Consider the following 55,536-nt stretch of genomic DNA (forward strand, 5'->3'; position numbering starts at 1 on the left):
ACCCCCCGCTCCACCCCCACCCCGCGCAGCATCCCCGGGGGGGGGTCGCCCCCCGGGGGGGGGGGGGGGGCCGCGGCCCCCCCCCACCCCGTCGTCAGCGGTGCGTCGGCCCCTTGTATGCCGTAGGGGCGCTACGCGCGTAGACGACCCCCTTCCCCAGGAGAGTGCGCCATCAACGCGTCCAGCAGCCCTCCGGCCGATGCGGCGGGCGGTCAGGTGACCGCAGTCGAACTCGCCGGCATCACCAAGCGATTCCCGGGCGTCGTGGCCAACCACGACATCCACCTCAGCGTCCACAAGGGCACCGTGCACGCCCTCGTCGGCGAGAACGGCGCCGGCAAGTCGACCCTGATGAAGATCCTCTACGGCATGCAGAAGCCGGACGAGGGCACCATCGCGGTCGACGGCGAGCAGGTCACCTTCCACAGCCCCGCCGACGCCATCGCCCGCGGCATCGGCATGGTGCACCAGCACTTCATGCTCGCCGACAACCTCACGGTGCTGGAGAACGTGGTGCTGGGCAGCGAGAAGCTGTACGGCATCGGCGCCCGCGCCCGCCGCAAGATCAACGAGATCTCCGAGCGGTACGGCCTCGGCGTGCGCCCCGAAGCCCTGGTCGAGGAACTCGGCGTCGCCGCCCGCCAGCGCGTGGAGATCCTCAAGGTCCTCTACCGCGGCGCCCGCATCCTGATCCTGGACGAGCCGACCGCGGTCCTGGTGCCGCAGGAGGTCGACGCGCTCTTCGCCAACCTGCGCGAGCTGAGGTCCGAGGGCCTGTCGGTCATCTTCATCTCCCACAAGCTGGGCGAGGTCCTCTCGGTCGCCGACGAGATCACCGTCATCCGCCGCGGCACGACCGTCGGCACGGCCGTCCCCGCCGAGACCACCTCCCGCCAGCTCGCCGAGATGATGGTCGGCAGCGAACTGCCCACCCCCGAGACCGCCGAGTCCACGGTCACCGACCGCCCCGTCATCACGGTCGAGGACCTGCGCCTGGAGGCGGCCAGCGGCAAGGCCCTCCTCGACGACATCAGCTTCACCATCCACGCGGGCGAGGTCCTGGGCCTGGCCGGCGTCGAGGGCAACGGCCAGACCGAACTCGTCGACGCGCTCGTCGGCCTCAAGCACGCCGACTCCGGCACCATCGCGCTGGAGGGCGAGGAGATCACCGCCTGGGCCACCCGCAAGCGCCGCGAACAGGGCGTCGGCTACATCCCCGAGGACCGCCACCGCCACGGCCTGCTTCTGGAGGCCCCCCTCTGGGAGAACCGTATCCTCGGCCACGTCACCGAGAAGCCCAACGCCAAGGGCATCTGGATCGACCCCAAGGCCGCCCAGGAGGACACGCGCCGCATCGTCGAGGCGTACGACGTCCGCACCCCCGGCATCGACGTCACCGCCGCCTCCCTCTCCGGCGGCAACCAGCAGAAGCTGATCGTCGGCCGCGAGATGAGCCACAAGCCGAAGTTCCTGATCGCCGCCCACCCCACCCGCGGTGTGGACGTCGGCGCGCAGGCCGCCATCTGGGACCACATCCGCGAGGCCCGCCGCGAGGGCCTGGCCGTCCTGCTGATCTCCGCCGACCTCGACGAGCTGATCGGCCTGTCCGACACGCTCCGGGTGATCTACAACGGCAAGCTGGTCGCGGACGCCGACCCGGCCACCATCACCCCCGAGGAACTCGGCTCGGCCATGACCGGTGCCGCCTCCGGTCACCTGGAGCACGAAGAGACCCCCGAAGACGCCCCTGAGTCTCCTGAGTCCGGCGAAGACGAGGCCCGCTGATGAAGAAGTTCGACAAGGAGCGCGCGCTCCTCGCGGTGGCCGGGCCGGTCATCGCGCTGGCCGTGGCCTTCGCCCTGACCTCGGTCGTGCTGATCGCCTCGGGCAAGAGCCCGGTCGAGCCGTACGCGATCATGTTCGAGCAGGCCACGTTCTCCGACGTCCAGGTGCTGATCATCAACCAGGCGTCGATGTACTACATCGCGGCGCTCGCGGTGGCCATCGGCTTCAGGATGAACCTGTTCAACATCGGCGTCGACGGCCAGTACCAGCTCGCCGCCATGACGGCCGCCATCGTCGGCGCCCACGCCGACCTGCCCGCCGTCCTCCAGATCCCGCTGCTGCTCCTGACCGCCGTCTGCACGGGCGCGTTCTGGTCCGGCATCGCCGGTGTCCTCAAGGTCACCCGCGGGGTCAGCGAAGTCGTCGCGACGATCATGCTCAACGCGATCGCCACCTCCGTCATCGCCTACCTGTGGCTGCCCGACGTCTTCGGCGTCAAGGTCGGCAACAACAACACCACCGGCGAGATGGCCGAGTCCGGCTGGGTGCCCGGCTTCGACCTGGGCGACGCCGGTGAGATCTACGGCCTCGTCGTCCTCGCCGCGCTGCTCGGCATCGGCTACTGGGTCGTCCTCAACCGCACCCGCTTCGGCTTCGACCTGCGCGCCTCGGGCGCCTCGCAGACCGCCGCCGCGGCCAGCGGTGTCGACCCCAAGCGCATGGTCCTCATGGCCATGCTGGTCTCCGGCGGCATCGCCGGCCTCGCGGGCCTGCCGATCCTGCTCGGCGACACCCACACGTACAGCCTGAACTTCCCCACCGGCATCGGCTTCCTCGGCATCGGCATCGCCCTGCTCGGCCGCAACAACCCCACCGGCATCGCCTTCGCGGCCCTGCTGTGGGCCTGGCTCGACAAGGCGTCCCCCGAGCTGGACTTCCATGACTACGACAAGGAAATCGCGGTCATCATGCAGGGCCTGATCGTGCTCGCGGTCGTCGTCTCGTACGAGGCCGTACGCGAATGGGGTCTGCGCCGCCAGCAGCGCCTCGTCGGCGCCGAACTCGCCGCGGGCCACGTCCTCGGCCACTCCGCCGACAACAACACCCAGAAGGAGGTGGCTGGCCGATGACCACCGCGACCGACATCAACCAGCCCACGCTGCAGCCCGCCGCCCCGGTCGGCCGCAGGCTGACGCTCCCCGTCCTCCTGCTGATCATCGCCGGCGCCCTGGCGCTGACCTCGATCGTCCGCATCATCACCGGCGCCGACGGCATCACCAACGTCAGCCAGATGTCCACCGCGCTCCAGCTCGCCGTCCCGATCGGCCTCGCCGGCCTCGGCGGTCTGTGGGCCGAGCGCGCGGGCGTCGTCAACATCGGCCTCGAAGGCATGATGATCCTCGGCACCTGGTTCGGCGCCTGGGCCGGCTTCCAGTGGGGCCCGTGGACCGGCGTCCTGGTCGGCATCCTCGGCGGCGCGCTCGGCGGTCTGCTGCACGCCTTCGTCACCGTCACCTTCAACGTCAACCACATCGTCTCCGGTGTGGCCATCAACATCCTCGCCCTCGGCGCCACCCGCTACCTCGCCCCCCTCGCCTTCGAGGGCCACACCGGCGGCTCGGCCAAGCAGTCCCCGCCGGTGGAGTCCCTCGGCCACTTCACGGTGCCAGGGCTCTCCGACGGGCTCCGAGATCTCAACGACAAGGGCTGGTTCTTCGTCTCGGACATCGCCGGGCTCCTCGGCGGTCTGGTCACCAACGTCTCCTGGCTGACCCTGATCGCCATCGCGCTGATCCCCGCCAGCTGGTGGATCCTGTGGCGCACCCCCTTCGGCCTGCGCCTGCGCTCCTGCGGCGAGAACCCGGTCGCGGCCGAGTCGCTCGGCGTCAACGTCTACAAGTACAAGTACCTCGCCGTGATCATCTCGGGCGGCCTGGCCGGTCTGGGCGGCGTCTTCCTGTCCATCGTCGCGAACCCCTTCTACCTGGAGGGCCAGGTCAGCGGCCGCGGCTACATCGGTCTCGCCGCGATGATCTTCGGCAACTGGATGCCCGGCGGACTCGCCATCGGCGCGGGCCTGTTCGGCTACACCGACAGCCTCAACCTGCGCGGCGGCTCCGAGAACGTCCACGCGCTGCTGCTGCTCGGCTCCCTCCTGCTCGTCATCGGCGCCGTCTGGCTGGTGATCCAGAAGAAGTACGTCCCGGCCGTGATCACCGTCGTCATCGGTGCCCTGATGTTCGCCTGGTACGCCGGCACCGACGAGGTCCCGAACCAGGTCGTCTCCGCCACGCCGTACGTCATCACACTGATCGTCCTCGCCCTGTCGGCCCAGCGCCTGCGGATGCCGAGGGCGAACGGCATGCCGTACCGGAAGGGACAGGGCAAGTGACCTCGGCGGCCTTCATGACGGCCGACTGGGACAAGCTGCGTACGGTGGCCCGGGACGCCATGTCCCGGGCGTACGCCCCGTACTCCAGCTACCCGGTCGGCGTCGCGGCCCTGGTCGACGACGGGCGGATCGTCTCCGGCTGCAACGTCGAGAACGCCTCGTACGGCCTCAGCCTGTGTGCCGAGTGCGGTCTCGTCTCGGAGTTGCAGAACACCGGGGGCGGCCGGCTGACGCACTTCACCTGCGTCGACGGCAAGGGCGACATCCTCGTCCCGTGCGGCCGCTGCCGCCAGCTGCTGTACGAGTTCGGCGGCCCCGGCCTGCTGCTGGAGACACCGGAGGGCATCCTGCCGCTGTCGGAGATGCTGCCCCAGGCCTTCGGACCGGCGCATCTCACCCAGTAACTCTCCTGCGGTCCCTCTGAGTTGCTCAGGGGGGCCGTACTTTTCGCACTTCCCGGAAGGAACGCCATGACGCTCTTGTCGACGGATGCCATCTCCGTCATCCGCACCAAGCGGGACCGCGGTGAGCTCAGTGACGAGCAGATCGACTGGGTCATCGACGCGTACACCCGCGGCGAGGTCGCCGACGAGCAGATGTCCGCGCTCGCGATGGCCATCCTGCTCAACGGCATGAACCGCCAGGAGATCGCCCGCTGGACGGCGGCGATGATCGCGTCGGGCGAGCGGATGGACTTCTCCTCCCTGTCCCGTCCGACGGCCGACAAGCACTCCACGGGCGGCGTCGGCGACAAGATCACGCTGCCGCTGGCCCCGCTGGTGGCCGCCTGCGGCGCGGCGGTCCCGCAGCTGTCGGGCCGGGGCCTCGGCCACACCGGCGGCACCCTGGACAAGCTGGAGTCGATCCCGGGCTGGCGCGCGCTGCTCTCGAACGAGGAGATGCTGTCGGTCCTGGACGGCACCGGCGCGGTGATCTGCGCGGCGGGCGACGGCCTGGCCCCCGCGGACAAGAAGCTGTACGCACTCCGTGACGTCACGGGAACGGTCGAGGCGATCCCCCTGATCGCCTCCTCGATCATGTCCAAGAAGATCGCGGAGGGCACGGGCTCGCTGGTCCTGGACGTGAAGGTGGGCACGGGCGCCTTCATGAAGACCCTGGACGACGCGCGGGAGCTGGCGTCGACGATGGTGGGCTTGGGCACGGACCACGGCGTGAAGACGGTCGCGCTCCTGACGGACATGTCGACCCCCCTGGGCCTGACGGCGGGCAACGCGCTGGAGGTACGGGAGTCGGTGGAGGTCCTCGCGGGCGGCGGCCCCTCGGACGTCGTCGAACTGACCCTGGCCCTGGCCCGCGAAATGCTGGACGCGGCGGGCGTGAAGGACGCGGACCCGGCGAAGGCCCTGGCCGACGGCTCGGCGATGGACGTCTGGCGCCGCATGATCGCCGCGCAGGGCGGCGACCCGGACGCGGAACTCCCCGTGGCGCGGGAGCAGCACGTGGTGAAGGCCCCGTCGTCCGGTGTCCTCACCCGCCTCGACGCGTACGGCATCGGCGTCGCCGCCTGGCGCCTGGGCGCCGGCCGCGCCCGCAAGGAGGACCCGGTCCAGGCGGGCGCGGGTGTCGAACTGCACGCCAAGCCGGGCGACAGGGTGACCGAGGGCCAGCCCCTGCTGACCCTCCACACGGACACGCCGGAGCGGTTCGCGTATGCGCTTCAAGCGGTGGAGGGGGCGTACGACATCGGGGCGGCGGGTACGGCGTTCACAGCGTCGCCAGTGGTGCTGGAGCGTATTGCCTGAGCTGGGCCCGCGGCCGGAGCCGCTGATGCCGAGGCTTCTTTCGGGTGAACGGGATCGGTGGACCGTCGCCGGTCCCGTTCGGCATGCTGGGATCGGTGACGCACCGATTGGAGACCGCCATGAGCGCACTCACCGTCGACCACACGCCGGCCAGTGGCCACGAGTGGGACGACCTCGTCCGGATCTGGCAGGAGACGGACGCCCCCGAGGGCTGCAAGGTGGAGATCATCGAGGGGATCGTCACCGTGGCACCACCGCCGTCCATTGCCCACAACGACATTGCCGACCTCGTCCAGCGCCGCCTCTACCAGGTCATCCCCGAGGATTGGGGCATCTACCAGACGCTCGGCACGGCTGTTCCGTCTCGTGCCGGGCTCTACATCCCTGACCTTGCTGTAGCCCCGAGGGGAGTGTTGTACGCCGAGGGGGAGGGCAACTACATCCCCGCAGCCGCCGCCGAGCTCGTCGTGGAGATCACCTCGAAGTCCAACGCGAGCAACGACCGGATCAAGAAGGCCGCGGGTTATGCGCAGGCGGGAGTGCCGCTGTACCTGCTCATCGACGGCTGGGCCCCCGGTGGTCCCACCGTGACGCTCTACGGTGAGCCGAAGGGCGACGTGTACCGCGTGCTGCGCGCAGGCAAGTTCGGTGACGCGATCGAACTTCCCGAGCCCTTCGGCTTCACGCTGGACACCAGTGTGTTCCCGGCCAAGTAGGAGGAGGCAGCCGACACCCACGGCGATCGGAAAGCCAAGGCTGCCAGGGCCGTCCGATGAGTTACGCCTCTCCGCCCGGTCTACCGATCGTGGACGCAACGACACCCGCCGTACTCGTACTCGTATTGCCGGGACCCGTCACCAAGGACGAGGTACCCCGGCTCTGTGACGAGGTGCGCGCGCAGCTGGAAGGGGCCGGGGGCGGCGTCGTGGTGTGCGACGTCGCCGGGATCGGGCCGCCGGGGCTGGGGGCCGTCGACGTCCTGGCCCGGCTCCAGCTCGCCGCCCGCCGGGCCGGGGGCCGCATCCGGCTGCGGGACCCTGACCCGGCACTGCGCGCGCTACTCGGCCTCGTCGGGCTCAGCTTCGAGGTGGAGGGGCAGCCCGAAGAGGGGGAACCAGCGGGCGGTGTCGAGGAAGCAGTGGAATCCGGTGATACGGCCCTCTGAGATCTCCAGTGCCTGGATGGCCCACGGGGCGTAGCCGCCCTTCTCCGGGTCCGGCTTGTACTGCGCGAAGCCCGGGAGGCCGTTGACGGACACGGGCACCAGCCGGGAGCCCGCGCAGGGCGCGCCCAGGGTCGTCATGAAGCCCGTGATGTCCAGCGTGCCCGTCAGCCACAGGTCGAACGGCGGCATCGTCATGACCGCGTCCTCGTGCAGCAGGGCCGTCAGCGCCGTCATGTCGTACCCCTCGAAGGCGGAGACATAGCGGTCCAGGAGCTTCTGCTGCTCCTCGTCCAGCGGATCGGAGACGGCGGCCTCCGCGCCGTGCCCGTTGCTCTCCGCGAGGGTGGCCCGGGCTCGCTGAAGCGCGCTGTTGACCGAGGCGACGGAGGTGTCGAGCAGCTCGGCGACCTCGCTCGCCTTCCAGGCCAGCACCTCGCGCAGGATGAGCACCGCGCGCTGTTTGGCGGGCAGTTGCTGCAGGGCGGCGACGAAGGCCAGCCGCACGGATTCCTTCGCCACGGCCGCCTCCGCCGGGTCGCTGGTCGTCGGGAGCACGCGGTCGTCGGGGACCGGCTCCAGCCAGGTGTTGTCCGGGCGGGGCGCGAGGGCCGCCTGGGCGAGCGGTGTCGAGTCGGTGAGGTCCATGGGGCGGGCCCGCTTGTTGCCCGCCGTCAGCATGTCCAGACACACATTGGTGGCGATCCGGTAGAGCCAGGACCGAAGCGAGGACCGCCCCTCGAACTTCTCGTAATTCCGCCAGGCCCGCACCATCGTGTCCTGCACCGCGTCCTCGGCCTCGAAGGACGAGCCGAGCATCCGGTAGCAGTACCCCGTCAGCTCGACCCGGTGCTTCTCCAGCCTGACGTCCAGGTCCGCCGTCGTCGCCGTTCCGCTGCCCATCGTGCACCCACCCCTGTGGCCGTACCCATCACGCGCCTTCCGCGCCCAGCCCTTCGGACGCTACCGCAGCCCACTGACAACGGCGCCTGGAGTGGGGAAAGGCGCAGGTCAGGGTTGTGGTGGCGTTGCCGTGGGATCGGCCTTGCGGCCTCCTCCTCAAGCCGCGTCTTCGAGGCGCAGGAGCAGCAGGTCGAACTCGGGGCCGTCGGGGGTGTTGCGGTACGGGCCCGCGTACTCGTAGCCGAGGCGTGCGTACAGGTCGTGGCCGCGCTGGTTGGAGGGCAGCGCGAGCAGCGAGGACCACGTCGGGTTGACGGCCCTGAGTAGCGCGGTGTGGAGCCGGGTACCGATGCCCCGGGACTGCCAAGGTGGGCGCACGGCCAGTTCGCACAGCCCCATCAGGCGCTCCGTACGGGCGCCCTCGGGCACCTGGTCGATCAGGCCGGGACCGAACCAGTATTCAGGACTGCACGGAAATCCGTACCCGAAGCCGACGGCACTGCCGTCCACGTACGCCACGGTCAAAGCGAAACCGGGGTGCTTGAGGTGACTCCCGATCTGGCGGTGGAGCGCGGGCACGGACAAGCCCATCGCCTCGGCGCCAGGGTTGTCGACCAACTCGGGGTGGGCATCGGCCCAGATGTCGGCGAGGACATCGACCATCGGCACGACCTCGCCGGGCCCATAGGTGCGGATTACCGCGTCGGTGCGGGTGCTCGGGGTGGTCACTGTCTCCTCCTCAGCCGATGCGAGTTATGTCGAGCACCATGGCGTCGTAGCGGGGCGAGTCCTCGAAGGGCTGCATCTGGCCGACCTTCCGGTAGCCCCAGCTCTCGTACAGGGCGCGGACCTTGGGACGCTGGCTGTCCACCAGCAGCGAAGCACGTGTTTCCGTCCGCAGCCTCATCAGCTCATCATGGATGCCGCGGGCGATGCCCTTCCCGCGCCACGGCGTCCGCACCATGATCTCGCACAGGCCGAAAGTGCCCTCCACGCCGTACTCCCGGGTCGACGGGGTGCAGGACCTCATGCCACTCGCGGACGCTGTCCAGCCGCCCGTACGCGTAGCCCACCGTCTCGCCGTCGATCTCGCCGATGACACAGGCCCAGCTCGGTCCCGAGGCGTGACCAGACAGCCGTTCCTCGAATCGCTCCACGGAGTGGAACGGGTCGTGGGCGGCGTTCTTGGCATAGACCTCGGCGTACACGTCCACGAGTAGGGAGCGGATCTGCGGCAGGTGTTCGCGCCTGTAGTAGCTGAGCGTGAGCACTTCCGCCGTCATGGTGCCGCCTCCCGGTAGTGGTCTGCAAAGTCTGCGGTACCCCTTGGCCCGCAGTTGAGAACGTCGCGGTGGAACTGTGCCAGATGCGCGCTCCACCGGGGGCTGCGTACCTCAGGGAGCAACGCGAGAGCGTCGTGTCCGGACGCGAGAGCCGCGTCGGCCTCGCCGGAGGAAAGGAGGTTGCGGGCGAGGCTGATGTGGGTGGCGACCGCCTCGGGGGCGTACTCCTGCACTCACCGCTGGCCCAGCCGCGTGATCTCGTCGTAGGCCGGGCCAGCGTGCGGTACTCATGATTGTGGCCCGCTCCAACTCTCCTGGATGCTGTTGGCGAATCCAGTGCGGGTGGGGGCTGTCGCGGAAGCGTGAACACTTCGGCCCGAAGTGTTCACGCTTCCGAGTCGGGCACCGCCACACATGGTCCACTCGTCGGTCCGCCCACGCCACAGGCCGGACTTCGCCAACAGCGTCCAACTCTCCTGGAGCGGGCCGCAGTCGTGCGTACGAGGTCAGGCGTCGAAGTGTCCGTCCCGTATGCCGGTGATGAAGGACTCGAAGGCCGAGGACGGCATCAGCAGGGCCGGTCCGTTGGGGTTTTTGGAGTCGCGCACGGCGACTGTGCCGTCGAGGCCGGCGGTCTCGACGCAGTTGCCGCCGTTGTTGCTGTAGGAGGACTTGGTCCAGTCCGCGCCCTCCAGTTCGGATGCCAGGACCGTGGCGGGCTGAGTGTTCATTCTGTGATCTCTCGCGATAGCTGGTGCAGGAACTTCGGAGTGTCCCGAGGGGGAAGCGCGTTCGACACCATGGCGTCGAACATCCGGCTGAACCGGTCGACTTCGCGGGGCTTGTCCGTGACGGCGACGGTGCGCATCGCCGTGTCACTCTGGATGGTCGTCGGCAGCCCATCGCCCAAGATCATGATGTTCACGTCGTGGAGCGCCACGTAGCCACGCTCCCCTTGAGGGAGTACTTGGAGCGTGACGTTCTCCTGGTCCGCGAGCCTGGCGAGTTCGTCGTACTGCTCGCGCATCACGTCCGTGTCGCCGACGGGGTAGCGCAGGGCCGGTTCGTTGAGGATCGCCCATAGCTTCAGGGGGTCGTCGTCTCGTGTCAGTGCCTCCTTTCTCCTCATGCGCAGGTGCACGCTCTGCCGCATGAACTCCGTCGTCGTCTCGTCGATGGGCTTATGCACCTCGTGTACGGCCTTCGCGTACGCCTCGCTCTGCAGCAGCCCCGGAATGACGGACGGATGGAAGGCACGGATCTCCCGCGCTGCCGCCTCGATGCCGAGAAACCGGGGCATGCCCGAGAGCATGTTCGTGCTGCCGTCCGCCCACCATTCCCGGCTGGACGCCTCGCGTTGGAGGGCGACGAGCCGGTCCACGTGGTCGTCGTCCGCGATGCCGTAGCGCTCCAACAGCTCGCGCAAGTGACTGGCCTGCCGGAAAGACTTCCACCCGGTCTCGACCCGCTGAAGTGTGCTCTCGTCGACGCTCAGCCCGTCCACCGCCTGCGCGATGGTGAGGCCTGCTTCCTTGCGCAGCTGCCGCAGCTCGTGACCGAGCCCAATGCGCCTGGCCGTTGGCTGGGGTCTTGCGGCCATGTGCCCTCCCGTTCCGGCGATGCGAGCGCCGACGTCTGCCTTGTAATCAGCGTGGCATCCGATGTGCTCGCAGCGGAAGCCATGCGCACGCTTCAGCATATGCCGATTCATCAACTAAGGCTGATTCCCAGCAGATTCAATTGCGGATTCCGCGACTGAGGCGGGACGGTGGTGACACAGGCCCGGTGACACAAGGACGTCCCGAGGCATGGACCGACGCACGTAAAAACCCCGGCGGTGCGTGAACACCCCGGGGCGTGACCGACTGGAATGGAGTCGACAGTGACCCTTGTACCACGCCTGCTCGAATGGGTGAGAACACTCCTGTTCGGGCCGCCCGTATCCGGCCGCCCCGCCTCCAGCGCGGCCCCGGAGACTGGCCGCAGCTTGTCGGTGCGCTGCCCGTCGCCGCAGTACTGGGGCATCGTCCTCGGCCAGGCCCGCCGCCGCAGGGCGCCGCACCTGTGGCCGCCCGCTGTCGAGGACAACCCTGTTGTCGGCCTCGTGCGCCTCTACGTGCCGCCGCCGGAGGAGTGCACGCACCCGATGTCCATCTCGGCAGGGGAGGCGCGGTGACGATGACCGTCTACGAGCCGCGCCTCGGCGACACCGTCGAGGACACCGGCCGCAAGAAGGTCGGCAGGGTCATGGGGTTCGAGGGGCCGTACGTGCAGTTGCGGCCGGTCGGCGGAGGCCGCGAGTGGGACGCGAGGCCGGAGAAGCTGCGGCAGGTCACGCTCGCCGAGGCGATCAGCGCGGGCGTGGCCGTGGTCAACGCGCGGTCCCGAGGGGAGATGCCGTGACGGTGGACGACTCTCTGCCCGTTGACGTCGAGACGATGCGCGCCACTGCGGCCCGCCTGCTCGCGGACGACGCCGAGCCGCTCTCTGCGGGTGAGCTGGAGACGCTGACGCTCACGCTGCGGGGGCACCTGGAGCTGCTCATCCCCGAAGCCGAGCGAGCCGCGAAGGAGGTGCCCGACGACGCCCCCGGTATGGCGGTCCCGGTCGCAGGTGCGCTCGTGTTCGGGGCAGAGGCCCGCAGGGAACTGGACCTCCCGCCCCACCCCGCACTGGACGTCGCCACCAGGTACGCGCGCAGACTCGCCCGCTCCGTGAACACCCTCTGCGACCACCTGGAACAGCTGGGCGGTGAGCGGCCGTGACCGCGACCCTGCACGTGTGCCGCCACTGCGACGGCCGGACCACCCGAGCAGGCTTCGGGAAGGCCGGTGGCGGACAAGCCGGGCAACTCAGGGCCTGGCCGGGAGGTGTGGGCGCACCACGAGCACGCGCACCTCGCCACGCCGGACCCGCGTCCGCTCGCCGTGCTCACCCGTCCGCCCTCGTCCTCGCCGTGGTGCCGACGATGACGATCGACTGACGCGCCCCACGGCGACCGTATGGCAGTCAGGTCGCACTGCAAGACGCCCCTCCGGCCGGGAACGGAAACCCGGCCGGAGGCGCGCACACCTCAGTGCGCCCCCACCAGCCCCCGCTGAGCCCGAGCCGCCCGCGACCCCACCACCGTGACCCCCACAACCCCGGCCACCGCCAGCATCCCCAGCCCGACCGTCCCGCCCCAACCTCCGGCATGGAACGCCACCGCCCCCAACGTGCTGCCCACACTGGACCCCACGTAATACGCGGACTGGTACAGCGCGGAGGCCTGCGCCCGCCCCCGCGTGGCCGTGTGGCTCACCGCCGACGAGGCGACCGCGTGCCCCGCGAAGAAGCCCGCCGTGATCAGGACCAGCCCCAGCAGGACCAGCGGCAGCGAGTCCGTGAGCGACACGACCAGCCCCGTCGTCGTCGTACCGCCCGCCAGGTACAGCGCGCCCCGACGCCCGAGCCGCCCCACCAGCCTCCCCGCCGCGGACGCCGACACGGTCCCCACCAGGTACACGAGGAAGATCGAGCCGACGATGCCCTGGGGGAGGGAGAAGGGGGCCTCGGTCAGGCGGTAGCCGATGACCGTGTAGACGGCGCCGAACACCGTCATGAAGAGTGCGCCGATCGCGTACAAGCGGCACAGGAGCGGGTTCGACAGGTGCTCCCGAACCGTCCGCACCAGCACCCGTGGCCGCGACGACCCCGCCCGGAAGTGCTGGGGCGCCGGGATCAGCGCCCGGAAGGCCACCGCGCAGCCCACCGCGATCACGCCGAGCGAACCGAGCGCGACGCGCCAGCCCCACTCCTGCGCGACCCAGCCGGTGATGACCCGGCCGCTCATCCCGCCGACGCTGTTGCCCGCGACGAAGAGACCGATCGCGGTGATCAGGGCCTTGGGGCGGACCTCCTCGGCCAGGTACGCCGTCGCCGACGCCGGCACCCCGGCCAGCGCCGCCCCCTGCACCGCCCGCAGTGCCACCAGCGCGCCCAGTGACGGAGCGAAGGGCACCAGCAGCCCGACGGCCACCGCGACCGCCAGCGACGCGGTCATCAACGTACGCCGCCCGAACCGTTCCGACAGCGCGCTCATCGGCAGCACGAAGAGCGCCAGCGCACCCGTCGCCGCCGACACCGTCCAGCTCGCCTCACTCGCCGTCACCCCGAACTCGCCCGAGACGAGCGGCAGAAGAGCCTGCGTGGAGTACAGGAGCGCGAAGGTCGCGACGCCCGCGAGGAACAGCGCCAGGCTCATACGGCGGTAGCCGGGCCCGCCCGGAGTCATACGGGAGTCAGAAGCGGACGTGGCAGGGGAAACGGTCGGTACGGCGCCCACGGTCGTGGACGCCCCGGTACTGGCGCTGGGCATGTCTCGAACGTACGGACGCCACCACTCATCCGTCCAATGCACGGAACCGCCATAATCGTTCCCATGATGCATCAGCAGAGGTCAGAGCCGTACCTGTCACCGTCCGGTGACACACGAGACATCCAACACTTCGAAGACATCGTCACGCTGCTCGCCCCCCGCCTCGCGTACTTCGCCGGAGTCGCCCGCACCGAGCACGTCACCCGGGCCGCCCAGGAGATGCAGGTCCCGCAGTCCACGCTCTCCCGGGCCATGGTCCGGCTCGAACAGGATCTGGGGGTCGACCTGTTCGCCCGTCGCGGGCGGACCGTGGCGCTCACCCCCGCCGGACGGACCTTCCTCGCCTCCGTCGAGCGTGCCCTCGCCGAGGTCGAGCGGGCCGCCGAGTCGGTGCGGGCGGACGCCGACCCGGCGACCGGCAAGGTTGCCTTCGGCTTCCTGCACACCATGGGAGCGGAGACGGTACCCGGTCTGATCCAGGCGTTCCGCGCCGACCACCCGCGCGTCCGCTTCAGCCTCGTCCAGAACTACGGCGAGGCGATGATCGAGCGCATGCGGGCGGGCGAGCTGGACCTCTGCCTGACCTCGCCCGTGCCGGACGCGCCCGACCTCGTGGCCCGTCGGCTGGACGAGCAGAAGCTGCGGCTCGTCGTCCCCGCCGACCACCGCCTCGCCTCCCGCAGGCGGATCCGGCTCGCCGAGGCCGCCGACGCGACGTTCGTGACCCTCGAACCCGGCTACGGCCTGCGCCGTATCACCGACGACCTCTGCAAGGAGGCCGGCTTCAAACCCCGTATCGCCTTCGAAGGGGAGGAGGCCGAGACCCTGCGCGGACTCGTCGCCGCCGGGCTCGGCGTCGCGCTCCTGCCGCCGCCGGCCGTGCCCCGCCCGGGGGTCGTCGAGCTGACGGTCACCGCCCCGCGCGCGGCGCGCGAGATCGGGGTCGCCTGGCTCGACGGCCACCCGGACACACCGCCGGTGGCGGCCTTCAAGAAGTTCCTGCTGTCACGGCGGGGGCGGCTGCTCCCCGACTGAGCCGCAGCCGTCGTACCCGCCGTACCCGTCGTATCAGTCCATGACGTGGTGCCAGACACCACACCACCACGAACAACGCCGTCAGTACGCAGACGATCGAGCCGCCCGCCGCCAGGTCGTACGCGTACGACACATACAGCCCGGCCAGCGCGCCCGCGCCCCCGAACACCGACGCCAGCAGCGTCATCGCCCACAGCCGTTCGGTGAGCATGCGGGCAGCGGCCGCCGGAGTGATCAACAGAGCCAGGACGAGGACGTTGCCGACCGCCTCCAGGGACATCACGATCGTGGCGGTCACGACGGTGTAGAGGACCAGGTCGAGCCGCATGACCGGCAGCCCGGCGGCCCGCGCCGTCTCCCGGTCGAGGCTGACCGCGACCAGCTCCTTGCTCAGCAGCAGGATCACCGCCACCAGTACGGCCCCCAGCCCCGCCGCCATCCACACGTCCTCCGGGCCGACGGCCAGCACCTGCCCGAACAGGAACGACGACAGGTCCGTCGACCAGCTGTCCTGCGTCGACACGAGCACGATGCCGAGCCCGAACGCACAGGAGAAGAACACCCCGATGACGGTGTCCTCCTTCAGCCGCCGGTTCTGCGAGACGAGGGCGATGAGCAGGGAGGTGGTCAGTCCGGCGAGTGCCCCGCCGAGGAGGAGATTGCCGTGGAAGGCGTACGCCAGTGCCACCCCCGGGAACGCCGAGTGCGACACCGCCTCGCCGATGAACGCCATCCCGCGCAGTACGACATAGACCCCGACCACCCCGCACACCAGCCCGGTGATGACGGCGACGCCGAACGCCCGCTGCATGAAGGGGAGTTGCCAGGGGTCGAGCAGGAAGTCGATCACACCGCCACCCCCATCGCGCGGTCCAGCCCGAACGCCTTCAGCATCTGCTCCGGGTCCGCGAGCAGTTCCGGTCCGCCCTCCGCGACGACCGTACGGTTGATCAGCACCACGCGGTCACAGGTCCGCGCGGCGGCCGCCAGGTCGTGGGTGGTCATCAGCAGGGCCTTGCCCTCCTCGCCGGTCAGCCGCCGGAAGAGGTCATTGAGCAGCTCCTGCGTCGGTACGTCCACACCCGTGAACGGCTCGTCCAGCAGGAGGAGTTGAGGCTCAGCAGCCAAGGCGCGCGCCACCAGCACGCGTTGCCGCTGGCCGCCGGACAGCTCGCCGATCGGGCGGCGGCGCAGCTCCGCCAGCCCGGTCAGCTCCAGCGCCCGGTCCACGGCTTCGCGGTCCGCCGCCCTCGCCCGCCGCAGCCACCCGATGGACCGCGTACGGCCGGTCAGCACCGCCCCCGCGATGTCGATCGGGAAGTCCCAGGCGAACTCGTGCCGTTGGGGCACGTATCCGATGGGCGCCGACTCGCAGCGCGCGGCCCCCGAGGCCAACGGCACCAGGCCCAGCACCGCCCGCAACAGGGTTGTCTTGCCCGCGCCGTTGGGCCCGATCAACCCCACCAGTTCGCCCGTGTCGACGGTGAGCGAGGCGTCCGTCAGGGCGGGCCGCCCACCGAGTACGACGGACACGCCCTCGACCTTCAGCACCGTATGCGTGCCCTTCAGCACCGTATGCGTGCCGTGATTCATTCCGTGGCTCATGTCGTACGGCCCCTCCGTCGCCGTACGCCCCACACGGCCCCGCCGCCCACGAGCGCCAGCCCCGCCGCCACCGAACCGACCAGCGCCGGGTCGCCCGCGCCGGTGTGGGCCATGGAGCCGGACGGCGTTTCCCCGTCGCTCTTCGAGTCGTCCTCCGATGAAGTGCCGGACGTGTCCGAGGAGTTGGAGCCCGAATCCCCGGACGAGCCGGATGAACCGGATGAACCGGATGAACCGGAAGAGTCGGACGGCGAACCATCCCCGGGCACCACCCCCGACGTATCCCCGTCCCCCACCACGAACGCCACCGTCTCCGTGTCGCTCACCGCCGTCCCGTCGGCCAGCCTGCTGCTCATCCGGAACGTCAGCCGGTACGTGCCCTCCTCGGTGAACGCCCACCCGCCGTGCGCGTGCGTGTTGGCGGCGACGTCGAAGGAGTCGGGAACCCCGTCCTTGCTGTTGAACAGCACATTGGCGCCGGACATGGCGTCGTAGGTGTAGAGGGCGTACGTCCCCGGGCCCTCCACCTCGGTCAGCGAGAACGTCACCCCGCCCTCGGCGGCCCCGGCCGCGATGTTGTCGGTCGACCAGCCGGGCCACAGCAGCCCCTCCTGCTGGACCTGGTCGAGCAGCCACACCGGGCTGCCGGCCGCGCCGAGGAAGCTGAACTCGTCGCCGTCGGGGAGGGTGTTCCTCGCCGCGGACTTGACGTGCAGGACCACGGAGGAGGGCTCGCGCCAGGTGGTCTTCCCGGAGACCGTGCCGTCCTTGACGTGGATCTGGAGCCCGCCGTCGACGACCCGCGCGGCGAAGTCGACGTGACCCTCGTCGAGGACCGTCCGCGTCGAGACGGCATCCGAGGCGGCGAGCCCGCGGGTGGTGGCGGCCGTATACGCCGACCTCGGAGACTTCGGTGACCTGGCCTCGGTGAGCGTGGGCGCAGCCTCCTCCTCAGCGGGCACCTCACCCTCAGCCGGGACCTCCTCCTCAGCAGGACCCTTACTCTCGTCCCCGGCAGTGGCTGTCTCCCCGGGCCGCGGAGCCACGTCGACCACCCCCGCACCACCCCCGACCCGCACGGTGTAGACGGTCCCGACGGACAGGTCCCGCCCCTCGGTCGTGGTCGCCTCTGCCGAGAAGATCACCTGGTATGTCCCCTCGGCACTGAACTCCCAGCGCGCACCGCCCACTTGGCCCACCGGGACCTCGTACACATCAGGCACGTCATCCGAGCTGTCGAAGACCGGACCGCTCCCCGTCTCTCCGTACACCTTCACCTCACCCGGCCCGTCCAGCCCGGTCAGTGACCACCGCACCCGGTCCCCGGCGACGGCCCCGACGGGCACTCCGGTCGTGTCCCACCCGGGCGCCGAGCCCTCGGCCGTACCCGCCTCGCCGACCTCGATCACATGGGCGCCGTCGGCCGGATCGAGGGTCAGCGCCCCGTCGGCGTAGGCGATCCGCCCGAGCCCGTCAGCAACCGGCGTACGGTCATCCGCGACAGCGCCGCCGCCCCCCGACACCACGGCCGCCGCGACCACCACGGCGATCGCGACCCTCCGCCTCGAACCCATCGCCCCCATCGCCCCCATCGCCCTCATCAGGCGTCCTCCCCAAGGCACTTCGCGAGCTCGTTCGCGTTGTGCCGCATCATCGATACGTAGTCGTGGACGGTGTCGTCGAACGAGTCGCCGTAGATCGTGCAGATCCCGACGCCCTCGTCCTGGGCGACCCGGCGCAGTACATCGGCGCGGGACGCGAGGTTGGGCTCCAGGAAGACGGACGGGACCCGCTGCTCGCGGATGGTGTTGCCGAGTTTCTCGACCTCGGCGGCGCTGGGCTCCCGGTTCGGTACGGGGACGACGAAGCCCGCGATCTCCATGCCGTACGCCTTGGCGAGATAGCCGAAGGCGTCGTGCGTGGTGATCAGCTTGCGGTTCGGCCCGGGGACGGTCGCGAGCTTGTTCGCGACCTCCTCGTCCAGCTTCGCGAGCGTCTTCAGATACGCCTCCGCGTTCTTCTCGTACGTCGCCCGCCCCGCCGGATCGGCCTTGATCAGCTCGGCCTCGATGCGCCGGACGTAGGCCTGGGCGTTGGCGACGTCCTCCCAGGCGTGCGGGTCCAGGTCACCGTGGACGTGCTTGCCGATGACGGCCTGGGGGAGCACCCACACGTCGTCGCCGGGCGCCCCGAGGAAGCCGTACGCCTCCTCCTCGGGCACGGACTCCCTGGCCCGGTCGGGCACGTTGAGCACGACCTCGTCGGCGGCGAGCTGCCTGCGCGCGCCGCTGGCCTCGTCCTCGGACCGTACGTAGACCTGCCGCGTCTCGGCGTTGAGCGTCACGTCGGCGTGGCCGCCGTCGAGGACGGTGGCGCCCTCCGGCGGCTCGGCCGCGTCCCCGACGGTGAACGTGAACGTGCCGCTGCCGACCTCCGCCGTCCTCCCGTCGAGCGTCTCGGTGCGCCCCTCGACGGTCAGCCGGTACGTACCGGGCTCGCTGAACGCCCAGTTGACGTGCGTGTGCGCCTCGGGTGGCAGGGCGAAGGAGTCGGAGGAGTCGAAACCGTCGGACGAGTCGACGTACACCTTGGGCCGGCCGAGCGTGTCCGTGAGGTACACGCGCAGCTCGCCGGGTCCCTCCAACTCCGTCGCGGTGGTCCGGACCTGGGAGCCGTCGCCCGCCACCTCGCCCTCGACCGCCCAGCCGAGCCACAGCACGTCGAGGCCGAGGTCCTCCTCCAGCTTCATGACCGTGCCGCCGTACTGCTCCAGCGTCTCGGCGATCTCGATCTTCGTCGCGGACTTGGGCGCGTTGCTGTGGACCATCTTCATGATCCCGGGCTCTTCGAGCAGCAGCCCGTTGCTGAACACCACATCGGCCCGCGCCACCGTGGCCGCGTCACCCGGGCTCGGCTCGTACGAGTGCGGGTCGCCGTGGTGCGGCACGATCGACGTGACGTCCACACGGTCGCCGCCGACCTGGCGGACCAGGTCGGCGACGATCGCGGTGGTGGCCGACACCGTCAACTCGGCGTCGGACGAGCCCTGGTCGGGCCCGCCGCAGCCGCTGACGAGCAGTGCGCAGGCCGCCGCGGCAGCCGTGGTGTGTGCGATTCGTTTTCTCACTGTGCGGTACGCCGCCTTCCTACGGCGAACACCGTTCCGCCACCGAGGAGCAGCGCGACGACGGCGATCCCCGCGATCACCCCGGCACCGGAACCGGTGGAGGCGAGCCCGCCCCCGTTGACGGTGGTGCCGCCGCTCGACGAGCCACCACTCGTAGTCGTGGACTCGGAGCCGGGCGGGTTCTGGGAGTCTGTCGCTTTCTCCGAAGGCGTCACGGAAGCAGGAGCGGACACCGAAGCCGACACCGAAGGCGACACCGAAGCGGTTGCCGAGTTCGACGGCGAAGCCGATGCGGTCGGCGTTGCCGTGGGTTCGTCCCCCGCCCCCGGCGTCACCGTCGACGGGTCCACGTCGTCCCCGACGACCCAGGCGATCGTCTCCGTGTCGCTGACCTTCCTGCCGTCGGCGAGGGTGGCGCTCACGGTGAACGTGGTCCGGTAGACGCCCTCCCCGGCGAACGTCCAGTTCCAGTGGCTGTGCGAGTGCACGGAGTGCGCGAGTGTGTCCGGCAGCCCGTCGCCGCTGTTGAGGCGGACGTCCAGGGAACCGAACGAGTCCGAGTTGAACACCGCGACGGCGCCCGGCCCCTGCACCTTGTCGAGCCGGTAGCCGATGCTCCCGTCGACGTCGGCCTTGGCGAACTCCTCCGTGCTCCAGCCGGGCCAGACGAGACCGTCGAGCTGTTGCAGCGGCAGCCACCACACCGGGTCGCCGACCGCGCCCAGGAACTCGTACCCCGCCGTGATCCTCCGCTTGGCCGCCGGCTTCACGTGCAGGACGACCTCTCCGGGCTCGTACCACTCGTACGACTGCGACGTGCCCTCCTTGATCCGGAACTGGAGCCCGCCGTCCACGGGGCGGGCGGCCAGATCGATGTGGCCGTTGTCGACGACGTGGGCCTTGGGAGCTGTGGAGGTCGGTGTCGGGCTGGGTGAACCGCTGGTCGGAGTGGGCGAGTCGGTCGGCGTCGGAGCCGGTGTCGTGCCGTCGCCGGGAAGCACATCGGCGGGGTCGACGTCGTCGCCCACCACCACGGCCAGCGTCTCGGTGTCGGTGGAACCGCCGCTGGTCACGGTGAGCGTGAGACGGTAGATGCCCTCTGCGGTGAACGCCCAGGTGGGCACCGCCCGTTGCTCGTCCCCGGCCAGGGTGAACGAACCGGCCGCGCCGTCACCGCTGTTGAGGTGCTGCACCGCGCTCTCGTCGTTGTTGTCCATCTCGCGGGTGTAGGTGTAGAGGGCGAACCGCCCCGGCCCCTCGAATCCCGAGAGCCGCACCTCGGTGTCGTCACCGCCCGCCCCGGTGCCGTTCCAGCCCGGCTCCGGCGCGAAGATCTGGCCCGCGTTTTCCCAGCCGTTGAGGAAGTACGCGTCGAGCAGCTCCCCGATGATCGGGTACGCCGGTGAGATCACGGACTCCTTGGTCGCCGGACCGGCGTGCACGACGACCTCGGAGGGCTCGCGCACGACCGCCGCACCGTCGCCGCCGCTTCGGTCGTCGAGCCGCAACTCCAGCTTGCCGTCGACCAGTCGGGGCGCGAGGTCGAACTCGCCCTCGTCGAGGACGACGGCACCGCCGGCGGCGCGGGCCGACCCGCTGCCGCCGGCGACCAGCCCTGCCGCGCCCACGAGCACCGCCGTCGCCGCGCACAGCGCAGCGGCGGTGACCGCACGTCCACCAGTGCGTTCGTCGGCGCGTCCGCCGCGCGTCAGGGCCCGCCTCACGAGCTGACGACGACGGTGTACGTCGCGGTGGCCGACTCGGTCACGCCGCCGACCGTGCCCTGGACGCGGAAGGTCAGCTCGTAGGTGCCGGCCTCCTCGAAGGCCCAGTTGGCGTGGTTGTGCGTGGCGACGCCGAAGGGCCTGGACTTGAAGGTGGTGATGTTCGGGTTGCTGTCGTACCAGCGGGTGCCGGAGCCCGCGTAGACGCTGAAGTCGTCGGTGGCGGCGCCGTCGCGGGTGGCGCCGGTGAGGGTGTACGTCACCCGGTCGTTGGCGAAGACGCCGGTGGGGAGGTGCTCGGTGGAGATGCCCGGGAACAGGACGCCGGCCGCGTCGGCCTCCAGCTCGGTGTCGGGCAGCAGCCAGACCTCGCTGCCGGAGCCGAGGAAGCCGAAGCCGGGGTTGGCGACCTTGGCGGCGGCCGGCACGGACAGCGTCACGTCCGCGGGCTCGTACTCGGTCTCGTTCTCCTCGTCGTGGACGTGCAGGTGCAGATCGGTGCCGTCCCACTCGGCGTCGAGGACGTCGACGTGGCCCGACGAGAGCGTCGTCGCGGCGAAGGCCGACGTGTTGAGTCCGGCCGCGGCCAGCGTGGCCGCGGCGACTCCGGCGACAGTGAGCAGACGGTTGCGGGTACGCAAGGGAAGCCCCCTAGGTCATGGACATGCCCGCCATGGGCACGACCAAGACGATAATCATTTTCAATTGGAGGATGCAAGGGGGTTGTGCCGTAAAGATGGGGGCGGTGTGACCGGCGCCCCGAAGGGGCGCGGGGCGGTGACATCAGCGGCTCCGCCGCGGGACGCGACCAGCCACGACGGCGCCGCAGACGAAACACCGCACTCCCGGCGGAGCCCTCAGCGCCGCAGCGACTGTCCGAACCCCGCCGCCAGCGGCATCCGCAGCCCCAGCGGGGGAGGCGCCGCGAGCGCGTCCTCGACCGGGCGGGCGAAGGGGCGGCCGAACAGTGAGCCCATCATGAAGTCCTCGGCCAGCGCGTGCACTTCGTCGCGGTGCTGGTGCAGGGCGTGTCGGTCGGAGTGGACCTCGAAGCGGCAGATGCCGGGGTTGGTCTTCTTCGCGCGGGCCGCGTAACGGAAGGACAGCTCGGGGTCGACGCGCTCGTCGTTCGTGCCGTGCACGATCAGCACCCGGCGCCCGGCGAGCTGTTTCACCGGCTCCGGCTCGGCCGCCATGTCGTCCTCGGGCAGCCAGGGGGCGATCGCCACGACGGAGTTGACGGCCGTGTGGCCGCCCGCGTGCAGCGCGGCCCGCGCGCCCATGTCAAGGCCGACCAGGCACACCGGCACATCCCCGTAGCGGCGCACGATCTCGTCGGCGGCCCAGTCGGCGTCGCGCGCCAGGTGCGCCTCGCTGCCGTTCCAGCCGCGGTAGCGGTAGTGGACGACGTGCACGACCAGGCTTTCGTCGCGGCCCGCGCGGGCGAGACGGCGGCCGAGGGCGTGGACGGAGGCGGCCGCCATCATGGGGGAGGGCCTGCGGATGGAGACCTCGTCACCGGCCGGGAGCAGCAGCACCGCCCCGCTCACGGCCGCCTGCTCCGGACCGATGGACCGCCCAAGTCGGGCCCTGCGCACGGGCATCGCTTGCTGTGACATGACAGAACAGTGTCAGAAGCCGTGGTGTACGCCACCCGTCCGCCGGGTCACCATTGGGTATCGGCCAACTCCCCAACAGGCGCTCTACGCGCGTAGGCGGTATCGTGCGGAAATGACGAGCCAGAGCATGAACACCCCGAGCTCGGACCAGATCCGCCGTGCGCCCAAGGTTCTGCTGCACGACCACCTCGACGGCGGGCTGCGCCCCGGCACCGTCGTCGACCTGGCCCACGAGACGGGCTATTCCCATCTTCCCGAGACCGACGCCGACAGACTGGGTGTCTGGTTCCGCGAGGCCGCCGACTCCGGTTCCCTGGAACGGTACTTGGAGACCTTCTCCCACACCGTCGGCGTCATGCAGACCCGGGACGCCCTGGTGCGCGTCGCCGCCGAGTGCGCCGAGGACCTGGCGGAGGACGGGGTCGTCTACGCCGAGGTGCGGTACGCGCCCGAGCAGCACCTCGAAGCCGGGCTCAGCCTCGAAGAGGTCGTCGAGGCCGTCAACGAGGGCTTCCGGGAGGGCGAGCGGCGCGCGAAGGCGAACGGCCACCGCATCCGCGTCGGCGCCCTGCTCACCGCCATGCGGCACGCGGCCCGCGCCCTGGAGATCGCCGAACTCGCCAACCGCTACCGTGACTTGGGCGTCGTCGGCTTCGACATCGCGGGCGCCGAGGCCGGCTATCCGCCCACCCGGCATCTGGACGCGTTCGAGTACCTCAAGCGCGAGAACAACCACTTCACCATCCACGCCGGCGAAGCCTTCGGGCTCCCCTCCATCTGGCAGGCGCTCCAGTGGTGCGGCGCCGACCGGCTGGGGCACGGGGTGCGGATCATCGACGACATCCAGGTCGCCGCCGACGGCTCCGTGAAGCTCGGGCGGCTCGCCTCGTACGTACGTGACAAGCGGGTCCCGCTGGAACTGTGCCCCAGCTCCAACCTCCAGACGGGCGCCGCCGACTCGTACGCCGAGCACCCCATCGGCCTGCTGCGGCGGCTGCACTTCCGGGCCACGGTGAACACGGACAACCGGCTGATGTCCGGGACGAGTATGAGCCGGGAATTCGAGCGCCTTGTCGAGGCTTTCGGGTACACGCTCGACGACATGCAGTGGTTCTCGGTCAATGCTATGAAGTCAGCATTCATTCCTTTCGATGAACGACTGGCCATGATCAATGACGTGATCAAGCCCGGCTATGCCGAGCTGAAATCCGAATGGCTGTTCAAGCAGGCCGCCTCCACCAGCGATTCTGCGGACGGACAGGGCTGACCGGGGCTTTCCGGGAGCGGTCGGGTCGCGATGGCCCGACCGCTTTTCGATGTTTGCCTCGGGCGGGGCTTTGATGTTTACGTTTCGGCACCGCTCACATCCCCGTCAAACGCCAAGGACGCATTCAACATGAAGCAGTCTGCTGCCAAGACCCTCGGTGTCGCCGCCCTCGGTGCCGCCTTCGCCGCTGCGGGCGCGGGCGCCGCGAACGCCGCTCCGGCCGTGCCGGACGTACCGGCCCTGGACACCGTCACCCAGACGCTGCCGGCGCAGAATGTCTCGCAGACGCTGCCGGGTGCCGTCGAGGCGGTTACCCAGGGTCAGCAGGCGCTCGGCGCCGGTGTGGACGCCGCGCAGCCGGCCGCTGAGAAGGCGCTCGGCTCCGGTGTGGCCGCCGCACAGCCGGCCGCCGAGAAGGCGCTCGCCGACGGGCCGACCGCGCCGGTCGCCGGGCTGCTCGGTGGTCTGCCGCTGAAGGGCCTGCCCACGCAGGGCCTCGGCGTGAACGGGCTGCCGCTGGGCTGAGCCGTACGAACGGCGACTGACTCGTACGAACGCCGGTGGGGCGCACCCTCGTTGGAGGGTGCGCCCCACCGCTTGTGTGTCACCGTGCCGGTGTCACCAAGCCGTACGGGCCTTGTCCTCCGAGGGCAGCAGCACCCACAGGGCTATGTAGAGCAGGAACTGCGGGCCCGGGAGAAGGCAGGACAGCAGGAAGATCACGCGCATCGTGGTCGCGGAGGTGCCGAAGCGCCGTGCCAGCGCTGCGCACACTCCGCCGATCATCCGGCCACTGGTGGGGCGGGCAAGGCGGGTCATCGGGACTCCTTCGTGAACCGAGGTCGAGGCCTCCTCCTGTGGAGGCCCCGGTGATTTCCACACCTTCAACGCTACGGCGACGAAGCGGACGAAGCGTCACTCTACGGAGCTATTCCGACCCTGGGAATCGTCGGGGTCCGACCCTGAGGAGACTCCTCCCGGTGGAGGGCGGCGACCCCGAGCGCGGTCTCGGCCCGCGTGGCCCGGCGGCGCAGCCGCGTCCGTAGCCCCGGCACGATCACCAGATGCGCGAGCGCCACGCCGAGCGTGTTCAGCAGGATCGAGTCGATGTCCACGATCTGACCCGGCACGCCGGTCTGCAACAGCTCGATCCCCAGCGACAACAGGGCACCCGCGGTGACCGTACGCGCGAGGGAACCGAGCCGCGACACGGCGAGACTGCCGCCCACCATCGGCAGCAGCACCCCCAGCGGCGCGAGCAGCGCCAGCCCCTCCCCGATCCGCCGGGCCGCCTCCTGCCACCCCATGGCCAGGTCGGCCCTGATCCCGGCGAACGGCCGCAGATTGGCGGCGCTCACCCACGGCACGTCCAGCGGACGCAGCGTGATCCAGGCGACGAGCGCGAGATGTGCGACGAGGAGCACACACCCCGCCGCCCGGACCCGGATCCCGGCCTTGTCACCGTTCGAACCTTGACGCTGCACGACCCACTAGACGCCACCCCCGACACGATCGGTTCCGCCCTGCACCTCCACGCGCCCCACGTGGGTGAGTGATGCGCCACAGACGCGCGCCGCCGCCGGAGGGGCTCGGGTGCGGTGTCGCCGGGGTCACGGCGGCCCACAGCACCGGGAACAGCGCGGGGCGCCTCCCGCGGTGGCCGGGCCGTCGGCCTCGCACCGGCCACCCGGACTCCGGCAGTCCGGGTGGCCGTACCACGCGGCAGGACGCCACCCACGCCACAGGCACCGGACGCGGCCACCGCCGGCCGGTTCACGGACGAGGCCGGCGGGCCGAGACCGTGCTCAGGATCGGCGGCGGGGGCGTAGGGCGGCGAGGTGGTCCGGGAGGGCGACGTGTGCCCCGGGCCCGCTGAACACCCTGGACCCGCTCAACCCCCTGGCCTTGATCCCCATGGCCTTGATCCCCCACGGCCTCGATCCCCACGGCCTCGATCCCCACGGCCTCGATCCCCACAGCCGTACCCCCGCCGGGGTCAGGACTTCTCCACCTCCGTGGACGGAGGTGTCTTCGCGCCCGGGTCGGAGCGGAGCTCGGTGGTGCACCGGTAGCGTCGCAGCGGTTCCGTGCCGGGGCCGCCGAGGGTGACCGAGCCGTCGCCCTCGGCGGCGGTGGAGTCGGCGAAGGTGCAGATGATCTGGGCGAGGGCGTACGACGACAGGTCCTCGGGGCGGGTGGAGAGGCGCAGGGCGTCCTCCGGGTCCTCGGCGAGGGGCCCGGTGACGGTCAGTCCGGCCCGCACTTCCGTGTCGTAGCGGGCCCGGCTCTCGGCGGAGGTGAGGGGCCCGGAGAGTTCGTCCAGGAGTTCCTGGGCCATGAGGACGCGGCGTGCCGTCTCCACCGAGTCCTCGGGGATGTGGACCGCGCGGTCGACCGGGACCAGCTGCCTGTCGCAGAGGAGGAAGACCTGGACCGGGATGCCGTGGACCCCGTTGCCGGCCTGTGGGCCGATGTCCGTGGCGGACAGGCTGCACGCAGCCTTGGAGGGGGCCGGGCCGACGTCCGTCGGGACCTGGGTCGCGCGGATGCCGCAGGCGGTGGTCAGCGTCGCGAGGGCGGCAAGGAGGAGGACTCCTCTGGGCTTCACCGGGCGTTCCCCTCACTGCCGTTGTCCCCGTCCTGGCCGTCCTGGGCGATCAGCGGGGACGCGTCCCGGGGCAGGCGGAGGGTGAAGACCGCGCCGCCCTTGGGGGAGTTGGCGGCGGTGATCTCGCCGCCGTGGATATGGGCGTTCTCCAGGGCGATGGACAGGCCGAGCCCGCTGCCCTCGGAGCGCGGCCGGGAAGCGCTCGCCTTGTAGAAGCGGTCGAAGACGTGCGGGAGGACGTCCTCGGGGATGCCGGGCCCGTGGTCCTGGACCTCGATCAGCAGGTCGGCGTCGTCCGCACCCTTCTCACCGTCCTCGCGGACCGCGACACGCACCGGCGATCCGCCGTGCTTGAGGGCGTTGCCGATCAGGTTGGCGAGGATCACGTCGAGGCGGCGCGGGTCGAGGCGGGCCATGATGCCGCGCTCGGCGTCCAGATCCACCGCGTCCAGCCAGGCCCGCGCGTCGATGCACGCCGTGATCTGGTCGGCGATGTCCACGTCGTCGAGGACCAGCCGGGCGGTGCCCGCGTCGAAGCGGGTGACCTCCATGAGGTTCTCCACGAGGTCGTTCAGGCGCCGGGTCTCGCTGACGACCAGCCGTACCGCCGGCTCGATCATCGGGTCGAGGCCGCCGGTCTCGGCGTCCAGCTCCTCCTCCAGCACCTCCGTCACGGCGGTGATCGCGGTCAGCGGCGTACGGAGTTCATGGGACATGTCGGCGACGAAACGACGCGACGCCTCCTCGCGGCCGCTCATGTCCGCGACCTTCTTCTCCAGCTCCTGTGCCGCGTGGTTGAACGTCCGTGACAGGTCGGCCAGTTCGTCCGTGCCCGACACACGCAGCCGGGTGTCGAGCTTGCCCTCACCCAGGCGCCGCGCCGCGACACCCAGGCGGTGCACCGGCTTCAGTACCGTCGTCGCGGCCGCCTGCGCCAGCAGGGCCGAGCCGATCAGCGCGAGCCCCGTCGCGATACCGAGCGACCAGGCGAGGGAGTTGAGGTCCTTCGCCTCCGGCTCCAGGGACTTGAGCATGTAGCCGGTCAGGCCCCCGTCGATCACCCTCGCCCCGCCCACCAGGTACGGCGTGTCGTTGTCGATGACCCGCTGCCAGTACAGGTGGTAGGGGTACTTGTTGTTCGACGTGATCTCCTGCTTCTCGTTGACCGCCTTCCGCAGGGACTCCGGTACGTCCTCCAGCGTGAAGTCGTCCACCGCCGAATTCGCCGAACTGCCGTACACCGGCCTGCCGTCGGTGTCCTCCGCGACCAGCAGCACACTGAACCGCTGACCGCCGTCGGCCATCTGCCGTGCCGCGTACATCAGTTGCCGCTGGGTCGGATACATCGGCAGGGCACCGGCGTGGTTCTGCATCTCCTGCTCGAAGTCGTTCAGCGCCGCGTCCTGCGCGCGCGTCAGCACGGCCTCGCGGTTGAGCCAGTACGCGATCCCGGACGCCGACACCGCCGCGGTCAGCGCCACCAGCCCGAACACGACGACCAGCCGCAGCCGCAGACTGGTGAAGCGCAGCCGCGACAGAACTCCCTTACGAGCCGCGGCCCAGCCGCGCGGCGACGGCTCCTGGTCGTGCACGTCGGTCACTGAGGAACGTCCAGCCGGTAACCCACGCCCCGCACGGTACGGATCAGAGTCGGCGACGACGGCACGTCCTCCACCTTGGCGCGCAGCCGCTGCACACAGGCGTCCACGAGCCGCGAGTCACCGAGGTAGTCGTGCTCCCAGACGAGACGCAGCAACTGCTGCCGCGACAGGGCCTGGCCGGGGCGGCGGCTCAGCTCCAGCAGCAGCCGCAGCTCGGTGGGCGTCAGCTGCAGGTCCTCGCCGTTCTTCGTCACCGTCATCGCCGCGCGGTCGATGACCAGCGAACCGAACGTCGCCGCGTCGTTCGCCTCGCGCTCGCCGCGCCGCAGCACGGCCCGGATACGGGCGTCCAGAACCCGCCCCTGCACGGGCTTGACGACATAGTCGTCGGCACCGGACTCCAGGCCCACCACCACGTCGATGTCGTCGCTGCGCGCCGTCAGCAGAATGATCGGCAACTGGTCCGTGCGCCGGATGCGCCGGCACACCTCGAACCCGTCGATGCCGGGCAGCATCACGTCCAGCACGATCAGATCCGGCCGCTGTTCGCGCAGCAGCTTGAGACCATCCTCGCCGGTGGCGGCGGTGGCGACACGGTGTCCCTGGCGGGTCAGTGAGAGCTCCAGGGCCGTGCGGATGGCGTCGTCGTCCTCGATCAGCAACAGGGAAGGCACGGCCTCATTCTGGCCCATGCCACGGGCGGGTTTCGACTGTTGTCCCGCTCCGGTCCACGTCCCCCGTACGAGCACGCCGTCCGCGCCCGATCCCGTAGCCGTACGGCTCTTCTCTGTGAGCGGGCTGTGGCGTGCCTGGGACCCACCCCTGTGACAGGTCTGTGACAGTCGGCGGACACGGCCATGAAGTCGCCCCGGCAAGCTTTTGGGCACAGGCAAGGAAGCACGGCAGAAAGCACCGCCTGAGCAGCACCGAGCAGTACCGAGCAGTACCGAAAGACCTGATCAGAACCGGAACTCCACGACGGGGGGCGCGAGATGAGCACGCTGCACAGCATGAACACCGGCGCGGTGTTCACGCGTCTCCACGACATGTCGCGGAGCACGGAGAAGTCCGGTGCCGTGAGCGGGCGGGGGTGCGCTCGCGGCACCGGGCGTCAGCACACCGCGTACATGACGGTGGTTGACGCACACACGGGGGCAAGCGATACGGGGCCCGCGGCGGTAGCCGCTGTTGGCGCTGTCGGGGGAGCCGCGTACGGGGAGGCCACGGGGGAGCGTCGTTCGGCGTCGGAGGCGGAGTTCACCGCCTACGTCCAGGAGCGCCGCGCCTCCCTGTACGCCACCGCCTACCACCTCACCGGTGACCGTTTCGAGGCCGAGGACCTGCTCCAGAGCGCCCTGTTCTCGACGTACAGGGCGTGGGACCGGATCAGCGACAAGGCCGCGGTCGGGGGCTACCTCCGCCGCACCATGACGAACCTGCACATCAGCGCGTGGCGCCGCCGCAAGCTGAACGAATACCCGACCGAGGAGTTGCCGGAGACCGTCGGCGACACGGACGCGATGCGCGGCACCGAACTGCGCGCCGTCCTGTGGCAGGCGCTCGCCCGCCTCCCCGAACTCCAGCGCACCATGCTGGTCCTGCGCTACTACGAGGGCCGCACGGACCCGGAGATCGCGGAGATCCTCGACATCAGTGTCGGCACGGTGAAGTCCAGCATCTGGCGGTCGCTCCGCCGGCTGCGCGAGGACGAGGTCCTCAGCTTCGGCCGTGACGAGGAGGAGTCCTTCGGGGAGCTTGTCGCCTGAAGGTCTGGGGCCCGCGGCCGGAGGCCGCTCATGGGCTCGACGGGGGAAAGTACGGGGGGACGGGGAACACGGGGGAAGCAAGGGAAAAAGGGGAAAAGGGAATCGCGGCGGCGCTGGGGAGCGCTGTGGCGGCACCCGGGGGACCAACGGGGTCACGGGGGACCACGGGGGAGCACAAAGGAAGCGGGGCTGGAGGGCCGGGGGGTCCATCCAGTCCCGCTTTTGTGTACCGCGCCCCGTACGGGGCGCGGTACTGTATCGATATGCGGCTCCGCCGCGTGGGCGCGACCAGCCCCCACCGGCCCGCGGGTTCATCACCGTGCTTCCAGCGGAGCGCTTAGGCCGCCGCCTTGGCGCACCGTCCCGCGGCCGCGTCCGCCAGCCGTCCCAGGGCCTCGGCCTTGTCGCAGGGGTGGGCGCCCAGTTCGGTCTGGCGGGCGATGATCGAGCGTTCCAGGCGCATCAGGCGCCAGCCGCGGCGGAGCAGGAAGGGCACCGACTTGCGGCCCTCCCTCAGGTCGCGCAGGAAGCGGCGGCGGAAGGTCCTGACCGGGCCGCGGGTCAGGCAGAGGGCGTCGGCGAGGACACCCAGCTCGCGGCAGCGTTCGACGATCTCGGCGGCGAAGATGCCCTCGGCGATGAACAGCGGGGTCCGCTCGATGTGGAGGGCTTCCTCGCCGGTGCGGGCGCTCAGGGAGATGTCGTACGTCGGAACGGTCGTACGGCCCGTACGGCACAGCTCCTCGATGGCGGCGACGGCGGCGCCCGCGTCCCAGGACAGCGGGTGGTCCCAGTCGATGTCCGGGCTGCCCTCCACCTGCGGCAGCGTCGGGTCGTCGCCCTCCTTGTAGAAGTCGTCGAGCCGCAGCACGGGCAGGCCGGAGCGGGCGGCGAGGAGGGACTTGCCGGAGCCGGACGGGCCGGACAGCAGGACGACCCTGGTCGGTATCGGGGGATGCGAACTCACGAGAGTTCAGTGTGAGGCATGGATCGGCTCTCGCCGAGTCAGCGGGTCGCCGTTGGAGCGCACATCACATCTCAACTACTCTTCGTGTCCATCAGATTACCTAGCGCAGTAGAAAGTGGCATCAGCGATGGCACGACACTCGGCTCCCCACACCCTGACCGCCCGGCGCGTGATGCTGGCCGCCACGACCGCGGGACTCGCCCTCGGCGCGGACGCCGGCACGGCGGTCGCCAACGGCGCTCCGGTGGTGGAGATCCCCCACCGGCCCACCTCGCTCGGCACGGTCGACCCGCAGGCGGGACTCCAGGCGTTGACCGGCAGCGTCCAGTACGTCACCGGCCCGGTCGCGGGCCTCAAGCCCAACCCGCTGGCGGGCACCGGCGTCGACCCTCTCGACAACGGCGTCGGCACCCAGCTCGCCGACTTCAAGCCGCTGTCCTCCCAGACCCTGACCCGACCGCTGGCCCAGGCGCCCTCGGTGGGGAACATTCCGCTGCTTGGCCAGGTGCTGGGGGCGGTACAGGGCGGCTGAGCGGTTGACCAGCCGCTTCGGAGAAGTGAGGGCCGCGCTCCCCTGGACGGCGGGGGAGCGCGGCCCTTGGACGCCATCCGCTTTCCGAACGTGATCGTTTGGTTCGGGGCGGGTGGGCATGAATTCCGTTCGGTGGCGGGAGAGACGGGCGTGGTTCGTCTGCTCGTGTCGGTGGTGGGAGTGGCTGGTGCCGTCGGCGCTTGGTCTGCCGGAGGCCCGGGAGAAGTAGGCCGGGAAGAGCTCGTGCGGTTGCGGGAAGGGGCTGAGCGGGTGCAGGCCGTGCTCGGCGACGCGGAACGCGCGCTTCAGGGGCTGGCTTCAGGGGCTGGTGGATGCCCGTGCAACGGTGGCCGAGGCGCTGGTCGAGCCGCTTTCCGTGGTCGGGGTCGGGGAGCCGGCGCGGGGCGCGGTGGCAGGCTCGCCGGCAGAGCGCCTTCGGGGCCTTCTTGCCGAAGGTGCGGTGACACCTGGTGCTGAGCGCCAGGTGTCACGAAGCCCGCCAACCGGAGTGCTCAGTCACAGCCGGTTGAGCCGGAGCACGATGGGTGTCAGATGGGCAGGGTTGTTGTCACCGGGACCGTTCCCTCAGCGCAGTGTGATCCTGGCGGCGACCGGCAGATGGTCGCTGCCGGTGGCGGACAGGGTGCGGATGTGGGCGACGGTTGCTGAGCGGGCCATGACCTGGTCGATCCGGGCCAGCGGGAAGCCGGCGGGGAAGCTGAAGGCGAAGCCCCGCTCCGCCACGTTCATCCGTGAGGTCAGCGGGGCCAGCCCGCGGTCGTCGACCGTGCCATTGAGGTCGCCCAGCAGGATCACCGTTTTCAGCTGCTCGGCAGCGACGGCCCTGCCCAGCAGGCCGGCGCTCTCGTCGCGCCAGGAGGATGCGAGGCCGCTCGTCCGGACGCGGACCGAGGGCAGGTGCGCGACGTACGCCGCGATCTCGCCACGCGGCGTGTGGACCACGGTCCGCAGCCCGCGACTCCAGGACCCCGCGATCCCCTGCGGTTTGATGTCCAGCAGCTGGGCATCGGTCAGCGGATGCTTCGACCAGAGCCCGACGGTGCCCCGGACCGCGTGGTACGGGTAGGCGGGGGCGAGAGTCTTCTCGTAGACCGGCAGAGCCGGGGGCACCAGCTCCTGAAGCGCGATGAGATCGGGCTCGGCGTCAGCCAGGGCGCGGGCCGTGCCCGCCGGGTCGGGGTTCTCGTCGCTGACGTTGTGCTGCACCACGACCAGGTCGTGCGCGCCGGGCTTCCCCCCGGGCAGGAGCAGCCCGCCGAAGAGATACATCCAGGCCGCCGTCGGCAGCAGCAGGGCCACCAGCGCGGTGGCCGAACGGCGCAGCAGCGCCAGGCCGAACAGGAGCACGACAGCCAGGCCAAGCCAAGGCAGGAACGCTTCCAGCAAACTGCCCAGGCGGCCCACGGAATTGGGCACCGCCCGGTGGAAGGCCAGCAGCCCGGCCGTCAACACCGCGAACGCGGCAGGCACCCGCCCCCGCGTCCAGACCAATCGGCCCCTCTCGTCCCCCTTCTCGCCCTCGCCCGGAACCCACCGCCCGGCCCAGCGCCGCGCCCACCAGGGCACCGCTGCCTTCAACGTCGACGTCACACCGCTGTCCGCCCGCTCCACCTGGCATCCCATCCGCTTGACCTCGTTCCCCAAGACGAGTCACCGGGTGAATCGGTTTCCGCTTCCTGTCAGCGCGCCACGTCCCCCACCTGCGAGGTGATGACGATCTGCCCCCTCCTGCGAACGGACGGTGACCAAGAGCATGCTGATCCGGTGACAACCACCGTGCCTCGCCGCCACAGAACGACAGATCGGCCAGGTGGGTGAGCACGTCGCGCGGCACGTGTGGGTTGTGGGCCTCCACCAGCCCCTGAAGCGCGCGTTCCGTGTCGCCGAGCACGGCCTGCATCCCGCTCAGCCTCCGCCCGCAACCGGCACGACTCCTCCCGGGCCCACTTCTCCCGGGCCTCCGGCAGACCAAGCGCCGACGGCACCAGCCACCCCCACCACCGACACGAGCAGACGAACCACGCCCGTCTCTCCCGCCACCGAACGGAATTCATGCCCACCCGCCCCGAACCAAACGATCACGTTCGGAAAGCAGATGGCGTCCAAGGCCGGTTGCCGGTCGTCTCGCCGGACGTCAGTACGACGAGACGTCAGTACGACGAACCGGAGGCGCCCAGTGAACCCGTCGGGTGCCAGACCGTCTTGGTCTCCAGGAAGGCCGTCAGGCGGTCGATGCCCGGAGTCTCCGTGTAGTCCACAGGCTGTGGACGGAGAACGCGCTTCAGATTGTCCGCGGCCGCGATCTCCAGCTCCTTCGCCAGTACGTCGTCGGCGCCGGCCAGGTCGATCGCGTTGACGTCCTGGTGCGCGGCCAGGGGCGCGGCGATCTCCGCCGTACGGCCGGAGAGGACGTTGACCACGCCGCCGGGCACGTCGGAGGTGGCCAGGACCTCCGCGAGGGAGAGCGCGGGGAGGGGGGACTCCTCGCTGGCGATCACGACGACCGTGTTGCCGGTGGCGATCACCGGGGCGATCACCGAGACCAGGCCGAGGAAGGAGGACTCCTGGGGGGCAAGGACGGTGACCACGCCCGTCGGCTCCGGGGTGGACAGGTTGAAGTACGGGCCCGCCACCGGGTTGCCGCCGCCGACCACCTGGGCGATCTTGTCGGTCCAGCCCGCGTACCAGACCCAGCGGTCGATCGCCGCGTCCACGACCGCGGCCGCCTTGGACTTCGACAGGCCCTCGGCGTCGGCCACTTCGCGCACGAACTGGTCCCGGCGGCCCTCCAGCATCTCCGCGACGCGGTAGAGGACCTGGCCCCGGTTGTACGCCGTCGCGCCCGACCAGGCGCCGAACGCCTTGCGGGCCGCGACCACCGCGTCACGGGCGTCCTTGCGGGAGGCGAGGGGAGCGTTGGCCAGCCACTTGCCCTTTGAGTCGGTCACCTCGTACACCCGGCCGCTCTCGGAACGCGGGAACTTGCCGCCCACGTACAGCTTGTAGGTCTTGAAGACACTGAGCCTTGCGTCAGACATCGAGGTACGCCTCCAGACCGTGGCGGCCGCCCTCGCGGCCGAAGCCCGACTCCTTGTAGCCGCCGAAGGGCGAGGTCGGGTCGAACTTGTTGAACGTGTTGGACCAGACGACACCGGCCCGGAGCTTGTTCGCCACCGCCAGGATGCGGGAGCCCTTCTCCGTCCAGATGCCCGCCGAGAGGCCGTACTGGGTGTTGTTGGCCTTGGCCACGGCCTCGTCCGGCGTACGGAAGGTGAGGACCGACAGCACCGGGCCGAAGATCTCGTCGCGGGCGATGGTGTGCGCCTGGGTGACGTTCGTGAAGAGCGTCGGGGCGAACCAGTAGCCGGAGGAGGGCAGTTCGCAGGCCGGGGACCAGCGCTCGGCGCCCTCGGCCTCGCCCCGCTCGGTGAGCGCGGTGATCCGGGCCAGCTGCTCGGCGGAGTTGATCGCGCCGATGTCGGTGTTCTTGTCGAGGGGGTCGCCGAGGCGGAGGGTGGAGAGCCTGCGCTTGAGGGAGTCCAGCAGCTCGTCCTGGACCGACTCCTGGACGAGGAGGCGGGAGCCCGCGCAGCAGACCTGGCCCTGGTTGAAGAAGATGCCGTTCACGATGCCCTCGACGGCCTGGTCGATCGGGGCATCGTCGAAGACGATGTTGGCGCCCTTGCCGCCCAGTTCGAGGGTGAGCTTCTTGCGCGTGCCCGCGACGGTCCGGGCGATCTCCTTGCCGACGGCCGTGGAGCCGGTGAAGGCGACCTTGTCGACGTCGGGGTGGGCGATCAGAGCGGCGCCTGTCCGGCCGTCACCGGTCACGATGTTGACGACACCCTTCGGGAGGCCCGCCTGACGGCAGATGTCCGCGAAGAAGAGGGCGGACAGGGGGGTCGTCTCGGCGGGCTTCAGGACCACCGTATTGCCGGTCGCCAGGGCCGGGGCGATCTTCCAGGCCAGCATCAGGAGGGGGAAGTTCCAGGGGATGACCTGACCTGCCACTCCCAGCGGCCTCGGGTTGGCGCCGAAGCCCGCGTAGTCCAGTTTGTCGGCCCAGCCCGCGTAGTAGAAGAAGTGCGCGGCGACAAGGGGGAGGTCCACGTCCCGCGTTTCTTTGATGGGCTTCCCGTTGTCCAGAGTCTCCAGGACGGCCAGTTCGCGGGAACGCTCCTGGATGATCCGAGCGATGCGGAACAGGTACTTGGAACGCTCGGAGCCGGGCAGTGCCGACCACTTCTCGAACGCCTTCCGGGCGGCCCTGACCGCTCGGTCGACATCTTCCTCGTTGGCCTGTGTGTACTCGGAGAGAACTTCTTCGGTAGACGGAGAGATCGACTTGTTGAGATCCTCACCCGAGCTTTCGACGAACTCTCCGTCGATGAACAAGCCGTACGACGGGGCGATGTCGACAACCGCGCGCGACTCGGGCGCGGGAGCGTACTCGAATGCCATGTGTCAGTCCACCGTAACGTAGTCGGGGCCGGAGTAGCGGCCGGTGGCCAGCTTCTGACGCTGCATCAGCAGGTCGTTCAGGAGCGAGGAGGCGCCGAAGCGGAACCAGTGGTTGTCCAGCCAGTCCTCGCCGACCGTCTCGTTCACGAGGACCAGGAACTTGATCGCGTCCTTGCTCGTACGGATGCCGCCGGCGGGCTTCACCCCGACCTGTACCCCGGTGGCGGTACGGAAGTCACGTACGGCCTCCAGCATGAGGAGGGTGTTCGCGGGCGTCGCGTTCACCGCCACCTTGCCGGTGGACGTCTTGATGAAGTCCGCCCCGGCCAGCATGCCGAGCCAGCTCGCACGCCGGATGTTGTCGTACGTCGACAGCTCGCCGGTCTCGAAGATGACCTTGAGGCGGGCGGAGGTCCCGCAGGCCTCCTTCACGGCGACGATCTCGTCGTACACCTTCATGTAGTTGCCCGCGAGGAAGGCCCCGCGGTCGATGACCATGTCGACCTCGTCGGCGCCCGCGGCCACGGCGTCGCGCACGTCGGCCAGCTTGACGTCGAGGGCGGCGCGGCCGGCCGGGAAGGCGGTGGCAACCGAGGCGACCTTCACGGAGGAGCCCGCGACGGCCTCCTTGGCGGCGGCCACCATGTCGGGGTAGACGCAGACCGCGGCCGTGGCGGGGGTCGTACGGTCCGTCGGGTCGGGGTGGACCGCCTTTGCGCCGAGCGCCCGGACCTTGCCCGGGGTGTCCGCGCCTTCCAGGGTCGTCAGGTCGACCATCGAGATGGCCAGGTCGATGGCGTACGCCTTGGCGGTCGTCTTGATGGAACGGGTGCCGAGCGAGGCCGCGCGCGCCTCCAGGCCGACCGCGTCGACGCCGGGCAGCCCGTGGAGGAAGCGGCGCAGCGTGCTGTCGGAGGCCGCCACGTCCGTGAACGTGTGTGCAGTGGTGGGCATGGTCACCAGCCGAGCATATCTACGCGCGTAGCGGCTGTACAGCCCCAGGTGCTCATCATTGGGTGAGGGGGTGCGGATGAGCGCGGGCGGGGTTGCGGGCGGGTTGGGGGCGGCGGCTCTACGGCTGAGCGGGGGGCTATGGATGAGGCGTGGGCCGGGCTGCGGAGGGGCGCGGGGCCGCGGCCGAGTGCCGGCGGGGTTGCGGGCGAGTGCGGGGCCACGGCTGAGCGCCGGCGGGGCTGCGGATGGGCGCCGGGGCACCGCCCACGAGCGGTTCCCCGCGGGTCGTGCAGAATCGGGAGCATGACGACCCCGGACCATCAGTCGCCCGCGCCCGAGCCCTCGAAACCCGTGTACAAGGACCGGGTCTACCGCTCGCCCGCCGCCATCGCGGCAGGTGTGCTGCTGCTCGCCATCGTGGGCTGGCTCGGCATCGACGCGGTGATCGCGGGCGAGGGCCGTACGCCCTGGCTGTCGCTCGCCCTGATGTTGCTCGTGGTGCCGTTGGTCGTCGCCTTCACCCTGCGGCCCGCCGTGTTCGCGAACGACGACCGGCTGCGCGTACGCAACCCCTTCCGTGTGATCGTGCTGCCCTGGGCCACCGTCGTCTCGCTGCGCTCCGGCTACTCCAACGAGGTCATCGACGAGTCCGGTACCAAGTACCAGCTCTGGGCCGTCCCCGTCTCCCTCCGCGACCGCAAGCGCGCCGCCCGCCGCCAGACCCGCGCCCAGGCCACGTCCGACACCGGCGGGCGAACCGGCCTCGACACCGGGCCCATGCGGGCCTCGGCCGACCAGACCATGCATGACCTGCGCGAACTGTGCGAGGCCCGGGCGAAGGCGCCGGGGGCGCAGGGGGAGACGAGCGTGCGGTGGGCGTACGAGGTGATGGGGCCCGTGGTGGCGGGGGCTGTGGTGTTGGCGATTCTGATCGTGGTGGGGTGACGGCCGCTCTGGCGCGGGGATACGGCCTTGGTACTGGTGAGGGTGCGTATTCAACTGTCACGTGTTGCCGATGATCCTTAGCTTGGTAGTGACTTTCCGTAATTCCCCTGCTCGGCGAGGTGAACACCCGGCCCGTGGGACGCAGGGCCAGGGCGAACGCGTCGGCCGCCTCCAAGCGCGGTTCGTCCAGCGGGCTGATCGCCTCCGCTCGGGAGCTGGGGCAAGGAACTCCACCTCATCGAGCATGCGGGAGAACTTCGGCCATCTGCTGGGTGAGAACGCGCGGAGGGTCCCGCAGAATGCAGGACCCTCCATCCCGGTGTGCCGGGTGATGCCTCAGCTCTTCCGGGAAATGTATCCCTTGTGTCCGTGATGGGCGGCGAGAACGTGGGTTCAGGGACGTCCGAGGGCTCGGAAGGTCCAGTCGGCCTCGCGCCAGGTGTCGGCGTTGAGGGTGCCGCGGCCGTCGATGACCTTGGGGGTGGCAGCGCGGGCGGCGAGGTTGTGAGGATCGACGTGCGAGTACTGCGGCCACTCGGTCAGGTGCAGCAGGAGGTCGGTGTCCTGGACGGCGGCGATCGGGTCGTCGATGTAGTCGAGTTCGGGGTGCGTCTTGCGGGCATTGTCGAGGGCCTGGGGATCGGTCACGGTGACCGTGGCGCCGAGCTCGTGGAGTTTCTGGGCAACGGCGAGGGCGGGTGAGTCGCGGATGTCGTCGGTGTTCGGTTTGAAGGCGGCGCCCCAGATGGTGATCCGCTTGCCCATGAGGGTGCCGTCGCACTGTTCGCGGGCGAGGTCGACCATGCGCTCGCGGCGCCGGTTGTTGATGGCGTCGACCTCGCGGAGGATTGCCAGGGCTTGGTCGACGCCGAGCTCGTCGGCGCGGGCCATGAAGCCGCGGATGTCCTTGGGCAGGCAGCCGCCGCCGAAGCCGAGGCCGGGCCGCATGCCGCGCCGTCCGATGCGGATGTCGTGGCCGAGGACGTCGGCGAGCTGGCTGACGTCGGCGCCGGAGGCTTCGCAGACCTCGGCCATCGCGTTGATAAAGGAGATCTTCGTGGCGAGGAATGCGTTCGCGGACCCCTTGGCGAGTTCGGCGGTGGCCCAGTCCGTGACGATCGTCGGCGTCCCCGCCTCGATGATCTTCTCGAAGCACTGCCGCAGCACGGTTTCGGCCCAGGAGCACTCCGTGTCGAAGCCGAGGACGAGCCGGTCGGGGCGGAGGGTGTCCTCGACGGCGAACGACTCGCGCAGGAACTCCGGGTTCCAGGCAACCTCGACTGCGTCCCCGGCAGGCGCGAACTCGTGCAGTAGAGCGCGGACGCGGGGTGCGGTGCCGACGGGGACGGTCGACTTCACCGTGACCACCGCCGGGCCCTTGAGGCGGGGTGCGAGCTGACGGACGGCGGAGAACAGGTAGGTCAGATCGTAGGCGTGCTCGTCAGGCTGCTGCGGGGTGCCGACGCCGATGAAGTGCAGGTCGCCGAAGGCGGCGGCCTCCGCGTAGGAGGCGGTGAACCTCAGGCGCCCGCTCTTGGTGTGGCGGGCGAGCATCTCGTCGAGGTCGCGTTCGAAGAACGGGGCTTTGCCGGAGTTGAGGACGGCGACCTTGTCCATGTCGGAGTCCATGCCGAGGACCTCGTGGCCGAGTTCGGCCATGCAGGCCGCGTGGGTGGCGCCGAGGTAGCCACAGCCGATGACGGTGAGCTTCATGAGCGGGGTGTCCCTTCAGAGGGTGGGGCCGTCGCCAGGCGGCCCCACCCTCCCCTGTCCGCAAGGGCGGGGTGTTCAGGCGGGCCGGGCGGCCAGATAGCGGTTGATCCCGTCGCGGATGTAGGGCGGGATCGTGATTTCGAGGTGTTCGGGGGCGAAGAACTGGAGCTTGACGCCCTCGGCCAGCGGCAGAGAGGTCTCGTCGCCGTCCCAGGAGGCGGCGAAGAACGTGATCAGCTGGCCGGAGCCGTGCTCATCACGGATCTCGAAGAGCTCGGTCAGATCGTCGACGCTCAGGCCGGCTTCTTCGTCGAGCTCACGGACGATCGCCTCGCGGGGCTCCTCGCCCGGGTCGCAGCCGCCGCCCAGAACGCTCCAGTGATCCGGCCAGGCGATGCCGGGAAGATCATCGCGCAGGTGGAGGAGGAGTTCACCGCGGTGGTTGGTGATGATCGCGACCGCTCCGCGGGCGGTGGCCGGGGCTTCGACGGTGGTGTCCGGGTGCATCCGGACACCGTAGTGAGACAGTTGAGGATCACGCGGCAGCCCTCACCGTCTGGTCGCAGAACCAGGCGGCAGCCATGAGGGACTGCATCCGGGTGCGGTCGAACCGGCCGCCCGGCTTGAGCCCGCCCTCCAGCAGCGGCCGAAGGAAGGCCGGGGCCTCGGTGAGGGCGGTGTGGATCTGGGCGTCCGCCCAGGCCGCGAGCTTCCCGTTCAGCCAGGCGGGGACCGGGCTGGCGAAACCGAGCTTGTCCCGGTTGCCCCAGACCTCCCGGGGCAGGCCCAGGGCCTTCGCCGCGTCCCGCAGGATCCGCTTGCCCTCGGCCGGGTGACAGATTTTGTGCTCCGCGGGCAGCCGGTAGGACATCTCGACCAACTCCCGGGCCAGGTAGGGGGACCGGCGTTCCAGCGCGTAGGCGGAGGCGAGCTTGTCGCTGGTCATCACCAGCGGCCGCCAGGACGTCGCCAGGTCGGCGAGGGTCAGACTGCGGGCCAGGTCCCCGCCAGCCTTTTCCATCGCTCCCGCGATGAGGTCGCGGATGCGCCTGTCGGGGTCGGGGCCGCGCAGGACGAGCCGGGTGACCGCGTCCCCCGGGTCGACGTCCTGGCCAGCGGGGTGCGTCAGCTTGGCGGCCAGCGGCCGGTAGGCGTCCATTCCCGCAGCCAGGACGGCGTCCGGGCCGAAGAGGACCAGGGAGTGACGGACGTAGCCCATCAGTAACTCGTCCGGCCCCAGCCCGCCGACCACGACCCGCAGACCCATCTCGGCGATCTTCCGATAGGCCATGTACTCGGAGAACGTGGACGCGTTGCCCATTGGGTAGTCCAGGGCAGACATCATGTGCGGCAGCACCTTGCTGAAGTCGATGTGGTCCGGCTCGACCACCACCAGTTCGGCGCCGATATCCGCCGCGATCCGGGTCGCGATCACGGATTCGTCGAGCCGGTCCTGGCCGAGGTAGCGGACGGTGACGCAAACCGGCGGCCGCAGCAGGTAGGCCAGCACCGAGGAGTCCAGCCCGTCGGACAGCAGCAGCGCGAAGTCGCAGGCTGGAGCCCGCAGCGGAACCTGCTCGGCCAGGATCACGGAGAACTTCGCCAGGGCCTCGCTGTAGGTGCCCTCGAAGGACTGTCGGCCGGTCAGGCTCCAGTAGGCGCGCTGGTCCAGGGAGCCCGTGGCGACGTCGAAGGACAGCAAGGTCGCCGGGGCCAGCAGCTGGATCCCCTGGAACGGGGTGTCGACGCCGACCGGCGTTTCGATCGCCAGGACCTCCGGCCGCAGCACGAGCGGTGCCGTGCCGTAGCCGGTCAGGGTGGTGACCTCAGAGGCGAACGCGAGTCGGCCGCCGTCCAGACGCCAGTAAAGCGGCTTCTCCCCCAGCCGGTCCCGCGCGAGGAACAGCTTGCCGACGCGCGGGTCATAGACGGCCAGAGCGAACATGCCGTCCAGCCCGTCCAGGCACGAGGGGCCGATCTTGGCCCAGGCCCGCAGCAGGAAGTGCGCGTCCGACTCGCGGGCGCTGAGCGGGATGCCCCAAGCGGAAGCCTGCTGGCGGTAGTTGTAGATCTCGCCGTTGAACGCCAGTAGCGCCCCGGACTCGTGGTCGAGGTAAGGGCCGGGCATCGCCTGTGGGTCGACGATCAGCAGCGTGTTCATGGCCAGCACCGCCCGCCCGTCGTCGGCGGCGGCGTGCATGGTGCCGTCCGGGCCGCGGTGGGCCTGCGAGGCGCCCATGGCGCCGACCGTGCGCTCGTGCCGGACGGCGTCGGCTCCGGCCAGTCCTGCGATTCCGCACATATCTGGTTCACCCCCGAGTCAGGTGGTGCCTTGGCGACGGCCGCCGCCGGAAGGAGATCCATTCCGGTTCCGGCGGCGGCCTGGGCTCTCATCACAGCCGCCCAGCGGATGGGCGGGGAGGGCTCGCAGGGGGGCTCACAACTCGCAGACGAGGTTCACCGCGAGCCCGGAAGGCAATACCCTCGGTGACCCAACACGTGGAACGCGTACGACTCTTCGCCGCAGGCGAGTACAGACTTACGTGCTCAACTGCCTGTTCGAGTCGGCCGCGATCCCGGAGACCGGCAAGGGAGAGGTCGTGGCATCGACCACCCGCCGGACCCGTCCGCCCAACACGGACCTGGCCCGGCTCATCGAAGCCTGCGGCGCGAGCCACAAGTCCCTGGCTCTGCGCGTCAACCAGCTCGCCCATGCTGCCGGGATGGAGACGGACTATTCACATACTTCGGTGGCGAACTGGTGCCGCCGCGGGATGACGCCGAAATGGCCGGTCCCGAAGCTGTTGTCGCAGGCCATCGGCGAGAGGCTCGGGCGGCCCGTCAACCTGGGCGAGATCGGTATGGGTGAGGCGGAGACAATCGATGCGGATGTGGGGTTGGATTTCCCGCGAGACCCCGCCGACGCCGTCCGCGTCGCCACTTCGTTCTGGAGCTCCGTGAACCGCCGCGACTTCCTGGCCGGATCCGGCTTCGCCGCCTCCGCCTACACCACCCCCGTCACCAGATGGCTCGTCACCCCCGCCGACGAGACCGCCGACCATAGCGGCGGCCAGCAAGTCGGCCGGGCCGACCTCGATGAACTGCGCGAGGCCGCCGACGACGCTCGCCGCTGGGACTCCAAATACGGCGGTGGGAACTGGAAGGCCAACTCCGTCACCGACTGCCTCGACCACCGAGCGGGCCCGCTGCTGCAAGGCAGCTTCTCCGACGAGGTCGGCCGCGAACTCTTCTCCGTGACCGCCGAGTTGTCCCGGCTCGCCGGGTGGACAGCCTTCGACGTCGGCGAGCACGATGCCGCCCAGCGGCACTTCATCCAGGCCCTCCGTCTCGCCCGTGCGGGCGGCGACGTGCAGCTTGGCTGCTATGTGCTGACCACCATGGCCATGCAGACGCTGATGCGGGGCTTTGCCTCCGAGGCCGTCGACATGGCCCAGGGCGCCTTCGAGCGGGCCAAGGGCCAGGCCGTGCCCCGCGTGCTGGCGTTCACCAAGCTCATCGAGGCCCGTGCTCACGCCCGTGAGAACGATCCCAGAGCCGCCTCCAGGGCCCTGAAAGCCTCCGAGGGCCTTCTGGGCCAGGCGAAGGACGACAGTGGCGACGAGCCTGCCTGGATCGACTTCTATCACCATGCCCGCCTCTCTGCGGACGCCGCCGAGGTCTTCCGCGACCTGAAGAACCCCAAGGCCGCCCTGGCCTGGAACAAGCAGGCCGCCGCGATGCCGCCGGGCGTGTTCACTCGCTCCGTCGGCATGCGGCTCGCCATCGTCGGGACCGCCCACCTCCAGGCCCGCGACCTCGACCACGGCCTCGAACTGGGCAACAGGTCCGTCGACATCCTCGCCCGCGTCCAGTCGAGCCGGGCCAAGGACTACGTCCGCGAGTTCAACGCGGCCCTGGCCCCCTGGCGGCGTGAACCTGCCGTTCGCGAGTTCGTCCAACGGACGCGGAAGGAACTCGGCGTCGCTGCGTGACCCCGGAGCCCGGGACGGCCCGGTGGGCCGGAACCGTTCAGGCGGTCGGTGGGCGGAGCGGGATGACGTTGTCGAGGATCGGGCCGGGTTCGGGTGACACGCCCTTCTCGGCCCGGCCTGCTGGAGGCCAACCTCGCCGACGTGCTGATGCGGCTAGGTGACACTGGCCCGGCCCAGGAGTACGCGGCCGAGGCGGTCGCCACACAAGACCCACGAGCGGGGCCGTGTCCACCGCCTCGTCACCCTCACTGACATCCAACTGCGGGCCGGGGAAGCCGGGCAGGCGGCGGCCACCGCGTACACCCTGTGGATTCCGCGGTAGCGCGCACCGTGTGCTGGGGTGGCCTCGTATCCGACGAGAGGTAGAAGCGTGTCCGTGTGGCGGAATCTCGGCGAGCGTACCGTGTACGAGAACCGGTGGGTGAAGGTCGCGATGGCGGATGTCGAGCTGCCCGACGGCCGGCACCTGGACCACACCGTGATCCGACTGCGCCCGGTCGCGGTGGCCACCGTCGTCAACGAGGCAAACGAGGCACTCCTGCTGTGGCGGCACCGGTTCATCACCGATGCCTGGGGGTGGGAGTTGCCCTCGGGCGGTACGGGTGAGGGCGAGGATCCGGCTGAGGCTGCGGCAAGGGAGTTCGAGGAGGAGACAGGGTGGCGCCCGGGCCCGATGCGGCCGCTGCTGTCGGTCGATCCCATGCCGGGGATCTCGACGAGCCACCACCGCGTGTACTGGTCGGACCAGGCCGAGCATGTTGGTGAACCCCGCGACGGGTTCGAGTCCGAGCGCCGCGAGTGGGTGCCGCTGGAGAAGGTGCCCGAGCTAGTGGCACGCGGCGAGATCCGCTCGGCGAATGCCGTTGCGGCGTTGCTGATGCTGCACCACCTGCGGCGGAGCTGAGCACCGCACTCGCATGAGTGGTGGGTGCGGGAACTGGATGACTGCCTCTGCCGCTGGTCGACGATGGTCAGTGCTCGTGCTCGTTGAAGTCCGGGACCTGTCCCGGCAGTTCACGGAGGCTCTCGGCCCTGAAGGTCGGGAGCTTCGCCGCTTCCTCATAGCCAGATCTGCTGCCTCTCGATCGGCTCGGCGAGCCAGCAACCAGCAGCACTCTGCCTGGAGTCAGCGTCGTGGCAATGTACGGTCAAGCCGCAGACGTGTGCGGCAGGAGGGGAGCAGCGTGCGCAACCGGTTACGCGGAGCCGTCCCGGTGTCGGCTGTGGTCCTGCTCGGGCTGGCCGTGTGGCCCTCAGTCGAGGCGCTGAAGAGCAACGAGCCCGGCGTCACGGTCCACAACGACCCGCCGGAGGAGAGGGCCGAGTTCCGTGAGGCGCTGCGGTATCGGGAGGAGACCGGTAAGTGGCCGTGCCCCGAGAGTGGGCGCCCGCCGCAGCAGGAGCAGGAGCAGGTACAGGTGCAGGAAGGCGTGTCGGATCTGGTGTACCGCGCCGGACCGGACGACTACGACTGCCCGGCGCAGGACGGCCAGCGGTAGGCAGGGTCCGGCTTCCGTGGCCGGGCCCTGCCTCCGATTGGTCAGCTGGGGCGGTCATGCTGCGCAATGCGTCGGACGTGGGTGTTCGTCTGCTGCCCGAAGGCGACGGTTTCGCGCGGCTCAGATACCCGCCGCTTGCGCAAGGTCGCGCTTGATCGTTGCCAGCAGTTCCGTCGCCTTCGCGCGAGCCCCGGGAAGGTCGCCGTGCGTGGCCACGGGGACCACGACCTCCAGGTAGCACTTGAGCTTGGGCTCCGTGCCGCTGGGGCGGACGATCACGCGGGCGCCGTCCAGGGTGTAGCGGAGGCCGTCCGTGGGCGGGAGCGTGGCTGTGCCCTGGGTGAGGTCCTCGGCCTTGGTGATCGTGAGGCCGGCCAGGTGGGTCGGGGGCTGTTCGCGCAGGCGGTGCATGGCGGTCGTGATGAGGGAGAGGTCCTGGACGCGGACCGAGAGCTGGTCCGTGGCGTGCAGGCCGTGTTCCAGCGCGATGTCGTCGAGGAGGTCGAGGAGGGTGCGGTTCTCGGCCTTCAGCTGTGACGCCAGCTCCGTGATCAGGAGCGCCGCCGTGATGCCGTCCTTGTCGCGTACGCCCTCGGGGTCCACGCAGTAGCCGAGGGCCTCTTCGTAGCCGTAGCGCAGGCCCTCGACGCGGGCGATCCACTTGAAGCCGGTGAGGGTCTCCTCGTAGGGGAGGTTCGCCTTCTCGGCGATACGGCCGAGGAGGGAGGAGGAGACGATGGATTCCGCGAAGGTGCCGGTCGCTCCGCGGTGGACCAGGTGGGTGGCGAGGAGGGCGCCGACCTCGTCGCCGCGGAGCATGCGCCAGGTGCCGTTGTCCTTGACCGCCACGGCGCAGCGGTCGGCGTCCGGGTCGTTGGCGATGATCAGGTCGGGGGTCGTTTCGCGGGCCTTCGCGTAGGCGAGGTCCATGGCTCCCGGCTCTTCCGGGTTGGGGAAGGCCACGGTCGGGAAGTCCGGGTCGGGGTCCGCCTGTTCGGTGACCAGGGCCGGTTCCGGGAAGCCGGCGCGGGCGAAGGCGGCGAGGAGGGTGTCCTTGCCGACGCCGTGCATCGCCGTGTAGACGGTGCGGGCGGTTCGGGGGGAGCCGGGCGACAGGACGGCGTCCGTGCGGGCCAGGTAGGCGTTGAGGACGCTGTCGTCGAGGGTTTCCCAGCCGGTGGTGGGGCGGGGGACGTCGTCGAAGGTGCGTACGGCGTCGATCTCGGCGGCGATCTCGGTGTCCGCCGGGGGCACGATCTGGGAGCCGTCGCCGAGGTAGACCTTGTAGCCGTTGTCACGGGGCGGGTTGTGGCTGGCCGTGACCTCCACGCCTGCCGCGGCGCCGAGGTGCCTTATGGCGTAGGCCAGGACGGGGGTGGGGAGGGGGCGGGGGAGGACGGCCGCGCGCAGGCCCGCGCCGACCATGACCGCGGCGGTGTCCAGGGCGAAGTCCGTGGACTTGTGACGGGCGTCGTAGCCGATGACGACGAGGCCGTCGGTCTGGCCCTTCTTCTTCAGGTACGCGGCGAGGCCGGCGGCGGCGCGGATGACCACCGAGCGGTTCATGCGCATCGGGCCGGCGCCGAGTTCGCCCCGCAGGCCCGCGGTGCCGAACTGGAGGGTGCCGCTGAAGCGCGCGGCGAGCTCTGTGACGTCCTCGGCGTCGATGAGCTTGGCGAGTTCCTCACGGGTTTCCGCGTCGGGGTCCTCGGCCAGCCACGCCTTGGCCCGTGCGATGAGTTCGTCCTGCACGTCGGGTCAACCTCTCTGTGTGTGTCGGGCGGGTGCCGCTGGGGGCGGGTGCGGTTTGCGCTCGGCGCCTGGGGTTTGTGTGGCGGTGGTCGTGGGGCGGCTTTCCGCCGGTGGTCGGCGCCTGCGGTTCGGTGTGGGTCGGGGGCGCGCCGGGGGCCTCCGTCCTCGGTCTGACGCGACTTGGGTGGGGTTTCAAGGGGCGGCTTTTGTCGTCGCGACATCCGCTGCGGGCGGACACCCCCGACCCACCCCCTTCCGTACGTACGCGGCTGCCGGGCTGCCGGGCTGCCGGGCTGTCGGGCGTGGCGGGCAGGCCCGGGCTTGTCAGCCCAGCGTAAGCATCGCGCGACCGTCCGGCCCTGGTCCGCAACGCCTCAACGGGGTCTAGGAGGCGGAGGCCCTGATGATCAGGCGTCACCGGGAGCAGGCAGGCATGGGTGGCCCGGCGGAACCTAGAGGCGGTTCAGGACCTCGGTCAGGAGGGCGCCCATGCGGGTGGCGGAGTCGCGGCCGGCCTGGAGGACCTCCTCGTGGTTGAGGGGCTCGCCGGTCATGCCGGCGGCGAGGTTGGTGACGAGGGAGATGCCCAGCACCTCCGCGCCGGCCTCGCGGGCGGCGATGGCTTCGAGGACCGTCGACATGCCGACCAGGTCCGCCCCGATGACGCGGGCCATGCGGATCTCGGCCGGGGTCTCGTAGTGGGGGCCGGTGAACTGGGCGTAGACGCCCTCCTGGAGGGTGGGGTCGACCTCCTTGCAGAGGGCCCGGAGCCGGGGGGAGTAGAGGTCCGTGAGGTCCACGAAGTTCGCGCCGACGATGGGGGACGTCGCGGTGAGGTTGATGTGGTCGCTGATCAGGACGGGCTGGCCGGGGCGCATGTCCTCGCGGAGGCCGCCGCAGCCGTTGGTCAGGACGATGGTCTTGCTGCCCGCGGCCACGGCGGTGCGGACACCGTGCGCGACGGCGGCCACGCCGCGGCCCTCGTAGTAGTGCGTGCGGCCCAGGAAGACGAGCGCGCGCTTGTCACCGATGCGGTACGAGCGGATCTTGCCGCCGTGCCCCTCGACCGCCGGCGGCGGGAAACCGGGCAGCTCGGTGACCTGGAACTCGGCCTCGGGGTCGCCGAGGGCGTCGACGGCCGGAGCCCAGCCGGAGCCCATCACGAGGGCGACGTCGTGGGTCTCGGCGCCCGTGAGTTCCCGCAGGCGCGCGGCGGCGGCGTCGGCGGCGGCGTGGGGGTCGCCCTGGATGTCGTCCGGAAGAAGAGATGCGTTCACGCGACTGAGGGTAGCCGGTCCTGGCCTACGCGCGTAGATGGGTTTGGTCACGGCATTGTGATCGTTGCCTTGTCGTTTTCCGACGGACAGGGGGCGCGACGATGCCGGTGGCGATCAGTCCACTTCGGTGATGAGGACGTCCTTGTCGTCGAAGACCTCGACGATGAAGATCAGCAGGCGGCCCCGGCTGATCGTGTATTCCACGAGGATGTTCTGGGTGATCCGAATCGTGCGGTCGTCCCCGGTGGAGCCTATGGGACGTGAGACCGGGAGGAAGGGGTCGCGGGCGAGCATGGCCATGCCCTTGTCGAACGCGGTGCGCAACGGATCGTCGAGACGGTCGCGGGCCGCGGCGGCCTGCACCGTGTAATAGACGTCGTACGTAGAAATGGGGGCCATTCGCTCTTCTCGCTCTTCCAATCGTGCGGCGATCCCCTCAAGTCTAGGGCCGGGTGTCGTCAGCACGGCCTCTTCCGCAGCTCCATCACGTAATCGTGTGGCGCCCCCGCCGAGTCGGCGGCGTCGGCGATCTCGCCGAGGTAGCGGGCCGAGGGCAGGCCGCCCTCGTAGGCGTTCAGGACGTACACCCAGGCCGATTCCTCACCCTCAAGGGTGTGTACGCGAACGCGCATCCGGCGGTAGATGTCGAGGGCCACGCCCTCCCAGCGGTCCATGGCGTCCTCGTCCATGGGGGCGATCTCGTACAGCGCGACGAAGACCTGTGAACCCGGGGCCTCGACGATGGTCGCGAGGGCGCCCTCCCAGCCCATGTGCTCGCCGCCGAAGGTCAGCCGCCACCCGTTCAGCCAGCCGGTGGCGCGCAGCGGCGAGTGAGGGGCGCGGCGGGACATCAGCCGCGCGTCGAGATTGCCGGCGTACGCGGCGTAGAGCGACATGGGGAGAGAGTACGGCAGGCGGCACGCGCGTCACTCCGGTAACGGCGGGGCCACGGCCGGGCCCCCGGGGCGGGCGTACCCGGGCGCGTGCGGGACAATGGGGTACGTGACTCGGATCGTGATCATCGGTGGCGGACCCGGCGGATACGAAGCGGCGCTGGTGGCGGCGCAACTCGGCGCGGAGGTGACCGTCGTCGACTGCGACGGTCTGGGCGGGGCGTCGGTGCTGACCGACTGCGTGCCGTCGAAGACTCTGATTGCCACGGCCGAGGTGATGACCACCTTCGACTCCTCGTACGAGGAGCTGGGGATCATCGTCGCCGACGACACCCCTCACATCGACACTCCCGCGCGGGTGGTGGGCGTCGATCTCGGCAAGGTCAACCGGCGTGTGAAGCGGCTCGCCCTTGCCCAGTCGCACGACATCACGGCTTCTGTGACGCGTGCCGGTGCGCGGGTCATGCGGGGGCGCGGGCGGCTCGACGGGCAGCAGGGGCTGGACGGGTCACGGAAGGTCGTCGTGCGGGCGGCCGATGGGAGTGAGGAGACCCTCGTCGCCGACGCTGTCCTCATCGCGACGGGTGGGCATCCTCGCGAGCTGCCCGACGCCCAGCCCGACGGGGAGCGGATTCTCAACTGGACCCAGGTGTACGACCTCGATGAACTGCCCGAAGAGCTGATCGTCGTCGGGTCCGGTGTCACCGGTGCCGAGTTCGCCGGTGCCTATCAGGCGCTCGGGTCGCGGGTCACGCTCGTGTCCAGCCGGGACCGGGTGCTGCCGGGCGAGGACCCGGACGCCGCCGGCGTGCTGGAGGACGTTTTCCGGCGGCGCGGCATGAACGTCATGGCCCGGTCGCGGGCCCAGTCCGCCAAGCGCGTCGGTGACCGGGTCGAGGTCACGCTCTCCGACGGACGGGTCATCAGCGGTACGCACTGTCTGATGGCCGTCGGCGCCATTCCCAACACCGAGGGCATGGGGCTGGAGGAGGCCGGGGTCAAGCTCAAGGAGTCCGGGCACATCTGGACCGACAAGGTGTCCAGGACCTCGGCTCCGGGCGTGTACGCCGCCGGTGACGTGACGGGCGTGTTCGCGCTCGCCTCCGTGGCCGCCATGCAGGGGCGTATCGCCATGTATCACTTCCTCGGCGATGCCGTGACTCCGCTGAACCTGAAGACCGTGTCGTCGAACGTCTTCACCGACCCCGAGATCGCCACCGTCGGCTACAGCCAGGCCGACGTGGACGGCGGGGCCATCGACGCCCGGGTCGTGAAGCTGCCGCTGCTGCGCAACCCGCGCGCGAAGATGCAGGGCATCCGGGACGGGTTCGTGAAGATCTTCTGCCGGCCCGGCACGGGGATCGTCGTGGGCGGTGTCGTCGTGGCGCCGCGTGCCTCGGAACTCATCCACCCCATCTCGATCGCGGTCGACAACAACCTGACCGTCGAACAGATCGCGAACGCCTTCACCGTGTACCCGTCCCTTTCGGGCTCGATCGCCGAGGTGGCGCGGCAGTTGCACACACGGAAGTCCGGCGGCGAGTTCTGATCCGCCGTTGATCGGTTCCGGCCGACTCCCCGCTGTTCACGGGGAGTTGTCGGGTGTGCGTACGGCCTGGGCGGCGCGAGGAGGTCCGTATACCACTTCGGAACCCTCTGTGCGAACAACTTCTGCTATTCGGCGCAAACTGCTGAAAGCAGACGGTCGTCCGGGTTACTGTCAGTTTCGTGTTCGCTGCTGAACGTCGTCAATTGATCCTCGAAATGGTGCGAGCGAACGGGGCCGTGTCGCTCCGTGAGCTCGCCCGCGTCGTCCAGACCTCCGAAGTGACCGTACGGCGGGACGTGCGCGCGCTGGAGGCAGAAGGACTCCTCGACCGCCGACACGGCGGTGCGGTACTGCCGGGCGGGTTCACGCGGGAGTCCGGCTTTCCGCAGAAGTCTCATCTCGCGACCGCCGAGAAGACGGCCATCGCCGACCTCGCCGCGAGCTTCGTCGAAGAGGGCGAGGCCATCGTGGTCGGGGCGGGTACCACCACGCAGGAGCTGGCTCGCCGGCTCGCGCGGGTGCCCGGGCTGACCGTCGTCACCAACTCCCTGTTGGTGGCCCAGGCGTTGGCCCACGCCAACCGGGTGGAAGTGGTGATGACCGGCGGTACGCTCCGCGGTTCGAACTACGCCCTCGTCGGGAGTGGCGCAGAGCAGTCCCTCCAGGGGCTCAGGGTCTCCCGGGCCTTCCTCTCCGGGAGCGGGCTGACCGCCGAGCGCGGGCTGTCCACGTCCAACATGCTGTCCGCGTCCGTCGACCGGGCGCTCGTCCAGGCGGCGGCCGAGGTCGTCGTCCTCGCCGATCACACCAAGCTCGGGTCGGACACCATGTTCCAGACCGTGCCGACCGATGTGATCACCCGGCTGGTGACCGATGAGCCGTCCGCCCACGACGACCGTGCGGTGACTGAGCTTCAGGCCCTGGCGGACCAGGGGGTTCAGATCGCGGTCGCGGGGGCGTCCGGCGGTGCGGGAAGTGATCCTGTCCCGGCGCGCCAGCAGCGCCGGGACGTCCCGCTGCCGAGCCCGCGCCGGGGGCAGGTGCCGCCCGGTGGGCCGCAGTTGCGCACGGCCCAGCTGCTGGGGGACCAGCCGCCGGGGACGGAGCGGGCGAGGGTGGCGGACATCCGCCGTCGCTGACCGGGGCGGCGGGGCGGCTGGGCGGCCGGTTACGGCTTCAGGCCTCTGACCGTCAGGGCCAGGAGGCGGTCGGCCAGGTCCGGGGTGTCGGGGGTTTCCTCCGCCGCCAGGGCGATCGCGTTGGTGAGCTGGAGCAGGTCGCCGATGGAGACGTCCGGGCGTACGGTGCCCGCCTCCTGAGCGCGGGTCAGCAGGGCGCTGCCCGCCCGGCGGAGGGGGTCGCTGCATCGGGCCAGAGGCGAACCGGTGTCGTACGACGCGGAGTCGGCGTACGACACGGACATCAGCGCCCGCGCCAGCCCGCGGTACTCGCTCGCGTGCGTGATGATCTCGCGCAGCCAGGTGACGAGCGCGGTGCACGGCTGCGGGTCGTCCAGCAGTTCGCGGGAGCGGGCCAGGAGATCGGCCGCCGCCTCCTCGAAGACCGCGCTCACCAGGGCCTGGCGGTGGGGGAAGTGGCGGTAGAGGGTACCGATGCCCACGCCGGCGCGCTTCGCCACGTCCTCCAGGGACGCGTCCGTGCCGTGCGCGGCGAAGGCGGCGCGGGCCGCTACGAGCAGCCGCTCGTGGTTGCGCCGCGCGTCGGCCCGCATCGGGCGGGGAGGCGTTGTTGTCACGGACCCATTCTCGCCGCTCGGGGCAGAGCGTGTCGCATGGTCCGACGGTCACTCCGGCGGTCTTGGCGGTCCGACGGTCACTCCGGCGGTACGACGGTGATGATGACGTTGCCGGTCTTCCGGCCGGTCTCGACGTACCGGTAGGCGTCGACGATCTCGTCCAGCGGGTACCGCCGGTCGATGACCGGCCTGAACTTCCCGGACTCGATCAGCTCCCGGAGGTGCAGCACCATCTCCTGGCCGTCCTGCGGGAAAGGGAACTTCACCTTCCTGCCTCGGAACAGCGGTGTGACGAGCGGCAGGAGCAGGTTCTGCGACCAGGGGCCGAGGTCCGAGGACAGGTACAGCCCGCCGGGTTTCAGCAGCCGTCTGCAGCGGCCGAACGTGCTCTTGCCGACCGCGTCGAACACCGCGTCGTAGCGCTGCTCGTCCCTCGTGAAGTCCCCGGCCGTGTAGTCGACGACCCGGTCGGCGCCCAGGCCCTTCACCAGCTCCAGGCGCTCCGTGTCGCACACCGCGGTCACGGTGGCGCCGACGCTCTTCAGGAGCTGCACCGCCGCCGAACCGATGGCACCGGTCGCGCCGTACACGAGGACGTCCTGCCCCGCCCGGACGCGCGCCGTCCTGAGGAACGCCAGCGCGTAGTGCGAGCCCTCGGTCCCGGGAGCCGCCTGTTCGAAGGTCACGCCCGCCGGGAGCGTCGCGATCGAGCCGCCCTGCGGAACCGACAGGTACTCGGCGTGGGTCCCGAACGCGCCCTCGTTGTACCCGAACACCCGGTCACCGACCGCGAACGAAGTGACCCCGCCGCCGACCGCCTCCACCACTCCCGCGAACTCGGTCCCCAGCACCGTCCGCCGAGGCCGGGCCAGCCCCGTGAACGTACGCACGAAGAAGGGCTTGGCCGCCCGGTAGGCGCAGTCCGTGCGGTTGACCGTCGTGGCGTGGACCCTGACAAGAACGTCCTCGTGCCCGACCGAGGGCCTGTCCACCTCGGCGATCCGGACCACGTCCGGCGGGCCGTAACTGGTGTGCACCGCGGCCTTCATGGGCGAACCACAGCCAGAAGCCGTGCGAACTCTGTCATCTCGGTCTCCGGGTCCACCACGGGCTGGATCACGAGCTCGTCGACCCCCGACTTCTCCAGCTCGTTGATCCGCTCGGTGAGCTCGTCCGCGGTGCCTACCAGGCCGAATCTGTCCACCAGGGAGGGCACGATGAGTTCGCGGTCCTCGGGGGACAGCCGGCCGAGGTAGTTGTGGTAGAGGGCTTGGTGAAGGCGGGGATCGGTGGGGGTGGTGCCGCGCAACCGGAGCAGACGGTCGACCGCGGCGGCCTCCTCCTGGGTGAGGGCCGCGCGGAAGGCCGGGTTCTCCGCGCCGAGGATCAGTGCGCTCAGCGCGATGTGCCCCACCGAGTCCTTGACGGGATCGCCGTAGCGGTCCTCGCCGTCGGCGAGGAGATGCAGTGAGGTCATGAGATACGAACGTGTCTTCTCGGCGCGGCCCGCGTCCTGCGCGGCGGTCCGCCGGGCCTGGCCGAGGGCGGACCAGGCCGCCGGGTCGTGCATGCCGAAGGAGATAAGTCCCGCACCGAGCCGACCGGCGATCGCGGACGCCTTCAGGCCGAACGCCGCGACGACGAACTCCACGGGATCCTCGGTGTTGACGTACGGACCGACGTGCAGGAAGCGCACCCTGCTGGACCGCGTGCCCTCTCGGTAGTCCGTCTCGCGGCCCGCGGTGAGGTCCTGCAGGGCGGCCGTGAACGACTCCAGCTCCGCCATCTTCGTGGGCCGCATGCCGAGCGTACGGCGTGCGGTGTTGCCGGTGCCGACCCCGCAGACGATACGGCCGGGGGCGAGGGCGTTGAGGCTGCTGACGCCCGCCGCCGCGGCGGGCGCGGAACGCAGGGCCGGTGAGGTGACACCGATGCCGAGTCTGATCCGGTGCGTTGCCTTGGCGCAGAGCGTGAGACCGATGAACGGATCGCCGTTGACCATCGGCGAGTCGTACACCCAGAAACTGTCGAAACCGAGTTCTTCCGCGCGGGCGGCGAACCGCTCCACACCCGGCCGTGCCGTCATGACGATGCCGGTCCGCATGGCCACTCTCCCCGTCTTCTCGTCGTCGAGTGAGGTGCTGAGCCGTCGTGCCGAACGGCCGGAGTCCGGAAAACCGGTACCGCGTGGCACAGCATGATGATTATGGTCTCGGCACTGGACTGGTGTCGTCGTGTTCGCACCATCCGCGCGGACGAGAGGGCAGGGCTGGGACGATGCTGAACGCCGTACTGCGGGGAGTGACCCTGGATTGCGCCGACCCGAAGGCACTGGCCCGCTTCTACGCGGAGCTGACGGGCATGCAGGTGTCCTACAGCGTCGACGAGTTCGTCGCCCTGACCGGCGCCCCCAACTGTGATCTGGGCTTCCAGCGGGTCGACGGCTACCGGGCCCCGCAGTGGCCGGGGCAGGACGTGCCCCAGCAGTTCCACCTCGACTTCCAGGTCGAGGACATCGGCGAGGCGGAGAAACTGGCACTGCGACTCGGCGCGGTGAGGCCGGACCACCAGCCCGGTGACGAGCGGTGGCGGGTGCTCCTGGATCCGGCGGGACACCCGTTCTGCCTGAGCCCCGGCTGACCGGGAACCGGGCGGAACCGAGCGCCCGGCGACGGGTTGCTCCAGGTCGCCGGGCGCTGGGGATGTCGTACGGCCGGAAAGCCGGCCCTTGTCTCAGTCCTTGATCTCGCAGATGGGGGCGCCGGAGGTGACGGAGGCGCCGACCTCGGCGGCCAGGCCCTTGACGGTGCCGGAGCGGTGCGCGTTGAGGGGCTGTTCCATCTTCATGGCCTCCAGGACGACGACGAGGTCGCCCTCCTTGACCTCCTGGCCCTCCTCGACGGCGATCTTCACGATGGTGCCCTGCATCGGGGAGGCGAGGGTGTCGCCGGAGGCGGCGGGGCCGGACTTCTTCGCCGCGCGGCGCTTGGGCTTGGCCCCGGCGGCCAGGCCGGTGCGGGCCAGCGACATGCCCAGCGAGGAGGGCAGGGAGACCTCCAGGCGCTTGCCGCCGACCTCGACGACGACCGTCTCCCGGCCAGGCTCGTCCTCGGTGTCCGGCTCGGCGGGGGCCGCGAACGGTGTGATCTCGTTGACGAACTCGGTCTCGATCCAGCGGGTGTGGACCGTGAACGGGTCCGAGGTGAACGCCGGGTCCTCGACGACCGC

Annotated in this window: 57 protein-coding genes (1 of these 57 running past the window's edge); 22 read left to right on the top strand and 35 right to left on the bottom strand. The window is 70.3% G+C overall.

The genetic code is table 11. The features are described 5' to 3' along the window. Positions 1-216 precede the first annotated feature (216 nt). From ACWD3C_RS00995 to ACWD3C_RS01025, 7 genes are all read left to right on the top strand, one after another. Positions 217-1,785: an ABC transporter ATP-binding protein gene (locus tag ACWD3C_RS00995; RefSeq protein ID WP_451138644.1), complete on the top strand. Its 1,569-nt coding sequence runs from the start codon at positions 217-219 to the stop codon at positions 1,783-1,785. Next, the gene (locus ACWD3C_RS01000) at positions 1,785-2,915 is read left to right on the top strand and encodes an ABC transporter permease (RefSeq protein ID WP_451138646.1); all 1,131 of its coding nucleotides are present in this window, start codon (positions 1,785-1,787) and stop codon (positions 2,913-2,915) included. Before ACWD3C_RS00995 ends, ACWD3C_RS01000 begins: the two co-directional genes overlap by 1 nt. Further along, positions 2,912-4,177, top strand: coding sequence for an ABC transporter permease (locus ACWD3C_RS01005; RefSeq protein WP_451138648.1), 1,266 nt, complete (start codon positions 2,912-2,914; stop codon positions 4,175-4,177). The genes ACWD3C_RS01000 and ACWD3C_RS01005 overlap by 4 nt, the downstream gene beginning before the upstream one ends. 14 nt (positions 4,178-4,191) lie before the next feature. Continuing rightward, on the top strand, positions 4,192-4,581 hold the full coding sequence (locus tag ACWD3C_RS01010) for a cytidine deaminase (protein WP_451138772.1): 390 nt from the start codon (positions 4,192-4,194) through the stop codon (positions 4,579-4,581). Positions 4,582-4,656: 75 nt separating this feature from the next. Continuing rightward, the gene (locus tag ACWD3C_RS01015; protein WP_451138774.1) at positions 4,657-5,940 is read left to right on the top strand and encodes a thymidine phosphorylase; all 1,284 of its coding nucleotides are present in this window, start codon (positions 4,657-4,659) and stop codon (positions 5,938-5,940) included. A gap of 119 nt (positions 5,941-6,059) precedes the next feature. Then, positions 6,060-6,656, top strand: coding sequence for a Uma2 family endonuclease (locus tag ACWD3C_RS01020; protein ID WP_451138650.1), 597 nt, complete (start codon positions 6,060-6,062; stop codon positions 6,654-6,656). A gap of 56 nt (positions 6,657-6,712) precedes the next feature. After that, complete coding sequence (locus ACWD3C_RS01025) at positions 6,713-7,105, top strand: STAS domain-containing protein (RefSeq protein WP_451138652.1); 393 nt, start codon at positions 6,713-6,715, stop codon at positions 7,103-7,105. Here the strand turns inward: ACWD3C_RS01025 and ACWD3C_RS01030 are convergent. The 6 genes from ACWD3C_RS01030 to ACWD3C_RS01055 all read right to left on the bottom strand — a co-directional run bounded on the left by ACWD3C_RS01030 (position 6,998) and on the right by ACWD3C_RS01055 (position 10,888). After that, entirely contained in the window at positions 6,998-8,005 is a 1,008-nt protein-coding gene (locus ACWD3C_RS01030) for a sigma-70 family RNA polymerase sigma factor (RefSeq protein ID WP_451138654.1), read from the bottom strand. The two genes, ACWD3C_RS01025 and ACWD3C_RS01030, sit on opposite strands and share 108 nt — an antisense overlap. Positions 8,006-8,161: 156 nt before the next feature. After that, positions 8,162-8,734: an N-acetyltransferase family protein gene (locus ACWD3C_RS01035; protein WP_451138656.1), complete on the bottom strand. Its 573-nt coding sequence runs from the start codon at positions 8,732-8,734 to the stop codon at positions 8,162-8,164. A 10-nt stretch (positions 8,735-8,744) separates the two neighbouring features. Beyond that, positions 8,745-9,035, bottom strand: a complete 291-nt coding sequence (locus tag ACWD3C_RS01040; protein WP_451138658.1) for a GNAT family N-acetyltransferase — start codon at positions 9,033-9,035, stop codon at positions 8,745-8,747. Then, complete coding sequence (locus ACWD3C_RS01045) at positions 8,920-9,288, bottom strand: hypothetical protein (protein WP_451138782.1); 369 nt, start codon at positions 9,286-9,288, stop codon at positions 8,920-8,922. Before ACWD3C_RS01045 ends, ACWD3C_RS01040 begins: the two co-directional genes overlap by 116 nt. Before the next feature lie 506 nt (positions 9,289-9,794). After that, positions 9,795-10,019, bottom strand: a complete 225-nt coding sequence (locus ACWD3C_RS01050) for a DUF397 domain-containing protein (RefSeq protein ID WP_451138660.1) — start codon at positions 10,017-10,019, stop codon at positions 9,795-9,797. Continuing rightward, entirely contained in the window at positions 10,016-10,888 is an 873-nt protein-coding gene (locus ACWD3C_RS01055; RefSeq protein ID WP_451138662.1) for a helix-turn-helix domain-containing protein, read from the bottom strand. The genes ACWD3C_RS01050 and ACWD3C_RS01055 overlap by 4 nt, the downstream gene beginning before the upstream one ends. A gap of 282 nt (positions 10,889-11,170) precedes the next feature. Here ACWD3C_RS01055 and ACWD3C_RS01060 point away from each other — a divergent pair, with 282 nt between their 5' ends. Genes ACWD3C_RS01060 through ACWD3C_RS01070 form a run of 3 tightly spaced genes read left to right on the top strand, consistent with a single transcriptional unit; the run spans position 11,171 to position 12,053 of the window. Then, a complete protein-coding gene (locus tag ACWD3C_RS01060) occupies positions 11,171-11,464 on the top strand; it encodes a hypothetical protein (RefSeq protein WP_451138664.1) in 294 nt (97 codons plus the stop codon). A gap of 2 nt (positions 11,465-11,466) precedes the next feature. Then, complete coding sequence (locus ACWD3C_RS01065) at positions 11,467-11,691, top strand: hypothetical protein (protein ID WP_451138666.1); 225 nt, start codon at positions 11,467-11,469, stop codon at positions 11,689-11,691. Beyond that, positions 11,688-12,053 (top strand): DUF6415 family natural product biosynthesis protein, encoded by a 366-nt coding sequence (locus ACWD3C_RS01070; protein ID WP_451138667.1) that lies wholly within the window; start codon positions 11,688-11,690, stop codon positions 12,051-12,053. The genes ACWD3C_RS01065 and ACWD3C_RS01070 overlap by 4 nt, the downstream gene beginning before the upstream one ends. A 308-nt stretch (positions 12,054-12,361) precedes the next feature. Here the strand turns inward: ACWD3C_RS01070 and ACWD3C_RS01075 are convergent, their stop codons facing one another. Next, a complete protein-coding gene (locus ACWD3C_RS01075) occupies positions 12,362-13,645 on the bottom strand; it encodes an MFS transporter (RefSeq protein WP_451138668.1) in 1,284 nt (427 codons plus the stop codon). A gap of 63 nt (positions 13,646-13,708) precedes the next feature. Between ACWD3C_RS01075 and ACWD3C_RS01080 the strand changes: the two genes are divergently transcribed. Continuing rightward, on the top strand, positions 13,709-14,680 hold the full coding sequence (locus ACWD3C_RS01080; RefSeq protein ID WP_451138670.1) for a LysR family transcriptional regulator: 972 nt from the start codon (positions 13,709-13,711) through the stop codon (positions 14,678-14,680). Here the strand turns inward: ACWD3C_RS01080 and ACWD3C_RS01085 are convergent. From ACWD3C_RS01085 to ACWD3C_RS01115, 7 genes are all read right to left on the bottom strand, one after another. After that, positions 14,634-15,530 carry an anchored repeat-type ABC transporter permease subunit gene (locus ACWD3C_RS01085; protein WP_451138672.1) on the bottom strand — a complete coding sequence of 299 codons (897 nt, stop codon included), beginning with the start codon at positions 15,528-15,530 and terminating at the stop codon, positions 14,634-14,636. The genes ACWD3C_RS01080 and ACWD3C_RS01085 overlap by 47 nt on opposite strands. Next, positions 15,527-16,285, bottom strand: coding sequence for an anchored repeat-type ABC transporter ATP-binding subunit (locus ACWD3C_RS01090; RefSeq protein WP_451138674.1), 759 nt, complete (start codon positions 16,283-16,285; stop codon positions 15,527-15,529). Before ACWD3C_RS01090 ends, ACWD3C_RS01085 begins: the two co-directional genes overlap by 4 nt. Then, on the bottom strand, positions 16,282-17,886 hold the full coding sequence (locus tag ACWD3C_RS01095) for a TIGR03773 family transporter-associated surface protein (RefSeq protein ID WP_451138676.1): 1,605 nt from the start codon (positions 17,884-17,886) through the stop codon (positions 16,282-16,284). Before ACWD3C_RS01095 ends, ACWD3C_RS01090 begins: the two co-directional genes overlap by 4 nt. Next, complete coding sequence (locus tag ACWD3C_RS01100) at positions 17,886-19,412, bottom strand: anchored repeat ABC transporter, substrate-binding protein (protein ID WP_451138678.1); 1,527 nt, start codon at positions 19,410-19,412, stop codon at positions 17,886-17,888. Before ACWD3C_RS01100 ends, ACWD3C_RS01095 begins: the two co-directional genes overlap by 1 nt. After that, positions 19,409-21,136 (bottom strand): choice-of-anchor M domain-containing protein, encoded by a 1,728-nt coding sequence (locus ACWD3C_RS01105; RefSeq protein WP_451138680.1) that lies wholly within the window; start codon positions 21,134-21,136, stop codon positions 19,409-19,411. The genes ACWD3C_RS01100 and ACWD3C_RS01105 overlap by 4 nt, the downstream gene beginning before the upstream one ends. Continuing rightward, positions 21,133-21,777: a choice-of-anchor M domain-containing protein gene (locus ACWD3C_RS01110; RefSeq protein WP_451138682.1), complete on the bottom strand. Its 645-nt coding sequence runs from the start codon at positions 21,775-21,777 to the stop codon at positions 21,133-21,135. Before ACWD3C_RS01110 ends, ACWD3C_RS01105 begins: the two co-directional genes overlap by 4 nt. Before the next feature lie 216 nt (positions 21,778-21,993). Then, the gene (locus ACWD3C_RS01115) at positions 21,994-22,755 is read right to left on the bottom strand and encodes an alpha/beta fold hydrolase (RefSeq protein WP_451138684.1); all 762 of its coding nucleotides are present in this window, start codon (positions 22,753-22,755) and stop codon (positions 21,994-21,996) included. Between the two features lie 112 nt (positions 22,756-22,867). Between ACWD3C_RS01115 and ACWD3C_RS01120 the strand changes: the two genes are divergently transcribed. Then, positions 22,868-24,022: an adenosine deaminase gene (locus tag ACWD3C_RS01120; protein ID WP_451138686.1), complete on the top strand. Its 1,155-nt coding sequence runs from the start codon at positions 22,868-22,870 to the stop codon at positions 24,020-24,022. 129 nt (positions 24,023-24,151) lie between these two features. Continuing rightward, positions 24,152-24,547, top strand: coding sequence for an ATP-binding protein (locus ACWD3C_RS01125; protein ID WP_451138688.1), 396 nt, complete (start codon positions 24,152-24,154; stop codon positions 24,545-24,547). A gap of 93 nt (positions 24,548-24,640) precedes the next feature. Here ACWD3C_RS01125 and ACWD3C_RS01130 read toward each other — a convergent pair whose 3' ends face one another. From ACWD3C_RS01130 to afsQ1, 5 genes are all read right to left on the bottom strand, one after another. Further along, complete coding sequence (locus tag ACWD3C_RS01130; protein WP_451138690.1) at positions 24,641-24,841, bottom strand: PspC domain-containing protein; 201 nt, start codon at positions 24,839-24,841, stop codon at positions 24,641-24,643. Between the two features lie 101 nt (positions 24,842-24,942). Further along, on the bottom strand, positions 24,943-25,506 hold the full coding sequence (locus ACWD3C_RS01135; protein ID WP_451138692.1) for a VanZ family protein: 564 nt from the start codon (positions 25,504-25,506) through the stop codon (positions 24,943-24,945). A gap of 512 nt (positions 25,507-26,018) precedes the next feature. Further along, entirely contained in the window at positions 26,019-26,630 is a 612-nt protein-coding gene (locus ACWD3C_RS01140; RefSeq protein ID WP_451138694.1) for a hypothetical protein, read from the bottom strand. Beyond that, positions 26,627-28,222: an ATP-binding protein gene (locus ACWD3C_RS01145; RefSeq protein WP_451138776.1), complete on the bottom strand. Its 1,596-nt coding sequence runs from the start codon at positions 28,220-28,222 to the stop codon at positions 26,627-26,629. The genes ACWD3C_RS01140 and ACWD3C_RS01145 overlap by 4 nt, the downstream gene beginning before the upstream one ends. A gap of 5 nt (positions 28,223-28,227) precedes the next feature. After that, positions 28,228-28,905, bottom strand: a complete 678-nt coding sequence (gene afsQ1, locus ACWD3C_RS01150; RefSeq protein ID WP_055515961.1) for a two-component system response regulator AfsQ1 — start codon at positions 28,903-28,905, stop codon at positions 28,228-28,230. Between the two features lie 318 nt (positions 28,906-29,223). Between afsQ1 and ACWD3C_RS01155 the strand changes: the two genes are divergently transcribed. Beyond that, entirely contained in the window at positions 29,224-29,997 is a 774-nt protein-coding gene (locus ACWD3C_RS01155) for a SigE family RNA polymerase sigma factor (protein WP_451138696.1), read from the top strand. Between the two features lie 337 nt (positions 29,998-30,334). Here the strand turns inward: ACWD3C_RS01155 and ACWD3C_RS01160 are convergent, their stop codons facing one another. Beyond that, on the bottom strand, positions 30,335-30,964 hold the full coding sequence (locus tag ACWD3C_RS01160; protein ID WP_451138698.1) for a uridine kinase family protein: 630 nt from the start codon (positions 30,962-30,964) through the stop codon (positions 30,335-30,337). 127 nt (positions 30,965-31,091) lie between these two features. Between ACWD3C_RS01160 and ACWD3C_RS01165 the strand changes: the two genes are divergently transcribed. After that, the gene (locus ACWD3C_RS01165) at positions 31,092-31,496 is read left to right on the top strand and encodes a hypothetical protein (protein ID WP_451138700.1); all 405 of its coding nucleotides are present in this window, start codon (positions 31,092-31,094) and stop codon (positions 31,494-31,496) included. Positions 31,497-32,081: 585 nt separating this feature from the next. Here the strand turns inward: ACWD3C_RS01165 and ACWD3C_RS01170 are convergent. From ACWD3C_RS01170 to deoC, 4 genes are all read right to left on the bottom strand, one after another. Beyond that, positions 32,082-32,987, bottom strand: a complete 906-nt coding sequence (locus tag ACWD3C_RS01170; RefSeq protein ID WP_451138778.1) for an endonuclease/exonuclease/phosphatase family protein — start codon at positions 32,985-32,987, stop codon at positions 32,082-32,084. Positions 32,988-33,667: 680 nt separating this feature from the next. Further along, entirely contained in the window at positions 33,668-34,555 is an 888-nt protein-coding gene (locus tag ACWD3C_RS01175; protein WP_451138702.1) for an aldehyde dehydrogenase family protein, read from the bottom strand. After that, complete coding sequence (locus tag ACWD3C_RS01180; protein WP_451138704.1) at positions 34,548-35,978, bottom strand: aldehyde dehydrogenase family protein; 1,431 nt, start codon at positions 35,976-35,978, stop codon at positions 34,548-34,550. Before ACWD3C_RS01180 ends, ACWD3C_RS01175 begins: the two co-directional genes overlap by 8 nt. Before the next feature lie 3 nt (positions 35,979-35,981). Then, on the bottom strand, positions 35,982-36,938 hold the full coding sequence (gene deoC, locus ACWD3C_RS01185) for a deoxyribose-phosphate aldolase (protein ID WP_451138706.1): 957 nt from the start codon (positions 36,936-36,938) through the stop codon (positions 35,982-35,984). Positions 36,939-37,235: 297 nt separating this feature from the next. Between deoC and ACWD3C_RS01190 the strand changes: the two genes are divergently transcribed. Beyond that, a complete protein-coding gene (locus ACWD3C_RS01190) occupies positions 37,236-37,877 on the top strand; it encodes a PH domain-containing protein (protein ID WP_451138708.1) in 642 nt (213 codons plus the stop codon). A gap of 393 nt (positions 37,878-38,270) precedes the next feature. On the opposite strand, the gene ACWD3C_RS01195 is transcribed toward ACWD3C_RS01190, so the two are convergent. From ACWD3C_RS01195 to ACWD3C_RS01205, 3 genes are all read right to left on the bottom strand, one after another. Then, positions 38,271-39,590 carry a UDP-glucose dehydrogenase family protein gene (locus tag ACWD3C_RS01195; RefSeq protein WP_451138710.1) on the bottom strand — a complete coding sequence of 440 codons (1,320 nt, stop codon included), beginning with the start codon at positions 39,588-39,590 and terminating at the stop codon, positions 38,271-38,273. Between the two features lie 75 nt (positions 39,591-39,665). Beyond that, the gene (locus ACWD3C_RS01200; protein ID WP_451138712.1) at positions 39,666-40,097 is read right to left on the bottom strand and encodes an NUDIX domain-containing protein; all 432 of its coding nucleotides are present in this window, start codon (positions 40,095-40,097) and stop codon (positions 39,666-39,668) included. 28 nt (positions 40,098-40,125) lie between these two features. Next, positions 40,126-41,892: an asparagine synthetase B family protein gene (locus ACWD3C_RS01205; protein WP_451138714.1), complete on the bottom strand. Its 1,767-nt coding sequence runs from the start codon at positions 41,890-41,892 to the stop codon at positions 40,126-40,128. Positions 41,893-42,190: 298 nt separating this feature from the next. Between ACWD3C_RS01205 and ACWD3C_RS01210 the strand changes: the two genes are divergently transcribed. The 3 genes from ACWD3C_RS01210 to ACWD3C_RS01220 all read left to right on the top strand — a co-directional run bounded on the left by ACWD3C_RS01210 (position 42,191) and on the right by ACWD3C_RS01220 (position 45,081). Then, positions 42,191-43,582 carry a sporulation protein gene (locus ACWD3C_RS01210; protein WP_451138716.1) on the top strand — a complete coding sequence of 464 codons (1,392 nt, stop codon included), beginning with the start codon at positions 42,191-42,193 and terminating at the stop codon, positions 43,580-43,582. A gap of 370 nt (positions 43,583-43,952) precedes the next feature. Further along, positions 43,953-44,486, top strand: a complete 534-nt coding sequence (locus ACWD3C_RS01215; protein WP_451138718.1) for an NUDIX domain-containing protein — start codon at positions 43,953-43,955, stop codon at positions 44,484-44,486. Positions 44,487-44,766: 280 nt separating this feature from the next. Continuing rightward, complete coding sequence (locus ACWD3C_RS01220) at positions 44,767-45,081, top strand: hypothetical protein (protein WP_451138720.1); 315 nt, start codon at positions 44,767-44,769, stop codon at positions 45,079-45,081. Between the two features lie 120 nt (positions 45,082-45,201). On the opposite strand, the gene ACWD3C_RS01225 is transcribed toward ACWD3C_RS01220, so the two are convergent. From ACWD3C_RS01225 to ACWD3C_RS01240, 4 genes are all read right to left on the bottom strand, one after another. Next, complete coding sequence (locus ACWD3C_RS01225; RefSeq protein WP_451138722.1) at positions 45,202-46,833, bottom strand: phospho-sugar mutase; 1,632 nt, start codon at positions 46,831-46,833, stop codon at positions 45,202-45,204. Between the two features lie 452 nt (positions 46,834-47,285). Next, positions 47,286-48,110, bottom strand: a complete 825-nt coding sequence (locus ACWD3C_RS01230) for a purine-nucleoside phosphorylase (RefSeq protein ID WP_451138724.1) — start codon at positions 48,108-48,110, stop codon at positions 47,286-47,288. Positions 48,111-48,224: 114 nt separating this feature from the next. Next, positions 48,225-48,509 carry a type II toxin-antitoxin system RelE family toxin gene (locus ACWD3C_RS01235; RefSeq protein WP_451138726.1) on the bottom strand — a complete coding sequence of 95 codons (285 nt, stop codon included), beginning with the start codon at positions 48,507-48,509 and terminating at the stop codon, positions 48,225-48,227. 59 nt (positions 48,510-48,568) lie between these two features. Then, complete coding sequence (locus ACWD3C_RS01240) at positions 48,569-49,006, bottom strand: gamma-glutamylcyclotransferase (RefSeq protein WP_451138728.1); 438 nt, start codon at positions 49,004-49,006, stop codon at positions 48,569-48,571. Positions 49,007-49,103: 97 nt separating this feature from the next. Between ACWD3C_RS01240 and ACWD3C_RS01245 the strand changes: the two genes are divergently transcribed. Both ACWD3C_RS01245 and ACWD3C_RS01250 read left to right on the top strand, forming a co-directional pair. Then, positions 49,104-50,552 (top strand): NAD(P)H-quinone dehydrogenase, encoded by a 1,449-nt coding sequence (locus tag ACWD3C_RS01245; RefSeq protein WP_451138730.1) that lies wholly within the window; start codon positions 49,104-49,106, stop codon positions 50,550-50,552. 179 nt (positions 50,553-50,731) lie between these two features. Beyond that, a complete protein-coding gene (locus ACWD3C_RS01250; RefSeq protein WP_451138732.1) occupies positions 50,732-51,691 on the top strand; it encodes a DeoR/GlpR family DNA-binding transcription regulator in 960 nt (319 codons plus the stop codon). A gap of 29 nt (positions 51,692-51,720) precedes the next feature. Here ACWD3C_RS01250 and ACWD3C_RS01255 read toward each other — a convergent pair whose 3' ends face one another. From ACWD3C_RS01255 to ACWD3C_RS01265, 3 genes are all read right to left on the bottom strand, one after another. Then, positions 51,721-52,284, bottom strand: coding sequence for a TetR/AcrR family transcriptional regulator (locus ACWD3C_RS01255; RefSeq protein WP_451138780.1), 564 nt, complete (start codon positions 52,282-52,284; stop codon positions 51,721-51,723). A 101-nt stretch (positions 52,285-52,385) separates the two neighbouring features. Then, on the bottom strand, positions 52,386-53,357 hold the full coding sequence (locus ACWD3C_RS01260; protein WP_451138734.1) for an NAD(P)-dependent alcohol dehydrogenase: 972 nt from the start codon (positions 53,355-53,357) through the stop codon (positions 52,386-52,388). After that, positions 53,354-54,412, bottom strand: coding sequence for an LLM class flavin-dependent oxidoreductase (locus ACWD3C_RS01265; RefSeq protein WP_451138736.1), 1,059 nt, complete (start codon positions 54,410-54,412; stop codon positions 53,354-53,356). The genes ACWD3C_RS01260 and ACWD3C_RS01265 overlap by 4 nt, the downstream gene beginning before the upstream one ends. Positions 54,413-54,585: 173 nt before the next feature. Between ACWD3C_RS01265 and ACWD3C_RS01270 the strand changes: the two genes are divergently transcribed. Beyond that, positions 54,586-54,948: a VOC family protein gene (locus tag ACWD3C_RS01270; RefSeq protein WP_451138738.1), complete on the top strand. Its 363-nt coding sequence runs from the start codon at positions 54,586-54,588 to the stop codon at positions 54,946-54,948. A gap of 93 nt (positions 54,949-55,041) precedes the next feature. On the opposite strand, the gene ACWD3C_RS01275 is transcribed toward ACWD3C_RS01270, so the two are convergent. Beyond that, on the bottom strand, positions 55,042-55,536 hold part of the coding region annotated (locus ACWD3C_RS01275) for a biotin/lipoyl-containing protein (RefSeq protein WP_451138740.1) (this coding region is incomplete at its 5' end). 437 nt of the annotated region lie beyond the right edge of the window; 495 of 932 annotated nt are visible.

Source organism: Streptomyces sp. NPDC002845, from assembly GCF_053591955.1.

What these genes read in the sequence shown, in the direction of transcription:
- ACWD3C_RS01000 (WP_451138646.1), top strand. Translation starts at nt 1,785, where the DNA reads ATGAAGAAGTTCGACAAGGAGCGCGCGCTCCTCGCGGTGGCCGGGCCG.
- ACWD3C_RS01005 (WP_451138648.1), top strand. Translation starts at nt 2,912, where the DNA reads ATGACCACCGCGACCGACATCAACCAGCCCACGCTGCAGCCCGCCGCC.
- ACWD3C_RS01010 (WP_451138772.1), top strand. Translation starts at nt 4,192, where the DNA reads ATGACGGCCGACTGGGACAAGCTGCGTACGGTGGCCCGGGACGCCATG.
- ACWD3C_RS01020 (WP_451138650.1), top strand. Translation starts at nt 6,060, where the DNA reads ATGAGCGCACTCACCGTCGACCACACGCCGGCCAGTGGCCACGAGTGG.
- ACWD3C_RS01025 (WP_451138652.1), top strand. Translation starts at nt 6,713, where the DNA reads ATGAGTTACGCCTCTCCGCCCGGTCTACCGATCGTGGACGCAACGACA.
- ACWD3C_RS01030 (WP_451138654.1), bottom strand. Translation starts at nt 8,005, where the DNA reads ATGGGCAGCGGAACGGCGACGACGGCGGACCTGGACGTCAGGCTGGAG.
- ACWD3C_RS01040 (WP_451138658.1), bottom strand. Translation starts at nt 9,035, where the DNA reads ATGAGGTCCTGCACCCCGTCGACCCGGGAGTACGGCGTGGAGGGCACT.
- ACWD3C_RS01045 (WP_451138782.1), bottom strand. Translation starts at nt 9,288, where the DNA reads ATGACGGCGGAAGTGCTCACGCTCAGCTACTACAGGCGCGAACACCTG.
- ACWD3C_RS01050 (WP_451138660.1), bottom strand. Translation starts at nt 10,019, where the DNA reads ATGAACACTCAGCCCGCCACGGTCCTGGCATCCGAACTGGAGGGCGCG.
- ACWD3C_RS01055 (WP_451138662.1), bottom strand. Translation starts at nt 10,888, where the DNA reads ATGGCCGCAAGACCCCAGCCAACGGCCAGGCGCATTGGGCTCGGTCAC.
- ACWD3C_RS01065 (WP_451138666.1), top strand. Translation starts at nt 11,467, where the DNA reads ATGACCGTCTACGAGCCGCGCCTCGGCGACACCGTCGAGGACACCGGC.
- ACWD3C_RS01075 (WP_451138668.1), bottom strand. Translation starts at nt 13,645, where the DNA reads ATGCCCAGCGCCAGTACCGGGGCGTCCACGACCGTGGGCGCCGTACCG.
- ACWD3C_RS01080 (WP_451138670.1), top strand. Translation starts at nt 13,709, where the DNA reads ATGATGCATCAGCAGAGGTCAGAGCCGTACCTGTCACCGTCCGGTGAC.
- ACWD3C_RS01090 (WP_451138674.1), bottom strand. Translation starts at nt 16,285, where the DNA reads ATGAGCCACGGAATGAATCACGGCACGCATACGGTGCTGAAGGGCACG.
- ACWD3C_RS01095 (WP_451138676.1), bottom strand. Translation starts at nt 17,886, where the DNA reads ATGAGGGCGATGGGGGCGATGGGGGCGATGGGTTCGAGGCGGAGGGTC.
- ACWD3C_RS01115 (WP_451138684.1), bottom strand. Translation starts at nt 22,755, where the DNA reads ATGTCACAGCAAGCGATGCCCGTGCGCAGGGCCCGACTTGGGCGGTCC.
- ACWD3C_RS01120 (WP_451138686.1), top strand. Translation starts at nt 22,868, where the DNA reads ATGACGAGCCAGAGCATGAACACCCCGAGCTCGGACCAGATCCGCCGT.
- ACWD3C_RS01125 (WP_451138688.1), top strand. Translation starts at nt 24,152, where the DNA reads ATGAAGCAGTCTGCTGCCAAGACCCTCGGTGTCGCCGCCCTCGGTGCC.
- ACWD3C_RS01130 (WP_451138690.1), bottom strand. Translation starts at nt 24,841, where the DNA reads ATGACCCGCCTTGCCCGCCCCACCAGTGGCCGGATGATCGGCGGAGTG.
- ACWD3C_RS01155 (WP_451138696.1), top strand. Translation starts at nt 29,224, where the DNA reads ATGAGCACGCTGCACAGCATGAACACCGGCGCGGTGTTCACGCGTCTC.
- ACWD3C_RS01165 (WP_451138700.1), top strand. Translation starts at nt 31,092, where the DNA reads ATGGCACGACACTCGGCTCCCCACACCCTGACCGCCCGGCGCGTGATG.
- ACWD3C_RS01175 (WP_451138702.1), bottom strand. Translation starts at nt 34,555, where the DNA reads ATGTCTGACGCAAGGCTCAGTGTCTTCAAGACCTACAAGCTGTACGTG.
- ACWD3C_RS01180 (WP_451138704.1), bottom strand. Translation starts at nt 35,978, where the DNA reads ATGGCATTCGAGTACGCTCCCGCGCCCGAGTCGCGCGCGGTTGTCGAC.
- ACWD3C_RS01190 (WP_451138708.1), top strand. Translation starts at nt 37,236, where the DNA reads ATGACGACCCCGGACCATCAGTCGCCCGCGCCCGAGCCCTCGAAACCC.
- ACWD3C_RS01195 (WP_451138710.1), bottom strand. Translation starts at nt 39,590, where the DNA reads ATGAAGCTCACCGTCATCGGCTGTGGCTACCTCGGCGCCACCCACGCG.
- ACWD3C_RS01200 (WP_451138712.1), bottom strand. Translation starts at nt 40,097, where the DNA reads ATGCACCCGGACACCACCGTCGAAGCCCCGGCCACCGCCCGCGGAGCG.
- ACWD3C_RS01205 (WP_451138714.1), bottom strand. Translation starts at nt 41,892, where the DNA reads ATGTGCGGAATCGCAGGACTGGCCGGAGCCGACGCCGTCCGGCACGAG.
- ACWD3C_RS01235 (WP_451138726.1), bottom strand. Translation starts at nt 48,509, where the DNA reads ATGGCCCCCATTTCTACGTACGACGTCTATTACACGGTGCAGGCCGCC.
- ACWD3C_RS01240 (WP_451138728.1), bottom strand. Translation starts at nt 49,006, where the DNA reads ATGTCGCTCTACGCCGCGTACGCCGGCAATCTCGACGCGCGGCTGATG.
- ACWD3C_RS01245 (WP_451138730.1), top strand. Translation starts at nt 49,104, where the DNA reads ATGGGGTACGTGACTCGGATCGTGATCATCGGTGGCGGACCCGGCGGA.
- ACWD3C_RS01255 (WP_451138780.1), bottom strand. Translation starts at nt 52,284, where the DNA reads ATGCGGGCCGACGCGCGGCGCAACCACGAGCGGCTGCTCGTAGCGGCC.
- ACWD3C_RS01260 (WP_451138734.1), bottom strand. Translation starts at nt 53,357, where the DNA reads ATGAAGGCCGCGGTGCACACCAGTTACGGCCCGCCGGACGTGGTCCGG.
- ACWD3C_RS01265 (WP_451138736.1), bottom strand. Translation starts at nt 54,412, where the DNA reads ATGCGGACCGGCATCGTCATGACGGCACGGCCGGGTGTGGAGCGGTTC.
- ACWD3C_RS01270 (WP_451138738.1), top strand. Translation starts at nt 54,586, where the DNA reads ATGCTGAACGCCGTACTGCGGGGAGTGACCCTGGATTGCGCCGACCCG.